Here is a 57,671-nt window from a genome sequence, read left to right as displayed (position 1 = left end):
CGGAGCAGGAAGCGGTTGTTGGCAAGATTGATTATCTGACGGCGCCGTTCCGACAGGAGCGAATATTGGATTGGGGCAACCGGCCCAACTGGTCGCCCGACGGGCGCAGGATCGTCTTTACCAAGGACGATTTGGTCGACGGCCCTGCCTATGAAGTCGACCTGAAGACGAAGAAGGTGCGCTGCCTTACCTGCAAATTCGGCAAGACGCAGTTTGTGACGCGCATATTCTATCTGCCGGACAATAGCTTTCTGATCGAAGCGGCCCCGGGAATGGCTGGTGGCAGCGGCGGTAGCGGCGATGCAGGGCGCACCGAATTGTTCTGGATGCCGAAATCGCTCGGCAAACCGGTGTCGCTGGGTACGGGAGCCATGGGCGACATTGCCATCGCACGCACGCCCAATGCAGACAAGTCGGTCAATGTTGCCTGGTCACGGCCGAGGGACAAGGGCCTGCAACTCGTCAAGGCGAAGTTGAAGAATGATGGCCGCACTGCGCAATTTTCCGACGTTGAGCTGCTATATGATTATAAGATCGGTCAGCCGGGCGAGACGAGTTTTCCCGAAGCCTATGAGTTCATCGACGGCGGTCGCGCCGTAATGTTCTGGACGATCGAGCCCAGGACCGTGGACAGTGAAATGTACAAGGTCGATGTCGCGAGCAAGGCGGTCAGCAAAGTCTACGCAACGTCAGCGCATAATGAGACGCACCTCTTCCCCGATGAGCGTTACGGCCTGGAGGAGTCCAATTATGCATCCGATCCCGATGGGCAGTATCGCGGCGTGAGCGGGCTTGGCAAAAGCGGCGTCGAAATGGTTCTGCAGATGAACGGCGTAGCCAATGCGAAGGAAGTGGCCGCCGCCAATTCGGATAAGGGCTTCGACATCTTCGTCGTCACCATGGATGGCAAGTCGCGGCGGCCGCTGACGAACATCAGCCCGTCGGGTGCGCAGGCGCATCAGTCGACCGTCTCGCCCGACGGTAGGCAGATCGCCTTTGCCATCAAGGGGTCGAAGGATGGCGCTTCGCCCTACCCCGTCGGCCTGTATGTGGGTACGTTCGGCAAATGAAGAGAGGGTGGGGCAGTCGAACTGTTCCCACCATAGGATCCATACCGGCATCCAACGGCGAAACACATCTGTTCCACTATGCGGAATAGAGGCGCGACATCGTTGTCGATTGCCGATCAAGCCCTCAAATATTTAATGGGCCGAAAGGTAGAAAGGGGAGCTGCGAAGGCTGAGGCCCCTCACTGACACGGCCCGACGACAAAATCCTTTGGTCAAAAATGGGGGTAGGGGATGCCTGGGCACAGTTCCAAAAGACTTGCGCTTTTATTGATGGCAAGCGCCGCTGCGTGCGTCAGCACTGCGGGTTGGGCGCAACCGGATATACCGTCCGACAATGAAAAGGCTCTTCCGGCGGACATCATCGTTACGGCGGGCAAGCGGGAAGAAAAGCTAAAGGATGTTCCCATGGCGGTCGATGTCGCCACCGGGGAGCAGATCGAGAAATTCAACCTGTTCGATTTCAAGGATGTGCCCGCCCTGGCGCCGGGCCTCCAGATCGCGAACACATCGGGCCGCGTCAGCATTGCGACATTGCGCGGCATTTCATTCAACCCCGACATCGGCGGTCCGGCGGCGGTAGCCGTCTATTATAATGAAGTGCCTGTCGATATTCAGACTGTGACGACGGCGATTTACGACATCGGCCAGGTAGAAGTATTGCGCGGACCACAGGGAACCTTGCGAGGCCGCACCGCTCCTGCTGGCGCGATCACACTCACGACGAGGCGGGCCGATCTCGACGCTGCCGACGGCTATCTGCAGGCCACGGTCAGTAACAAACATGCGCGCAATTTCCAAATTGCGGCCTCGACGCCGCTCATCGAAAACAAATTGGCCCTTCGCATCGCCGCCCTGGTCGATCGCAATCGCGTCAACCACGTCTATAATATCAACCGCGATGAATGGTCGAACCAGGAAACCGAGAGCGTCCGCGCCACTCTTTCTTTCGCGCCGACTGAGCGGCTGCGCGGCAACATCATGTATCAGTATCTGGAAAGCGATCTGGTGCAGAACCGCGCGGTTATGGGCACGGGTAATCGCCCCAGCCTGTTCTCGCCATTTGTGACTGGCCCGGCGATCAGCGCATCGGATCGCCTAGCCGTTCATGAAGGGCAGTCCTTTTACACAAATCGCACTCACCTGGTCACTGCCGACGCGTCCTTCGACCTGGGTAGTCTTTTGATTTCGGTGCTAGGCGGTTATCAATATAGCAACCTCAATTCCCGTACAGATCAAGATGTTGGCAATGCGGTGCAGGGATATGACCAAGTCTTGACCGTTCCTAATCCCACTCATGTCTATACAGCGGAAGCGCGCGTCGCATCCGCATTTGAAGGGATGTTCAACTATACGCTTGGCGTCTTCTACAACAAGACTACCTCGCATAGCCTTTCATCGATCCGCGTAGACAGCTTCTTCGCCAATCGTGTTCCGAACACGCCGTTCCCGGCCAGCATGTTCTCGCTGCCTTTGCTGGCTGTCGTGGATATCGACAATAACACGACCGACCTCGCCTTCTTCGGTCAGACGCGGTTGCAATTGACCGACAAGCTGAGGGTCGAACTGGGCGCGCGCTACACCCGGGTGTCCGCAACGGCGCAAAGCTTTCTGGAGGTGACGACGACAGGTGGCGTGGGAATACCCGTACCGGCGGGGGTGATTGTGCCTCGCGCGGCGACCGTCGATCCCGATTTCGTAACCCAAATCAATCATCCGCTGACCGGGACAGCCAGCATCAGCTATGACTGGACGCCAGATGTAACGACCTACGTCACTTATGGCCGTTCCTATCGGCGTGGATCGGCCCAACTTGGTGTGAACTCGCCATTGTCGTCCGATCTTCTGGTGCTGGACCCGGAGCGTTCCGATGCGGTCGAGGCCGGTTTGAAGGCGCAACTGTTTAATCGGCGCGTGTCGCTCAACCTGGCCGCCTTCTATCAGAAGTTCGACGGCTTCGTCGGCCTTGTGACCGCTCCGACATCTTCGGCGAGAAACGGTGTCATCGACGGGTCGGCCAATTCGATCAGCTTCAACGGCGATGCCATATCCAAGGGGGTCGAGATGCAATTCGACGCACGCCCCGTCGACGATTGGGACATTTCCATAAACGCGTCCTATGCCAATTCCCATTATGATAACGCGCTCGTTCCGTGCCGTGACTCCAATGGCGACGGCATCCCGGATACAGCAGGGCAGCCCGCAGTGCCGATCGGACAACAAGTGGCGTTCTGCCAGACGAGCGATCGCTTGGCGAATATTCCGCGTTTTGCACTAAGCGCGAACAGCGAACTCCGCTTCTCGGTCGGCAGTTTGCAGCCATTTTTCCGCGGATTGGTGAATTACCGGCCCGGTTTCTATTCGGAGACGGCTGACTATCGGTACAAGGCGTTCACGAATGTTAATCTGTTCGCTGGTATTCGCTCGCATGACGCTGGGTGGGAACTTACGGCTTTTGTGAAGAACCTGTTCAACACGACGCAGATAACCAGTGCGTCCCGCGCTGAACTGCAAGTCGCAACGCGGTTCCTGGTCCCCGGTCCGGCAGGCAATCCTGCGCCTTTCCGTTCGGGATATACCGCCGTGTCGGTCAATGCGCCGCGCGAGTTCGGCCTGACCGCAAACTACCGTTTCTAAGGGGGAGTGGCGTCTGGAGTAATCCGGGCGCCACTGAACTGAAATCGGCCACATCAGAATTTGAGCCAAGGAAAGGCCTCCTTCCCTCATCGAGGGAAGGAGGCCTTTCCTTGGCTGTAGCGGGTGATCAAGCGCGCATCAGCGATCCGCCGTTCACGTCGACGATTGAGCCATTGATCCAGCGGCCATCAGCGGAGAGCAGCAGCGCGACGACGGCGGCATGATCTTCGGATTCGCCCAGCCGGGTGTGGGGCGTGCGCGACATGAAATATTGCGCCCATTTTTCGGCTTCGGGGCCATTAGCTTCCATCTGCGCCTTCATCTCGCCAGTCACGGTGAAGCCGGGGGCGAGGACGTTGGCGGTCAGCCCTTCCTTGCCCCAGCGCGATGAGACGTGACGCATCAGGGCGTTCACGCCCGCCTTCGACATTGCGTAGGAGGGACGGGTGGGTTCCGCGCCATGGGCGGAGCCGGAGCTGGTATAGACGATCGCCGACTCCTTGTTCTTCAGCAGATGCGGCACCACGGCGCGCGTGCACAGCAGGTGGCCGCGCAGGTTAACGGCGATGGTGCGGTCGAACACGGCAAGGTCGAGCGCCAGGGCGTCAGAGTCCTCCATGATCACGCGCAGGTCCGCTGCGTTGATATGCGCGCCATCAAGGCCGCCCAAGCGCTCCACCGCAGTCTTGACCGCTTCGTTCACCGACTGTTCGTCAGAAATATCGACATGGACGGCAAAGGCGCCATTGCCTGCCGCCTGCGCCGCTGCCTCCGCTCCGGCTAGGTTGATGTCGGCCGCACAGACTCGCGCGCCTTCTGCGGTCAGCCGCTTGACGGTTGCGGCGCCGATGCCTGTTGCGCTACCGAATATGATGATGCGGCGATCCTTGAGTCTGCTGTTCATCTGATTTCTCCCAAAATAGGTTGCTGCACTATTTCTATCCCTCGCGATGAGGACTGTTTTTCCAATCTGCCGTTCCGTTTTCGCTACGCGCCGTGGCGAGTTGCCCGTAAATCAGGCCCTGCCGAACTGCGCGATCAGCAGACATGACCCGCCCGCGATCAGCAGGAAGATCGCCAGCGCGACCCGGTTCGACGCGAACCGCAAAACCAGCTGTTCGCCAGTCCATCGCCGCGATCCGCTGATCATCGGGCCGATAAGGTTATCGCGGCGATGGATCAGGTAAAAGAGGATCGCCACGACATGCAGCGCCGTCAGCGCCAGGATGATGTTAAAGACGAACGCGTGCCATTCCGCCGCGACCCGTCCGGTGTCAAAATCGACCAGATAGGCGAAGGGGCCGGATTCCATGCCGTCGATATCGACCGAGAAGAAGCCGAGGCCGACTTGCGTCGCCAGCAGCGCAATCATCGCCAAAACGCTCCAGCCGCCAACCGGATTATGGCCGGGCGCCGGAGCCGCCCCCCGCTTGAACATATGACCGCGCACGTAGCGGAACAGCTTTCCGGGCCCACCCACGAAATGGGAAAAGAGAGCGGTGCTGCTGCCCGCAACGCCCCAGATGAGGCGGAAGAGCAGCAGCGTCAAGATGCTGTATCCTGCGAGCCGATGCAATCGAGCATCCGTTCTTCCGCCGTCCACCAGGCGAGCCCCAGCAGGGGCACCAATGTCCAGTGGAACAGACGGGTTGGCAGGTCCCAGATGCGCAGGCGCGCAGGCGCGCTGCTCATGTCCGCCTCCGCCATCAAAGCTCCGCGCGGAAACGGTCGTGGCAACTCTTGCAGGTGCCGCCCAGCGTGTTTCGTGCTGCGCTGAGGCCGGCAACGTTGCCGCTCGCGGCGGCAGCGTCCAGCGCGCGCGCGGCGGTGATCATGTCGCCCTGAAGCTTCACGAAGGCGGCGTTATCCTTCCAGATTTCGGGCTTGGCGCGGGTCTTGAGACCGGCCTCCGGGCCGCTGCCCTTCGGGAAATATTTGGGCAGCAGTGCGGCGCGTGCGGCGATGTCACGCGCCAGCGGCTTGACGCTGTTCATGTCGGGCGCGCCCGACTTCAGCTCGTCATTGATGCTTTTGAACGCTCCGCCGATCTCCTTGTAGCTCGCCTGGCGGGCCTTGATCGCGTTGGTGACTGCAGGCGCCGCAGCATAGGCCGCATAGCTGGCCAACATGCCCAGCACCACGAATGCTGTCGAATAGGGGAGCTTCATCTTCACTTCGTCCTCTCTGAAAACATCCTGTCGGTCAGCCAGCGCTTCGTCCGGTCGGTAGGCATCGGAGGGCTTGGGCACCATCCGTGACTTTTCATGGTCAAATGACGCCTGTCGAGATCATGGACCACCCGGTTTGGGATCAGTGAACACGGGTTTTTGGAGCAATCCGTCGATTTTGGACGAACAGTATGATCTTCCGCGTCGATCGGAAGCCTGTTTCAGGGAGCAAGCGTTCTGGACCGTTCCAGTGGACGGAATAGAATGGCGGGCATTTGCAGCCGCACACGAGACCGATTAGAACAGGCAGATGTAACTGGGGAGAATGTGTGGGCGTGGATATCAGGACCGGAAGTCGCGGCGTCCACGCGGAATTGCTGAGCGAAATGTTGGAGGTCGCGTTATCCGCGGTGTCGGCGGACCGTTGCCTGCCCGCCTATCTCCCCCCTTATCCCAAAGGCCGCAGGCTTGTCGTTGCCGTGGGCAAGGCTGGGGCAGCCATGGCCAGAGTCGCGCTGAGGGACGCCCCGCCGCAGACGCGTGCGATCATACTGGTTCCCTATGGGCACGGCTGCGCGCTGGCCGATCTACCCTCGAGCGCTATGCTGCTGGAAGGGGGCCACCCACTGCCGGATCAGCATGGGCTGGAAGCTGCCAAGATGATCCGCGAGGCGGTGTCCGAACTGACGGAGGAAGACCAACTGCTCGCGCTGGTATCGGGGGGGGGCTCAGCGCTCCTCGCTCTGCCAGCGGAAGGTCTCTCCCTTGAAGACAAACGCCAACTGACGGAGGAGCTACTGCTGTGCGGCGCGACGATTTCCCAGATCAATTGTGTCCGCACGCATCTGTCGCAGGTCAAGGGGGGGCGCCTCGCGGTGCTGGCGCATCCTGCCGAAGTGGTGACGCTCGCCTTTTCCGATGTGTCAGGTGATGACCCGGCGCTGATCGCTTCCGGACCGACCGTCGCGGACCGAACGACGTTACAGGACGCACGGCGGGTGCTTGAACGTTTCGCAATTCCGGTGCCCGATCATGTGCGGCGCATTCTTGAGGATGAGCGGCACGCAACGCCGCGGCCAGATGCCGCAGCGATGACGCGGGCTGAGGCGCATATCGTCGCGCGCAACCACATGGCCTTGCAGGCCGCGGGCGAGATCGCGGCATCGCAAGGATTTATGCCGGTTTATCTTGGGGACGATCTGGAAGGGGATTCGACAGAACTGGGCATCGTGCACGCCGCCCTCGCGCTGCATCATCGGCGCAAAGGTGGCAAATGGGCGTTGCTGTCCGGTGGAGAAACGACGGTGCTGGTGCGCAACAAGGTGGGGAAGGGCGGGCGCAATAGCGAATATGCGCTCAGCCTCGGCCTTTCACTAGACGGTGCCGCGGGGATTTCGGCGATTGCCTGCGATACAGACGGTATTGACGGCGTAGGAGGGCATGCCGGGGCGATCATCGATGGATCGACGCTGCGGCGGGCGAAGGCAGAGGGGATTTCCCCCGCTGGGATGCTGCGGCGGAACGACAGCTACGGCTTTTTCGAAGCGCTGGGCGATCTTGTCTTTACGGGGCCGACGCGGACGACCGTGAATGACTTCCGGGTGATCCTGATCGACGACGCAGCCTGAGCGTGGGTCGCTCTCGCCGAAAGATGTGACAGCCACTTGAAATGCTCGCGCAAGGAAAATGTCCACATCGTGAGACAGGATAGTGCGCCGCTTGCGACGGGAGTCGGCCGCCATCATAGACCGACCACTTTTGGGAGAGTTGCATGGATCGCCGGGATTTCAATCTTTCGCGCCGTGACATGATGGCTGCCTTAGGCCACAGTGCGATAATTTCCGCGACATCGGCTGTCCTGGGTTCCGCAAACGCCGCGACATCAGCCATGACGAAGGACTGGTGGAAAAGCGAATATCGCATCCTGCAGACAAACCTGCGCGAGATAGATGCACAGCAGGATCCGGCCGTGATCGCCCGCGCAGCCCGCGATTTCGGCGCCACTGCAATCGTTTCGAATATTGGCGGGATCGTCGCCTTCTATCCCTCCGCCCTGCCGCTTCAATATGCGAACCCCTATCTGAAGGGCGATTTCGTGGGGCGGATGGTCGATGCGGCACACGCCAACGGCCTCGCCTATATCGGCCGGTTCGATCTGTCCAAGACAACCAAGTCCGTCTTCGATGCTCATCCCGACTGGTTCATGCGCAACCGGGACGGGTCCGTGCGCGAATATGAAGGTACCTATCAGGTCTGCCCAAATGGCGGATGGGCGCAGGATTATGCCCTGCGCATCCTGGAGGAAGGCATAGGGCGGTATGACATAGACGGCCTGTTCTTCAACATGGTGGGATATACGCGGACCGACTATGCGAATGTCGATCATGGCATTTGCGTCTGTGACAATTGCAGGAAGAAGTTCCGCGCCATGTATGGGCTGGACCTGCCGAAAACCGACGGCGCGGATGATCCCAACTGGCTGCCCTATATCGCTTTTCAAGGCCGGACGCTGGCGGAACTGGCCCAACGGACGACTATGCTGGTGCGCTCGGTCAGGCCCGATGTGCCGCTCATGGATTTCTTCGTAGGCCAGGTGGCGCGCGGAGAGGTACAGCGGCGGGTGGATCGTCCAGCGCCCGAATGGCCCTATGCGATGGGGGAACAGGTACGCTGGGCCACAGGCGTCAATCCCAAGCGCCCCTTTTCGGCTGCTTCGGCCGCCCATATCGACTATCCGTGGCGACAAGCGACCGAGAGTGCGGACAATCAACTGCTCCGTTTTGCGCAGGCGCTGGGAGCGGGCGGCAAGCTCGACCTGTATCTGATGGGCACCCTGGCGGATCAAGACGATCAAAGCTGGCTGCAGCCTGTGTCCCAACTCTTCAAATGGCATGCAGCCAACGAACGTCATTATGCGGGCCTGACACCCGTCGGACGCGTCGGGCTCTTCTCCCCCGCCTCGGGCTTCACCGGCGGCGAGCGTGGATTTTCACCCGGCCTGCGGGGTGCCTATCAAGCGTTGATCGATCTTCGTCAGCCCTTTCTCAGCCTCAATGCAGGACGTCTGGTGAAGGAGGGGAGGGCGCTGACCGACAATTTCGACGTCGTTCTGGTGTCCGACGGCCAACGGCTTTCGGACGAGGAAGCGGCGGCGCTCGACAATTTTGTCGCGGCGGGCGGCTTGTTGATTACGACAGGCAAGACGGGTGCGCTCGATGCGAAAGGTCAGCCGCGCGCGCGGCAGATATTGGCGAGCAGCCCGGTGGAGATGTTCACCGGGGAGTCCGACGCCCATGGCTGGTCGTTGAAGGATGATGGCTCTCAACTGGATTTCGGCGGCGCGCGCATTCCCGTTGACGGCCGCTACTTCCATAGTCGTCAGCGCCAGGGAGCGACGACGCTGGTCCCCTTCGCGCCCGATCAGCGCTTCGGTCCGCCGGAATTCAGTTATGCAAAACCGGACGCCATGGCGCGTCCTGACCCCGGCGTTGTCGCCATCCAGTTTGGCAAGGGTACGGCGGTCCACATCCCCTGGATGCCCGAAACGCTCTACTATCGGGACGGTCTGCAGGCGCACCGAGGCTTGTTCGGCGCGATCATCGACCGCTTCGCGCCGCCACCGTCAATCCGCCTGGAAGGCGAAGGCCCTGTCGAACTGACCGTTCAGCGGCAGGATGGCACGGGTGCCCTGATGGTCCACCTTATCAACTATGCGGGGCAACGGAACACCGCTTACACCACGCCGCCGGCTCTTCACGGACTGCGGCTGGGGGTGCGCGGTTCGTTCAGCTCTGCGGGATCAGCGCTACGCACGGACCGCACGATCCGAGGCGCGAGAAAATCGGGCGATGATTATCAGTGGTTCGACCTACCACCCGTCGCAGCTTTCGAAGTGCTGCGGCTGCTGCCGCGTTAGCTTTGGCGGGTCGCGCTCACGCCGGAGGGCGCCAAATAGTAATCACTGGTGAAATGATGAAACTGGTTGTACGCGAAGGGGTCATGACAATCGAATGCACCGCAGCAGAAATACAGGAATTTTCCGGTTACCGCAGGGTGCTCGCGCACCTGCGCGATCTGCTGATCAATGGTAGGGTTCAGACCGGTGACCGCTTGCCGGGTGAACGCGAACTCGCCTTGCAATTGGGGGTCAGCCGACCCGCTGTGCGTGAAGCGGTGCGGGCGATGGAAATGATCGGCGTCATTGAAACGCGCCACGGTCGTGCAAGCACGGTACGCATTCCCGACGCCACAGTTCTGGGAGAATTTTTCTCGCTGGCCCTCGCCCAGCAACCGGCGATCATCGAAGACATCGTCGAAGTTCGGATCGCCTTGGAACGGCAAGCTGCGCGGCTGGCTTGCGAGCGTGCGGCCGAGGAGGATCTTCAGCGTCTGGCCTTGGCCCTTGAGGAAATTTTGGCCACCATCGACGACGCGCAGTCAGGGGGCGATGCGGACTTCCGTTTCCACGCGGAACTCGTCGCAGCAGCGCACTCGCCCGCCCTTTCCACCGTTTATGGGACGATTACCCATTTGCTGGAACGATCCCATTTCGAACGGAGGCAGCGGATCGTGGAGACCTCGAAGGCTCGCGATTTCCTGATCGACCACCATCGGAAAATATTCGACGCGGTAGTGTCCGGCGACGCCCGCCTGGTTGATGACCTGATGCTCAGCCATTTTGCAATCGGCGCAGCCTTGCACAAGCAGGGGGCGACCAGCTTGTCCTAAGGCTGTTTCGCAAAGCGAGGCAAAAAACAGCAAACACACGCCATCACGTCGTGGTAAGACCAGATGAATAATGGGGCTGCATGCTCTGCTGCTTACAGGTGAGAGGAGGGGGATGGTGCATGAACCTACGCCAAAGGGCTATCGAGGGATGAGGTTCTACGGCTCATCTACTAGCGCGGAGCAGCTAGCATGATCGACCGCCGCGCTGTTTTGGCTGCAAGCCTGGTCACCGCCTTTGCTAGCCGGACCCCCGAAGCCTTTGCATCTGCGGTTTCGCCCGATGATGCGACGATCAAACTGCATGGGCGTAGGCTTGAAATCGTCGATCTGACACATCGGCTGACCCGCGCTTTCGCCTTCACACCTGGACGCCTGTCGATGGAAGCGGTGGAAGGGTCCGGCACCGGGGCTGGCATGCGGCTTAACCGACTTTCGATCGTTGAGCACACCGGAACCCATCTCGATGCGCCCCGCCATTTCTCTCCCGGGGGCCGCAGCGTTGGCGACTTGTCAATCGCCGATCTGGTCGTGCCTCTTGTCGTGATCGACATCAGGGCAAAGCGCCAGTTGGACCGCGATGCGCAAGTGGGACCAGAAGACCTGGCCGCTTGGGAAACGAAGCATGGCAGCTTGCCGGCCGGTTGCTGTGTCGCGATGCTCTCAGCCTGGGATCCACTGGCGGAAGTGGCCCGCTATGGCAGCTTATCACCGGAGGAGCGGCGCAAGAGCCCCGGTTTCAGCCGGGCCGCAGCCGATCTTCTGCTAAAGCGGGATGTACGGGGCATCGCGGTCGATACGCTCTCCCTGGATGCCGGGCGCGATATGCCTGCTTATCCGGTGCATCGAAGCTGGCTGCGGAGCGGCCGCTGGGGCTTAGAAGCCGTCGCCAATCTCGATCGGGCGCCAGCCTCCGGCGCCATAATGTTCGTGGGCGCACCTCCCATTGCAGAGGCCACCGGTATTCCCATTCGGGCCATCGCGCTCTTCTGACATTTGACGCGGAAGCAGGAAATGACGGAACCATCCTTTTCATCGGATCGCGGAAAAGGGCTGGCGGCGAAGCAGCCCCCGGGAGTGCGCCGTCCGAATGAAAATCTGCTCGCCACCGGCCACCGCTTTGTCGCGCGGTTGCTCCGCCTAATTGAGAGCAGGGGCGGCGATGCGCAGTCTGTATTGGCTACTCGGAACATCGACCAGCCCCTGGCCGAATTTCTGGGTCCTGGATTGCTCGCCGTCGAGAAACAGAAGTTGCGGGCGATCGCCTCCCACGCGAGCGTCGTCGCTGCCGACATGCAATCGCGCAAGGCGGGCCGCGCGCTTTTTCGCGCGGGCGACTGGCGGTTGCTCTTCTATTGCCTCACCGGTAGCAAATCCCTGCGCGAAGCGATCCAGCGGATGGAGGAGCTGCTGGTGGCGATCGACGGTCGCATGGGGTTCGCTTCGCTCAACTGCTCCGGTTCCTGGGCACGGCTGACGCTCCGCGGCGCTCGCAGCGGAGACGAGGAACTGGACTTCATCGTCTCGCTTCATGGCGAGCTCATGTTCCACTCAATCTTCAGCTGGCTTATCGGCGTCCCGCTGGGTGGCATCGCAGCGCTGGATTACCCAGATTCCGCAGCATGTTATCTGGACGATGACAGCTGGCCCTTCGAACTCCGTCTTGGGACGCCGCGATCCGAATTGATCTTTGCCGAACGCATGCTCGACCTTCCTGTCCTAAGGACGATGGATGATTGCGAGGCGGCGCCGACGCTCAATTTTCTGTTCGGCCTGCGTGACGGAAATGATCCGGAGGAAATCGCACGGCGATCACGGCAGCTCATGGCGCTGGCCCTGCGGGAAGAGGCGCGCATGCTGTCGCTCGATGAATTGGCGAATGAGCTGGTGCTGGGTCGCATGACATTGCGCAGGCGGCTGAGCGCGGCAGGCACGACCTTTCACAAGTTGCGCGATGAAGTCCGGCGCGGCATCGCCATCGATCTTGTCGTCAACTCCGATCTGCCGATCGAGGAAATCGCCGAACGCCTGGATTTTTGCGATTCCGATTCCCTGCGATCGGCATTTCACGCCTGGACTGGCATGGCTCCGACCCATTATCGGCGGAGCATGAAACCGGCGGCCCACCCCAGTTGAAGGCGATGGCGGTCAGGGCATGCGAAGCTCGACAAGTTCCACGATCACCCCGTCCGGATCGCGCACGACGCTGTTCAGGACCGGCCCCTTGGCGTCCACAGCCGGCTGGCTAACCAGCTGATATCCGGCGGACTTGACCTTCGCCGCGATGGCCCGGGTGTCGGCGACCCGCAGCCCGATCTTCGCGCCGGATGATTTATTCTGATCCGCCTTGGGACGATCATAGTGGATGAGGATCAACAACGTTTCGTTCGATTGCGGATTGCCCGAGAAGTTGTAAGCGATCTTCTGGAACGGGTCAGTCGGCTTGCTGATCGTCAGGATCGGCTTCATACCCAGCGTATCGGCATAGAAGCTTTTGGCCCGGGCCATGTCCGCCACCTCAAGCGAAACAAACCCCATTGCTGGGGTAGATTGCGGATCGGCCTGTGCCGGTGCGGCGGCCATGGCCAGCGGCAGCATCAGCAACGGTGCGATGAAAAGTTTCTTCATACCATGATCTCCGAAATGGACCGATTTGTGCGCATCGACCCCGTGCCCCATCCGTCGAGCGGGACGCCCATCAGTTGCTGCATTGTCAGCCCCACGCGGGAGATCGCGTCGCCCTGGCTGGCGACATGGATTCCGCTCTTGACCTTGCCGCCTGCCCGTCCGGCCAGCATCACCGGTATGCCGTTGACGTCATGGTTCTTGGCATAGCTGACTTCGGAATGGGCCATGACCAGCATGTTGTCGAGCAGGGTGCCATCGCCTTCCTTCACCGCCGCCATCGACGCCACGAAGTCCGCCCAACCCTGCATGCTCTGTGTAGAAAAGGCATCCACCGTCGGCTGATAGCCTTTGGTCTTGTCCACAAGTTCTTCATGCGTGGCTTGATGATAGGCCGTGGTCGAACCCGCTTTGCGCAAGTCCGCTGTCGCGGTGGAAAAGACCATGTTGAAAACCTTGGTCTGATTGCAGGCGAGGGCCATTGCGAGCAGATCCGCCATCAGCTTATGCGACTTCTGACGCTCGATCACGTCAGTGCTGGGGGCCATTTCAGCGGGCCTTTGCGGAACGACGCATGCTTCGGCCTTTGGCGGCTTTTCCAATTGCAGGGCGAGCTTAGTCTCGACCTCGCGGATGGCAGTGAAATAGCTGTCCACCCTCGCTTTATCTTCCGCACCGAGTTTGCCCATCATCCGGCGGCGCTCGTCAGTCACAGCGGACAGCACGCTCCGCCGCGCCATGATGCGCGGATCGGGCTTGAACTCGGCTGCGTTGGGATCGTGGAAGTCCGCCCCGAATACGCGCTGATACAGTTCCATCGGCGACGCGACGCTGGCGTTCATCTCCGTGCCGCTGCGGTAGGAGAAGCTCGTCCGTGCATTTCCATCGGCGCTCAGGTCCAGGCTGCGGAAAAAGGAACCCGATCCGATAGTATCCGCGATCGTGGTATCCAGCGTGGGCGCGACGATCTGCTGCCAGGAATCCACCGGCGTTCCGGTGCGCAGGCCGATATTGCCGGAAATATGCGGCTGGTTGCTCTTCCCATCCAGCGAGACGCTGAAGCCCGACAGGATCGTCACCTTGTCCTGCACAGGCGCGACCGGCGCCAGTTCGGGCGGCAGGTCATAGCCCGCCCCCTGCTTTTTCGGGTTCCAGCGGTCGGGGATCATGCCACAACCCCAGAACCAAGTACCGAAACGCACCGGCAATCGACCCCCGCCATATTCAGCGGCGAAGGCGGTGCCGTTATCATCGAGGAAATAGTCCAGGAACGGTAGGCCCACGCCCACCGCGGCCCCGGCAAAGGCCCCGCGCAGCAAGAATCCGCGCCTGTTCATGTTGGTCATGATGACTTCCTAGCTGAATGCCGCGCCGCCGTGGTGCGAGTTGGCACGCGCGATGTGGCCGCGAAGAAATGGGGATCCGTGGCAATTTGCCGGAACAGCGCCCGGATGCGAAAACCGCTCTGCGCGAAACCATTGTGAAGCGCGGCGGTCACCGGTTCCTCGCTCGCCAGCGCCTCTCGACCCACGGCATAGCGCCACGCCGACTGAGCGAGACACTGCGTCACTTGCGGGCTGTCATGCAGCGCTTTGCCGAGGCCCGCAGCATCTGGGAAACTCACATTGCCGAGCGATCCCGATGTATCGATCGCCATGCCATTTTCGCTCGCCCGGAACTGGCCCGCGCCATCGAAACTATCGAGGGTAAGACCCATTGGGTCGGTCAGTTTGTGGCAGCTGGCACATTCTTCATCGTCGAGATGCGCTTTTAGCCGCTCCCGCGTGGTGCGCAGGCTCGGATTGGACGTATCTTGCACGATGGTGAAGTTGACGTTCGCGGGGGGCGTTGGAATATGCTCGCACATCAGCACTTCCCGCAACGCCTTCCCGCGCAGCGTCGGCGACGATCGTCCTTCGTGCGAATGAAGGGCCAGGAAACTTATCTGCGTCAGCAAGCCCACGCGCGGATCACTGTCCGGCAGGGTGATCATCGACCAGTCGCGCGGTGCGTAGGGCATGCGGTAAAGCGGACTGAGTTGGCGATTCATCGCCACCCGCCTGGTCGTGAACAGGTCACGATAATCTCCGTTTTCCCGCGCCAGCAGCGTGACGATCGTGCGCAATGTCTGCTCTCGCGCCGCAGGACCGGCGGAAGACCGGAAAGCGGGATAGATGAGCGAGTCCTTCGACAAGGACATCATGCCTTCCAGCTGCAGAAAGTCGTCGAAGAAGGCCGTGACGCCGGTCTCGAACCGGGGTGAGGCCATCAGGCGGCCGACCTGCTGGGCAAGCCCCGCCTGCGTCATCAGCGAACCATCCCTGGCGGTGTTGAGCAATTCCTCGTCAGGGGTGCTGTTCCAGAGGAAATAGCTGAGCTTGCTCGCCCGCGACCAGGCATCGAGGGTCTGGGCCGAACGGTGCGCCGGGTCAGCCACCACCCTGTCCATCTGGAACAGGAATGGCAGATCCGACAACATGGTCGTCAGCATGACGGCCACGCCTGCATGGAAGTCATTGAGCGTGCGCGCCGAGGCTAATGTCTGCGAAACGGCCAGTCGGCTTTCGGTAGGGCTCAAAGGCCGCCGGTAAAGCCGCAAACCCACCCTGTCGAAGAAGCTCTCCGCGCAGGCAGCTCCGTTGGGATCGGTAGGACCAGGCTGACATGTGATCAGCCGGTCCCGATGCGATTTGTCCACCACCTGCTCGGCGATGCCGCGCGCAATCTGTTCATATTGTTCGGCACCGGACGGCGTCAGCGAAACCGCGCTTGTTCCGGCGGCCAGCAGGCCGCCCACCCGCAAATCAGGCTCGAACCGGCCGCTGATCTTGATGTCCGGTCCGAAAATGTCGGCGATCGTCGCGCGATACTGGGCTTCGGTCAGGCGGCGCAGCTTCGGTACGCCCGCCTCCGGCTGATCCGCCCGCCCCGCGGTGCCGGCAAGCAGGATAGCGCCTACCGCGCACAATGCCGTCACCGCCGAACCGATGCGAATGGCCTTGGAAGTCTTATCGTTCATTGCTGCGACCCTTGGGCCACCTTTTGAGCCGGTTTGATGAGAAAGGCGGGAATGCCACGGAACCGCAGAGCGGAAGAAATCGCCGTGTTGCGCCCGCTCTTGGGATCGGGAAAGGCGTCAGCGTGACTGCGGACGGATTTGATGAGGGCGGGACAGGACATGCGGGTCAGATTGGCGCCGACCTGCGTCGATTGATGATATCCTTCCTCGATACTGGCGAGCGTGTGGTAACCGTAGATCCCGCCTTCGATGCTTTCCCCCGGCTTGATCGTCGCGCGGATCTGTGCCTGCCGCACCTCGCGATAACTGTCGACGATCTGTTCACGCAGGCGCACCCGCAGGTCGAACGGTTCGGTGCTCAGCTCGCCGTTGCGGATGCGCCCCTTTACCTGGGTCTGAAAGCGCGGGTCGGGATCGACATCCAGGCTTGCCCAGCCCAGTCCCTTGCCCGAACCCGAGACTTCCAGCGGACTGGCGCTCGCATAGACATGGACGGTCACGTCGTCGTCGTTCAATGGATCGTCAACGTCGGTGATCTCGACCAGCGTGGGCGAGCCGATCGACGTGATCACTTCATCCGCCACCTTGGGCGTACCATAGTCCCGTGTGGCGAAGTTGCATCCGGTCGCGCGGATCAGTTCGTTGTCGACGCCCTGTTCCCCATTGGGGCCCCGAAAGTCATTCTTACCGTTACGACCGTCCAGGTCGATCCCATAGGCGACCTTTCCCAGATAAGGTTCATTGCCTTTGGCCAGGAACGGAAAATCCTCGGGATTGGTGCAACTATCATAGGCTAGCCGCGTACCGAGGAACGACAATACGCCCTTGCCCTTGGGGATATGATATTTCTGCCGGAGCGCCTCTTGTTCCGTCTCCGGAACCGCCGCCATGCTCCCATTTGCTCCCGACGCGTGACCGGTGGGCACCATCTTGAAACCGAGTTTGTCGCTCATCAGCCTGTGAAGGGCCTGAACCTTTTCGGGAGCTTCATATTTCGTCCGCTCGGCAGGCGGCAGGCTTTGCAGGAATATGTCGCTGGAACTGAGCGACAAGGCACGACATGCCTTGTCGTCCTCATAAGACGGCACGTAGATGTTGGTCAGTGCGAAGGATAAAGGCGCCGGCGCTGCGGGCAATGGACTTGCCGTCAGGCAGCCACCTATCGCAAGCACTGAAATAAACGCGATCCGCCTGATTGTATAAGGGCGTCTTCCGCCTTGGCGCCATGTGGCGTTCATCACCCTCTCCTGCCGCAGTGCTTATCGCCCGCGTGCTCCCAAATTACCGTCTTCTTTATCGCTTGATTTTTGACCAGGTCGCCACCCGAAAGCTGTTCATCGACCCGGCAAATCTGTTCGCTTTTTCGATGGTGGATGGCTGTCCCCAAAGACCCGAACGGCTCACGCGACGTGCAACCGACGTCCGGACAGCCGGTCTGAACAAATCTCAGAAATATTGGGCGGCGATCTCGCTGCTCATCTGCTGGGCGGCCATTACCAACGTCGGTCCCAACTCATACAGCCTTGTCCGCGCCAACTGCGATGACCGATCGGACACAGACAACGCGCCCTTGGGCAAGCCATCACGATCATGCACCATCGCCGCGACACAGCGCAGCCCGGCGTCATATTCCTCATCATCCATGGCATAGCCACGGTCGCGGATAGTCGCCAGTTCCTTGCGGAGACGGTCGGCATCTACAATGCTGCGGGATGTGCGTCCCTTGAGGGGGGCCTGAGCGACATAGTCGTCGAACTCCTGGCGCGTCCAATGCGCCATCAGCACCTTCCCCGATGCGGTCGTGTGCAGAGGGAGCACTGCACCAGGGCGCGCAGCGGTCGGACGGAAGCCATTTTGCGCGACCTGCCCGACATAGCAAATGCCCCGCCCTTCCGGCACGGCGATATTCACGCAATGGTTTACTTCGGCCATAAGCGAACGCATGATTGACCGGCCGAGTTTTCCAAGATCCCGCGTCTGCGCGAAAACGGCTCCGACGGTAAACGCCTGTACCCCGATCGACCAACGATTGGTCGCTCTATCGAACGTGACGTAACGCAGCGCTTCCATCGTTGTCAGCAGGCGATGTGCTGTTGATCGCGGGAGACTGACCGTACGCGCCAAGTCGCTCAGGGTCATGCTGTCACTTTTGGCCAGTTCATCCATCAAGCCGAATGCGCGAACCAGGGACTGCACCCGACCTAAGGCGCCCTCATCCAACTCTTCGCGGATATTGCTCACATTTGCATCCTCGCCTGCATGGGCCATCAGCATGACAAATGCTCCAGCCCTGAAACTGGTATGACCTGTTTGCCGGCAAATGTCGATAAGGAATTGGCGCAGCTCCCCTGGCCGTTGAGTGACGCACATCTGCGGGCGTTTACCGGCCAGCAGATTTGACGCTCGGTCTAACCGCTGACCTTGTGATTGGCGGCCAGTTCCAGCGCCTCGACCAAAGCTGAATGGTCCTTGTCACCACCGCCGTTCGCGACGCAGCTGCTCATCAACTGCTGTGCAGAAGCCGTGCCGGGTAGGGAGAGGCTTAGCGTGCGAGCGCCCGACAGAGCCAGGTTGAGGTCTTTCTGATGCAGACTGAGGCGGAAGCCGGGCGCAAAGCTGCGGTCGATCATCCGCTGGCCATGCACCTCCAGCACACGGGACGCGGCGAAACCGCCCATCAGTGCCTCGCGCACACGGGCGGGATCGGCGCCGGCGCGCGATGCGAATAGCAACGCTTCTGCCACCGCTTCGATATTCAGCGCGACAATGATCTGGTTCGCGACCTTCGTGATCTGCCCCGCGCCCACATTGCCGACCAGCGTGATATTCTTGCCCATGGCTTCGAGCAGCGGTTTCACCTTCTCGAACGTCTCGGCCTTCGCGCCGCACATGATGGTCAGGCTTGCGTTGCGCGCGCCCACCTCGCCGCCCGATACCGGGGCATCGATGTAGGCGCCGCCCAGATCTTCGATCCGCTTCGCGAAATCACGAGTTGCGATCGGGTCGATCGAACTCATGTCCATGACGATCGTGCCCGGCCTCAATCCGGTCGTGACACCATCGGGACCGAACAGCACATGATCGACATCGGGCGTGTCCGGCAGCATCAGGATGACGCATTCCACCTCGGCCGCGACCGCTGCGGGATCGCTGCAGGTGACGACACCTGCTTTTTGCAGTTCCTCGGCAAGAGGCGTGCGATTGATGCAGCTGTAAAGGCCGTGCCCCGCCGCCAGCAGATGGCCCGCCATAGGCCGTCCCATGATGCCTAGTCCGATGAATCCGATCTTCATGTCGATTATCCTGTTTGATTCAGAAATGGTTCGGCCCAGCCCAGGCCAGCGGCTGTATCCCCGGCCGGGCGATACTCGCACCCGATCCAACCGGAATAGCCTAGGGCGTCGATATGGGGCAGCAGCCAGGCATAATTGATCTCGCCCGTCCCCGGTTCGGCGCGTCCGGGATTGTCGGCGAGCTGGATGTGGCCAATTTCCGGCAACAAACGCTCGATGTTGCGGGCAAGATCGCCCTCCATGACCTGCATATGGTAGATGTCATATTGCAGCTTCGTGTTCGGCCGCCCCACCTCGCTCAGGACGGAGAGAGCCGCCTCGCTGGTCGAATAAAAATAGCCGGGAATGTCCACGCGAGTGTTGATCGGCTCGATCAGCAAATCGATGCCATGAGGTGCAAACAGGTCTGCGGCAAAGGCGACATTATCGACCAGCGTTCTCCGGTTTCGCGGGTCGGCGGGCGCTTTCCCGGCCATGAGATGCAATCTGCGGCACCCGAGACGGCGCGCATAATCCAGCGCCCAAGCCGCCCCGCGCCGACATTCATCGATCTGGTCGGGTAGCGCCCCGATTCCGCGCTGGCCGCGTTCCCAATCACCTGCGGGAAGATTGAAAAGGACGATCTCCAAACCGTTCCGAGCGGCTCGCGCGGCGATCTCATCGGCGGAAAACTCATAAGGGAACATGAACTCGACGCCACGAAAACCCGCATCTGCCGCCGCGTTGATCCGATCGAGAAAAGCTAGGTGCGTGAACATCAAGGACAGGTTGGCCGCAAGCTTAACCACGAAAATTCACTCCTATTCCAGACCTCGGACGCCGCCCGGGCAAGTCACCTAAAATGCAATGCCAAGAACAAGGTCCATCACATTGGTCCCCGTGGGACCCGTGCGCAGCAGATCCTGTGTCATGTTGAACAGCGTGTAGCTGTCGTTTCGCGCGAGCATTTTGAGCGGCTTGAGGCCAAGAGCTTGCGCCCGCGCGACCAGAGAGCCATCGGCAAAGGCTCCAGCGGCATCGGTGGGTCCGTCAGTTCCATCAGTGCCAGCGGCGAGCAGTGCGACCCGTTCGACCGCCTCCAGCTCCAATGCGGCGACCAGAGCGAATTCCTGATTGCGTCCGCCTTTTCCGTCGCCCGTCACGTGCAAGGTCGTCTCGCCCGCCGATATAAACAGTGCAGGGCGTTGCGCGGCAGGACAACTACGCAAAACTTCAGCCATCGACCGGGCCTGCACATGCGTGTTGCCGGTCATGTTTGGATTCACGACATGGAAGCCGAGCCCTGCATCCCGAGCGCCATGTCGCACTGCGTCGAGTGCGCTGCCGCTGTCTCCCAGAAGCACGACGTCGGCCCTGCTGACCTCACGATGCGGAAGAGGGGCTGGCGGCGTGGCGAGCAGGGCGCGCACGGCTGAAGGGATATGATCGAGCAAACCGTAATGTGCGATGATCTCCAGCGGGTCGTCACCGCCGGGTGATGAGCGGATGGTCGGCCCGGACCCTATCGAACCATGGTCCCCGCTCGGCACGTCCGATAAGAGCAACGTAAGGCAGGCGGCAGGCGCGATATAGTCGAGCAATTGCCCACCTTTTACCCGGGATAGTTGTTTGCGCACGCAATTGATTTCTTCAATCGAGGCGCCGGACCGAAGCAGGAGTTCGGTGGTCGAAGACTTTTCCGATAATGTGATGCCTGCCGCGGGCGCGACAAGCAGGGCGGACGCGCCCCCCGAGAGGAGAACGATAACGCTGTCATTCCGGGTCAGGCCATTCACCGTCCTCAGCAATTCCTCCGTGGCCGCGACACCCGCCTCGTCCGGCAGGGGGTGCCCGGCCTCGAGTTGCCGGATGCGGTACAAGGGCGCGCGATGATCGCGCTTCACGATGATGCAACCATCATCTATCCTGTCGCCGAATAGCGTTTCAATGCCCTGCGCCATCGCCGCGGCCGCTTTGCCCGCGCCAATCACGATCAGACGCCCCCGGGGATCCATGGGCCAATCGATCGCCTGCCTGTCTTTCTTAATGAACCACCCGGTTTTAGTGGGAGGGCCCAGGCTTTCGACCAGATGATCGCCTCGCACCGCGTCCAGCGCTGTGCCAAACAGCAACTTCAGAAGGCTTCGTGCTTCCTGCACCGTATCGATCGTCACTGGCATCAGGGTACAAGCAAGGTGAAAGGATAAACATAGGCCTGCAACATCACGAATAGACCTATCAGCGATCCCAGAGCCAGACTGTGCACAAAGACATGGCGCAGGATGCGTCCTTCCTGCCCGAACCATTGAGTAGCGGTCGAAGCGACGACGATGCTCTGCGCATCGATCATCTTGCCCATGACGCCGCCTGCACTGTTCGCGCCCGCCATCAGCACCGGCGACAGGTTCAGCTGCTCCGCCGTCACCTTCTGGAGACCGCCGAACAGGACATTCGACGCCGTGTCCGACCCGGTCACCGCAACCCCCACCCAACCCAGCATCGTACCGAAGAAGGGGTAAAGCGTCCCGGTTGCCGCGAATGCGAGGCCCATCGAGGCATCGATACCGCCGAAACGCGTCAGATAGCCAAGGGCCAGCATCGCTGCGATCGTCAACAGGGACGGCAGGACCATTATCCAAGTGCGAGCATAGATAGTCCCCAATCGGCGCGGCGAAATGCGCAGCAACGCTGCGCTCAGCAGCGCCGCCACCAAAATGGCCGTTCCGGTGGCGGAAAGCATGTTCAGATTATAGACGGCTTTTTCGAACTCAGGATGCGTGACGACCGGAGGTAACCGCTGGATGACGCCGTCCAACCCGGCAAAAGACAGATGGAGCGCGAAGATGTCGTCGAGCGAGCCTTTCACGAATGGCAGACCCCATATGAAAACGCAGGCGGTCAGGATTATCCAGGGCATCCATGCCCGCTTGACGGCCGCAGCCTCATAGCTTGCCGATGGCGCACTCACGCTGTCGGTCGTAGCGGCTGCATCACGCTCATCACCAGGCGCCAGCGGTGCTTCGTTCACTGCCATGATTCGCGCGGGTTGCCATATCCTGAGGAAGAGGATGAGCGCGACGATGGAGGCAAGCGCAGCGCCGATCGAAGTCAGCCAAGGCCCATGCAGATTTGATATCGCGAGTTGCACTGCGGCGAAGCTGGTCCCTGCCACCAGCAAGGCAGGCATCACCTCCATCGTCCGGCGCCATCCGCAATAAGCGACGAGCAGCCAGATCGGCACGATAAGGGCGAAAGGCGTCATCTGTCGCCCTACCATGGCGGACAGTTCCAGAAGCGGAAGACCCGTCACCCCGGACAGAGTGACGAGCGGCGTGCCGAGCGCCCCGAACGCCACAGGAGCAGTATTGGCAATCAGCGACAAGCCGGATGCCTGCAGCCGGGTAAACCCCAACCCGATGAGCATGGCGCCCGTCACCGCCACCGGCGTTCCAAAACCAGCCGCACCTTCGAAAAAGGCGCCAAAGCAAAAGGCGATCAGCAGCAGTTGCAGGCGGCTGTCGGGCGTAATCGTGGTGATGGCTGTGCGCAGCACATGGAACTGCCCGGTCGCTTCGGTCAATTGATACAGGAAGATGATGTTGAGCACGATCCAGCCGATCGGCAACAACCCATAAGCCGCGCCAAAGCCGGCGGCGCGCAGGGCAAGCCCCGCAGGCATGCCGAATACCAAAATCGCCACCAGCAATCCAGCGGCCAGGCCCATCAGCGCGGCCACATGCGCACGGACATGAAACAGGCCGATCGCCCCAAGAAGGACGATGACAGGCACCGCTGCAACCAGCGCCGACAGCCAGCCACTGCCCAGCGGATCATAATTTTGCGACCAGATCATCCCGAAACCTTTTGCGCTATCCTATGCCGGTCCTGGGGCCGCAAACGGGACGGAGCCGGTAAACCGCTCCGCCCCGCCGCCCCCTTTGGACCAATTCAGAACCCTGGCGCCAAATCCATCAGCACGATGCCTTGCCCCACACCCGCGTCGATGACGTCGGCGGAACCTACCTGCGCTGCGATCATGCGGCCATTGGGTCGAACCACCGGGTTACCGTATTTCCAGCCGCCATATTGGACGATGTCGGTCATGCGCGTGTAGCGGGGCTTGCTGGGATCGAGATCGAGAACGCACAGGTCCATACCCTTTGCGCGATCTTGGGCACATTCGACCAGCGCACGGCGCCCGTCCGGGAAAATCCCCTCAACCTCGCCATAAAGGGTGGTGGGTGTCGGATAACGGGTGATCTTCTTCGTTTCGAAATCAACGGAAATCACCTGCGTCTCAACGCCTGTAGGTCCCTTGCCATATCCATAACAGGGCATCAGCAGCCCCTTGTCGCCCGGAAGGAAATCCTGGGCTTCCACAAAACAATCCGTGGTCGTGACGATTTCCCGCTTGTCTTCCATCTTTGCTGCGCCATCTCGCACCGCGATGCGGCCGGTATAGACCGTTGTCGCGGCGGGCTTTCCCGCCGCCGCAGGACGCATCTCGCTCCAGGCAATCATGTTGCTGCGCGGGCTGGTCGCAATCCCTTCAAATATGGTGACACCCAATGGCACGGGCGCGCGGGTCGCCGATGGGTCCATCCAGAACAGTTCGATCCGGCTGAAACGGGTTTCCTCGCGCGTCTTGCCCAAAATGCGGGGCCCCAGCAGCGCGAAGCTGCCGTCCGCGATATAATGGACCCGCAGAAAACCCTCGCTTGGCGCGTGGCCGGTCAGATTGCGGATCTGACCGGTCGCCATGTCATATTCGAAGGCGTCGCCATAGGACTTGCCGATAAAGGCTAGCTTGTCTCCCTTTGGCGAGAAAACCGGACGCTCGCCGAAAGCCGAGATCAGGCGCTGTCCAGGCGGCATGTCCAGGATCGGATTGCCGGGCTTGTTGCCGAGTGGAAGGGTCACCGGAACCGGATCGCCGCGCGTGAATGTTTGCGCCGACAGCGCCGACGACAGCAGCATCGGCGCGGCCATCGCTGCCAGAAACTGGCTTACCTTCATAGTCATTCTCCCTATTTCAATCCCGCTCCAGCGTGGGATTGATCGCCAGTCAAGCAATGGCGGCGCCCATCCCACCATGCGGCAAGCCATTTCCCGCATGGTGGGATGGCTGATTGTGGCGACGCCGTCTTGGACTAGAGGGAGAGGGCAATGACGGATATCGACAGGGAGAGATCATGCCGGACATCATGCCAGTCAGCCGACGCACCGCGCTGGCACTGAGCGGCGGAGCGCTTCTCTCCCGCCTCGACCCCGCCATGGCCGCACGCGCAAGCCGCGATGTCGCGCCGGACTGGGCGACAGAACCGATGCGCTGGTTCCAGCTCGCCTTCACAGAGGATGACGTCGGCCATTTCGATCCCAAATTCTGGACCGATTATTTCCGGGACATCCATGCCGACGGGGTATGTCTGAGCGCTGGTGGCGGGATCGCTTTCTATCCGACGGCGATCGCCTATCACGGCATGGCTCCAGGGGTGGACAGGGGGCAGGACCCGTTCGGCGACATGGTCTTCGCCTGCAAGAAGATGGGCCTGCGCGTGCTTGCCCGCATCGATCCCCACGCGATGAATGCAGCGGCTGCCGCCGCGCATCCCGAATGGGCACTCACTGGTCCAGATGGCAAGAGCAAGCGCCACGGCAGCGCGCCCGATCTGACGCTGACCTGCGCTTACGGCCCCTATAATTTCGAACTGATGCCCAAGGTGATTGAAGAGATTGCCCGGCGCTATCCCATTGACGGCGTTTTCGGCAATCGCTGGAACGGAAGCGGTACCTGCTATTGTGAAAGCTGCCGGACGCAATACCGGGCCGCGTCGGGGCTGGACATACCGCTTGATCCGGATCCATCGACACCCGCGGGGCGCCGCTATGCCGCCTGGGTGGAGACCCGCCTTTTCGCGCTGATCGACCGTTGGAACGCTGCAGCGCGCAAGCATCGCCCTTCGGCCAGCTTCATTCCCGGCAGCGACCGGCGCGGCCTGGTCGAACTGAATGGCCCCGGTCTGTCGCAACGGCTTCCCATCGCCTTTTGTGACCGCCAGGCCCGATCGGTCGAAAACTCACCATGGGCACCAGGACCTGAAGCATGGGGTGCCGGCCGATATACGCGCGAACTGCGCGCGTTCATGCAGGACAAGCCTGTCGGCCATATCATTTCCGTCGGCGTGGAGGAATCCTATCGCTGGAAGGATTCGGTGCAGGCTGCGCCTGAAATCCGTATCTGGGCAGCCGGCGCGATTGCGCAAGGAGCGCGTCCCTGGATCACTAAATTCAACGGCAAGCCGCTGGACAAGCGCTGGATGGACGTGGCTCGCGATCTCTATCAATGGCATCACGCCAATGACCGCTATCTGCGCAATACGCATAATCTCGCGCGAGTCGGGCTGGTGCTATCGACCCGCACGCCACCTTTCCTTGGCGGATGGAAGCAACGGCACGATTTGGATGGGCATTTGCGCGGCTTCTATCAGGCGCTGCTGGAGTCCCGCATTCCTTTCGACATGATCGACGACGGCTTCCTCGACGAGGCAAGCCTCTCCCGCTTCAGAACGCTGATCCTCGCCAATGCTGCCGTGCTCTCCGATACCCAGTGCCAGCAAGTCCGCGCCTTCGTCGCCCGCGGCGGTTGCGTGATCGCAACGCATCAGACCTCGCTGTTCGACGGCGATGGACAGCGCCGTCCAGACTTTGCACTGGCCGACCTGTTCGGTTGCTCCATCACAGGTGAGGAGGAGGGACCGCTCCGCAATGCCTATCTGACAATCCACCACGCGCACCCTGCGATGGCGAAGTTGCCAGAGATCAGCCGGACGATCGGCCCAATCCGGCGGCAACCGGTCAAGGCGCGCAATGCGTCGGAGGTGGCGCTGACGCTGGTGCCATCCTACCCTGACCTGCCGATGGAGCGGGTCTATACTGACCGCACGGAAAGCAACATCCCCATGGCGATCTGTCGCCAAGCCGGTAAGGGCCGCGTTGTCTATCTGCCAATGGATATTGATCGCACATTCGCCGAACTGTCGCATGGTGATCATCTGACCCTGCTGCAATCAATGGTGGACTGGGCGCACGACGAGCAGCAGCCGCTACAGATTGACGGGCCGGGGTTGGTGGACATCGCATACTGGCGTCAAAAAAACTCTGTCACCGCGCACCTGGTTAGCCTCAACAATCCCATGACGATGCGGGGCAGCTATCGTGCGGCGATCCCGACAGGCCCTTATCGAGTCGCCCTTCAGCTTCCGGCTGGCACGCGGCCCTTGCAGGTGCGCAGGCTATCTAGTGGCGACCATGTTCCAATTCAGGTCGATGGCGAGCGCGTCATCGTCGATGTGCCGCTCATTGATTACCATGAGGTGATCGCCGTCGATCTTGGATGACAAATCGGGGCGATTCGGCGTTGCGCGCAGGAACCGGGCATGATGTTGGATCGTCTCCAACCCGCGAGCCTGCGCCGCGTCCCTTGTCTGGAGAAGGATCCCATACTTTCAGGCAGTCCTGCGAGTTTTGCTAGAGCAGAATCCGATCAATCGGGCTCATCGGCAGCCTCGACCTCGTCCGTCACAAGCCTTCGGCTTCGAAGGCAGGCGAGATGGGCAAGGCTTTCGCCCGTGGCAAGACCAAGAACGCTTCGATCGGTCTGGCCTTTGAACAAGACTGGAAAAACGTCGATCGCCCGTTCCGGCGTTTCAACGAGCGTGAGTGTGCGAGGCCGACTTCATGGCCTTCGATCAAGGCACCGATGCGGGCATGCAGACCATGAAACGGTTTACCATGGGCTGGAAGAACGAGCACATTGTCCGATACTTTTTGGCGGATCGCCTCAAGGGTCTCCAGCCAGTCAGTGAGCGGATCTGCCGCGGGCTCTAGAGGCTGTACCGAAACATTCGATGAGATTTCAGGCGGTACCTGATTTCCAGAAATCAGCAACTTCATCTCGGGACAATGGAGCAGAGCATGCTCGGGCGAATGACCTTTGCCGATCATTCGCGGCCTGATCACCTATCGTCCGTGCGTCTATTCCGGAAGGCAGCAGTTCCGCTATCCGCATCCAATCACCCATTCACGCCTCCCGATCTTGAGCCGTTGGCCATCCTCCATCGCACGGAAACTGATAAAGCATCTTGCCAGCCGTTCAGACCAATAATGCAACGTTCCTGTTTACTTATAGTTGCGTCCTGTTGTAAGACGCGCGGATAGCGGCCCTCAGTTGCAAAGCGGGGGATCGGCGAAACATTCGGACGGAGGATTTCTTGGCTGATCGGCTCGCCGTTACGCGGCGTATGTTCATCGTTTCAACCGCTCTGGCGATGCCTGTGGTCGCAATGGCTGAAGGTGCGGGCAAAGCGCTATATCGCAATCCCAAGGCGCGGATCGAAGATCGCGTCCGCGATCTGCTAAGCCGGATGACCCTGGAGGAAAAGGCCGCGCAGATGCGGTCGATCGCCTACACGAAATCCCGGTTCCTCGAGGGCGATAATTTCTCGCCCGAGAAGGCAAAGCAGGTCTTCGTCAACGGCATCGGGCAGATCGGCAATCCGAGCGATACCAATGGTACGGCGCGTGTTGCCAAGGACGCCTATCGCGCCGTTGGGGAAACGATCGACCTGGTGAACGCGATCCAGCGGCACCTGGTTGATAATACCCGCCTCGGCATCCCCGCATTGTTCCATGAGGAAACAGCCCATGGCCTCAAGGCGCGGGACGCGACCATTTTCCCGATCCCGCTCGGGCTTGGTAGCACCTGGGACCCCAAGCTGGTCCAGCAGGCTTACGAACTGGCAGGGCGTGAAGCCCGCATGCGTGGCGCTACCGTCGCGCTCAGTCCGGTCCTGGACCTCGCCCGTGATCCCCGCTTCGGGCGGGTCGAGGAGTTTTTCAGTGAAGACCCTTATTTGGTCAGCCAGATGGGCATTGCGTCTGTCCGCGGTCAGCAAGGACAGCGGCCGTTGGCGGCGGACAAGGTCTTCGTGACGCTTAAGCACTTCATTCACGGCGCGCCAGAGAGCGGGCTCAACATCGGCCCGGCTGACATGAGCGAGCGGACGCTGCGCGAGAATTTCCTCGTGCCCTTCGCGCAGGTGATCAAGAAGGCCGATCCTGCTGTTATCATGCCGTCCTACAATGAGCTCGAGGGCGTTCCTTCCCACGCTAATTATCAACTGCTTCAACGTACCGGGCGGGAGCGGCTTGGCTTTCGCGGCGCGTATTTCAGTGATTATGGCGGTGTCACCAATTTGGTCACGCATCATCAAATGGCGGCGAATGACGATGATGCCGCTGTGCTGGCAATCCATGCAGGCGTCGACGCAGAAATGCCGGAGGGTCAGGCCTATGCCCGATTGCCCGAGCTGGTGCGCGCTGGCCGCATTCCCGAAGCAAGTATCGACGCCGCGGTGTCCCGCATATTGGCCCTCAAGTTCGAGGCCGGCCTGTTCGAGAATCCCTATCTGAACAAATCTCGCGCCCTGCGTCAGGTCAATGCCCCCGCTAGTAAGGCGCTTGCGCGCAAGGTTGCGCAAAAGTCGCTCGTGCTGCTCAAAAATGACGGTTTGCTGCCGATTGATCCGGCTAAGCCGCGAAAAATTGCGGTTGTTGGGCCTAATGCGGTTGAACCTTTGTTTGGGGGCTATTCCTCCGTCAACGCGCAGGCCGTCGGGATATTGGCGGGCGTGAAAGCAGCTGCCGGGCAGGCGATCTCCATCGAGTATGCCGAAGGTGTCCAGATCGTCAAACCGGACCCCACCGGTCAGCACCTGCCGGCCCGCGCGGCGCGCTACGCCGATGCGGCGGAAAATGCGGTGCGCATAGCCCAGGCTGTGGAGGTCGCGAAACGGTCGGACGTCATCCTATTGGTCGTTGGCGACGTGCCGGAAATCACCCGCGAGGCAATTCACGCAGGCGCTCCGGGCGATCGCAACAGTCTCAATCTGTTTGGCGATCAGGATGCGTTGGTGGATGCGATGATTGCGACGGGCAAGCCGATTGTCGCCTTGCTGATCAACGGACGTCCGCTCGCCGTTAATCGCCTTGCGGACAAGGCCAACGCTCTGGTGGAGGGCTGGTATCTCGGCCAGGAGGGCGGAAACGCCTTTGCCGACATCCTTTTCGGCAAAGTCAATCCGGGGGGCAAATTGCCGATCACTTTTCCCCGTTCGGTTGGCGACCTGCCAATATTCTACAACAAGCATTCTTCGGCAAGGATCGGCCAGCGATATGTAGAGGCGAAGCCAACACCGCTTTTTCCCTTCGGCTATGGCCTGAGTTACACGACGTTCGAAATGTCCGCGCCACGCCTTGGCAAGTCCACCATCGCGGTAGGCGAGACGGTGATTGTGGAAGTCGACGTCACCAACACTGGGCAAAGGACTGGCGACGAAGTGGTCCAGCTTTATGTTCGCGACGATGTGAGTTCTGTGCCGCGCCCCGTGCTGGAGTTGCGCGGCTTCGAGCGTGTGACCTTGAAGCCGGGGGAAAAGCGCACCGTGCAGTTCAGCCTTGATCCCGACAGCCTGGCGTTCTGGAACATCGACATGAACTATGTGGTGGAGCCGGGAACCTTCACGATCCATGCCGGGCCGAACTCGGTCGATCTGAAGTCGGTAAAGCTTACGGTCGCCTAACAATCATATGGTAAGGGCGGCCTATGCATGCGACCGTCCAAAGGAGTACAGATCATGTGGGATCGCCGCGAAATCATCGGTGCCGGAGCAGCAGCCTTGGCTGCTTCCGCTCTTGCGAAGCCTGCCTTTGGCCAGACCGCCACTGAACATGTGGAGATTGACCTGCGCCGCGAGACGGGCGCACTGGACCACATCTGGTCGCGTTGCGCCGGGTCGGATCGGGCGTCCGCCACGATGCGCGAGAGCTGGCGGCATGATCTAGAGCGGTTCCGTGCCGAGACGGGGCTGGAACGCGTGCGGTTCCACGGCATTTTCAACGATGATCTTGGCGTTTGGCCCGGTGGCATGAACGGCAAGGACCCAAACTTCCAGAATGTCGATGATGTGTATGACGGCGTGCTGGCGAGAGGGGTGCAACCCTTTGTCGAACTGAGCTTCATGCCCAAGAAGCTGGCCAGCGGGAACACAAAGCTCAACTTCACCTATAACGCTAATATTACTCCGCCTGCCTCGCCGGAGGCCTGGGGTGATTTTATCGGCGTTTTCGTCCGTCACCTCGTCGACCGCTATGGTCTTGGTGCCGTACGCCAATGGTATTTCGAGGTCTGGAATGAGCCGAACCTGACCTGGTTCTTCAGTGGAACCCAGGCCGACTATTTTGCAATGTACAAGGCTGCGGCGCGCGCAATTAAAGCGGTGGATCCAAAGCTGCGCGTTGGAGGCCCTTCCACCGCCGCAGCGCAATGGATGCCGGAGTTCCTGGGCTTTTGCGCTCAGGAAAATTTGCCCGTCGACTTCGTATCGACGCATATCTATGCCGGTGACGACCAGAAGGAGCTGTTCGGTCAGGCGAATTTATATCCCCACAAGGATGTGATCCCCGCAGCCATGGCCAAGGTACGGAGCCAGATCGACGCGACGCGGTATAAGGGCGCCGAGCTGTGGCTATCGGAATGGTCGTCCGACAGCCCCGCAATGATCGCCCATGTCATCAACAATTGCCTGCCCTACTGCCATGCCATGTCGCAATGGTGCATCAGCAATGTGTTTGAGGAGATCAACTTCCCGAATTTCATCCTCAAGGAAGGCGATGGGGGCTGGGGCATGATTGCCCAGCGCGGCATCCCGCGCCCGTCGTTCAACACCTATAAGTTGCTGCACCGGCTCGGGCCGCGCCGGCTGGCAGCCACCGGCCCAGCTCTTGCCAGCAAGACCAGGACCGGCGCAGCCGCACTAATATGGAACCTGGCCGAAGTGAAGCAGCCTTCGGGGATACCAGGCATGAGCAAGGAGCGGATCGTTACGGGAGAACGCAAAAAGATCGAGGTCAAACTGACAGGCGCTGCTCCAGGAAAGAGCGTGCGCGTTAGCTATGTCGATCAGGAACGGGGCTCGCCCCTCCCCAAATGGCGGGAATTAGGTTCGCCGCAATATCCCAATAAGGATCAGATTGAGCAGATCCGCCGCGCTGCCGAACTCGCGCCACCGGAAACGCGCCGGTTAAATGATCAGCGTGTCTTGACGCTGGACCTGCCGCCAGAAGGCGTCGCACTTGTTGAAATATCCGAATGACCGGCGCCGGAATTGGCGTGTTCGGGCGGCTTGCAGCTCAGACGATATATCCATAAGTGAGACATGCCTAACGAAGACGGGACATGTGGGTGAAGGAAGCCAAGAAGCGCGGTTCGCGGGTTGACGCAAAACCTGAACCTAAAGCGACGCGGGTTCGGCGCATGGGCCGGCCACCGAGCAAAAGGGCGGGCGAGATAGAGGAAGCCATTCTATCGGCCGCGAAGGAACTGTTCCTGTCGCTCGGTTATGAAGCGACTTCGATGGAAGCGGTGGCGCAGGCGGCTGGTGTCTCCAAACGAACCCTCTATATCCGTCACTCGACCAAAGAAGCGCTGATAAAGTCAGTCGTGGAAGATCGCGTCCGCAACTGGTCCAATGAAGCAAGTGCCCGAAACAGTGACGTGCCGGAGAAATTTCCGGACAGCCTGAAGCGTCACGCGCAGACCTTTGTCCACATGCTCGCTAACCCTGAAGTTCGGCAGTTCGACCGGTTAATCATGACGACTGCGCAGCGCTTCCCTGAAATCGCTGAAACTTTTTACAACGTAGGCTACAATTACGAGCTCGGTTTCCTCACCAACGAAATCATCAGAGGAACTCAGGACGATGCGGTGCCTCCTAAGGAGCCCAGACGCGTGGCGCTGCAGTTGTTGAGCATGATCCAGGGTTGGCGCAGGACCGAGGAAACGGTGCGCACGATCAGCCCTGAGGAGGCGGCGGAATTTGCGTCCCAGGCGGTAGATGTGCTGTTGCGCGGCAGAGACAGTTGGTAGAGGCGCAGGCGCGCCTGACGCGGCTGGCCGGAGCATATGATAGCCGGCCAGCCGCCTGAAGCTTACTTGGCCTTCAGTTTGGCGAGGTCCGCGTCAACCTCGGCAAGCACCTTGTCGGTGATCTGATCGGGCGAATATTGCTGAATGTCCTTCAGTGTCATCGAACGAGCCATATCGACCTGATCGTTGGTGGTCATGCCGGGAACGTGCTTTTCCAGAACGGCTTTTGCTGCCGGATCGTCAAGCAGGGCGCCGATTTCCGTCGTCGAGCTCGAATAGGTCGCCTGAGCAAAAGCGGGCAGGGGCGCCATCGCGAAAACCGCCGCTGCCAGGATCAATTTCTTCATCTTCTTCTCTCCATCAATGAGTGGCAAACTCTCTAGCAGGATCTCGTATAAATGCAACGAGGCTGTTTACTTCTCTCGTCATAAGGGGCTATACCTTGCCAGCTGCTGAACAACGTTGACCAAGGGTGAGGTGATGAAGGCAATCGCGAAGAGGAAGGTGCTCCGCGTCCTGGCTGTGCTCGCGGCGGCCCTGATCCTCACTCTGGTCGGCCTTTCCATAATGTTCATGATGGCTGTGGGACCTGGTAATTTCGGCCGGTTGGTGCTGGGCATCGGCAGCAGCTATGATGAGACGCCGCCTCCCATACCTGCTCGGCTGCATGGCCCTGCCATTCTCATCTTTTCCAAGACGAATGGATTTCGCGACGACGCGCAGATCGTTGCGGCCAACCGCGCGTTGGAGCAAATCGCGCGTCAGCACGGCTGGGACAGCTACACGACCGAGAATGCCGCCATTTTCAACCCGGCCCAGCTTGGCCGCTTTAAAGCCGTAATATGGAATAGCGTGAGCGGCGATGTGCTGACCGAGGAACAGCGTGACGCGTTCCGCAAGTGGCTGGAAAAGGGTGGTGGCTTTGTCGGGCTGCACGGAGCGGGCGGCGATCCGCAATATGCCTGGCGATGGTATGTGGATGACCTGATCGGAACCCAGTTCATAGGCCATATCATGGATCCGCAATTCCAGATGGCGACGCTCAACGTCGAGGATCGGGACCACCCCGCGACCCGTCATATGGGCCGGACATGGCGCCGCTCCGACGAATGGTATTCCTTCGCGACGAACCCCCGCGACAAGGGCTACCACATTCTTGTGACGATCGATGAGGGGACTTACCGCCCCGAGGAAAAGCTGCTGCCTTTCACAAAGCCTAAGAACATCCGCATGGGCCCCGATCATCCAATGGTTTGGACACATTGCGTGAAGGATGGGCGTGCATTTTATTCCGCGCTGGGGCACGCAGCCTCCACTTACCAGGAGCCGCAGCACCGTGAAATGATTGCCGGGGCGATCAGCTGGGCAGCCGGGCTGCAAGGGCCCCGTTGCGCAAGCGGCAAGGAATTTACCTCATAACCAGCGGTTTACAGACCGCGTGTCTTTTTACTGGAGTTGCCCAAGAATGTTGCGCGAAACCAATTTCAGTCGCAGGTCTGTCCTGATCAGCTCCGCCTGCCTGTTCGCATGGCAGGCCTCGGGCATTCCGGCGGCGATGGCCGCTGTTCGCCGTCCGCTCTCCAGCCGGGTCAAGTCGTTGATCGCGCAGATGACGATCGAAGAAAAGGCGGGGCAGCTCACGCTCATGCCGACACCTTGGACGTCGGCCGCAGCGGCCAAGATCAATCCGGAGGCGGCCTTGCGCAACGTCGAGAATTTGACGGGCGACGCGCAGGCCGGGCGGCTGGGCGGCGTGTTCAACGGTTTCGGAGTGGAAGCGCATCGCAAGCTTCAGACGGCAGCGATGAAGGGGCGGCTTGGAATTCCCATGATCTTCGCGGGCGATGTGATCCACGGGTACCGCACGGTTTTTCCGGTGCCCCTTGGCGAAGCGGCAAGCTTCGACCCGGACCTTGCCGAGCGCACCGCCCGTGCGGCGGCAGTGGAAATGGCGGCGACCGGTATCGATTGGGTCTTCGCGCCGATGGTGGACATAGGGCGCGACGCACGCTGGGGCCGGACGGTCGAAGGCGCGGGCGAGGATGTGCTGCTGTCACGCGACATGGCTCGCGCGCGGACCCGGGGTTTTCAGGGCCGGTCTCTTGCCGATGACGCTTCGGTCGCCGCCTGCATGAAGCATTTTGTGGCTTATGGCGCGGCGGAAAGCGGGGTGGACTATAACACGGCGGACATTTCGGAACGCACGCTACGCGAAGTCTATCTGCCGCCGTTCCAGGCTGCCGTGGATGCAGGTTGCGCCACCGTCATGGCCGCGTTCGAGGATATTGCGGGTCGTCCAATCCATGGCGGCCGTGAGTTCCTGACCGACATATTGCGCGGTGAGATGGGCTTCGACGGACTGGTCGTCGGCGACTATAATGGCGATGTGGAAATCGCAGCGCGCGGCCTTGCGGCCGACGCGCGCGACGCGGCACGGATCGCCATCATGGCAGGGCTCGACATGAGCATGGCGAGTGGCATCTACCGCGATCATCTGCCTTCGCTGGTACAGGCGGGGGAAGTACCGATGGAGCGCGTGGACGAGGCGGTCGGCCGCGTCCTCGCGCTCAAGGAAAGCCTTGGTCTGTTCGAAGATCCTTTCCGCCGCATGGACCTCAAGCGCCAGCAGACGCGCATGCGCACGAAGCCGGCGCTCTCGCTCGCACGTGAGGCGGCTCAGCGCTCGATCGTCATGCTCAAGAATGACGGCGACCTGTTGCCTTTGCCGCGCAAGGGCAAGCGCATCGCGATCATCGGTCCCTTCGCTGAAGGACCCAGCAATCTCCACGGTCCTTGGACACTCTTCGCCGACAACAAGGAAGCGGTTGATCTGGCCAGCGGCGCGCGGTCTGCGGTCAGCGACCCTTCGCTCGTTACCGTGGTGAAGGGTAGCGAGATTACGGCGCCGATTGACGGCGGGATCGATGCAGCCGTGGCGGCCGCCCGCGCGGCGGATATCATTATCCTTGCGGTGGGCGAGCGCGAGGCGATGTCGGGCGAGGGCGCCTCGCGTGATCTGATCGTGGTCCCCTCCCCACAACAGGCGCTGGCCGAGGCAGTGGCCGCGACGGGTAAGCCAATGGTCGTCGCCCTGCGCAACGGCCGCGCACTCGCGCTGGAAGGCGCGATCCTTAATGCCCCGGCAATACTGGTCACCTGGTTCCTGGGTTCGGAAATGGGCAATGCCGTCGCCGATATCCTATTCGGAGTTACAGGCCCATCGGGGCGCCTCCCCGTCAGCTTTCCCATTTCAGCCGGACAGGTGCCTTATTATTATGCGCATCGCCGGCCGGGTCGACCCACCAACGCACGATATATTACATCCAAATATGAGGCGCGGTTTCCATTCGGTCATGGGATGACCTATGGGAAAATCGGTTATGCCGATCTGGTCCTGTCGTCCAAGCAGATCCCGAAAGATGGCCGCTTACGCGTGAGCGTCACGGTCAAGAACGACGGCAAATATGCTGCCAAGGAATTGGTCCAGCTATATGTCCAGGACGTGGTGGCAAGCGTCACCCAGCCGATCCGGGAGTTGAAGGCCTATCAGCATGTCGATCTGGCACCAGGGCGCTCGCAGCAGGTCACATTTGACCTCGCGATTACTGATCTTGCCTTCCTTGGTGTTGATCTGAAGCCCGTCATCGAAGGGGGCAAGTTCAAGCTGTGGATCGCGCCTTCCGCCGAAGATGCCGGTCTCGCCGGAGAGTTCGAGGTTTCCTGATCCTGCTCTAAATCAGGTCATTACATTGCAGGCCGTAAAGGGGCAAAATGATGTTGCGCGTCATCACAATGGCCGTCTTGGCCGTCTGCCTGTCCACTGCGGGCAGTGCCCAAGAGGCGACACAGGCTACAGCGGAGGCGCTGAAGGTAACGCCGGATCACGCAACGGGCGTGTATGCTGTGCGAGAGCCTGTTGGGTGGACGTTCGCCGCGTCCGGTAGCGCGGCGCGCCGTTACACCTATGCGGTGCGTGAAAACAACAAGCGCGAGCTGCTCAGTGGTGAGTTGGATCTTTCGTCGGGCGAGGGGAGGATCACAACAGAATTGAACCATCCCGGCATGCTGCTCGTGCGCCTCACCCCAACACTGCCGACCCCCCTTTTGAGCACGGCTGTGCGCAATAAACTGACCATTGGAGCGGCCGTTGCGCCCGAGCGGATACGTCCCGGTGAAGCTGAACCGGAAGACTTTGATGCATTTTGGTCGCGCAAATTAAAGGCGCAGGCCGCAGTGCCCCTGAACGCTACTGAGACACCAGTGGAGGCGACCACAGCCGGGATCGAGATGTCCAGCGTCACATTCGATGCCCTGGGGTCCAAGGCACACGGCTATCTCGCCAAACCGAGCGGACCGGGGAAGTATCCTGCCCTCATCATATTCCAATATGCCGGCGTCTATAAGCTGCCGAAAAGCGAATCCGCCAAGCGAGCCAAGGAGGGTTGGCTGGTGCTGAACATCCAGGCGCATGACATGGCGCCCGATGAAGCGACGGCTCCTTCCGACTATTTTCTTAGGGGCAATCGTAGCCGGGAAACATCCTACTTCCTCGGCATGTATCTGCGCGCGAGCAGGGCGGTGGATTATCTCCGCTCCCGCCCGGAATGGGATGGCCGTACAATCGTGGTGACGGGGGCTAGCCAAGGGGGGCAACAGAGCTTCGCCGCAGCTGGCTTGAACCCTGGCAAGATCACCGCGGTGGTGGTGATCGTTCCCGCGGGAGCGGACATAACCGGCGATCGCTATGGTCGTCGCCAGGGTTATCCGAGTTGGACAAGCACCGACCCCGCCGTGGTGCAAACCGGCCGATATTTCGACATCATCAACTTCGCGCCACGCATCAGGGCTCCCACGGTCGCGGCGGTGGGGCTAGCCGATATCGTCGCGCCCCCAGCTGGAATTGTTACCGCTGTCAATCGCATAAAGGCGCCAAAGGAGGCCGTGCTGATGGTCGAAGCCGATCACACGCTCAATCACATCAACGGAAACAGACGCGTCGATGAGGCTCTAGCAGAACTTCGTCGGATGGGCCGTCTGACCATTAAGAAGTCTTGGGGCGGAACGGCAAAAGTAAAGGTTGATGCAACGCCTCATCGCTAGGTGTTCTAGTCTATTCTGCTTCCAAGATCAGCGAGCGGCGGCAGTCGACAAGCTATGACTGTGGGTGCCCCGGGCCGCTGAGCCGGCCTCGGCAATAGGACGCGTCTGCCTACATGCAGGGGATCGGCATGCCCCGCGCTCCTTCACGCTTCAACTTTTGCCATCTCAAGAGAAGCACAGGCAAGTTGCGGCGTCACTTGACCAGGCGGATTCGATATCTGCTGCGAACAAAGGACTCCTGGTCCTTGCGCGGGCCTCGCGACAAACGGCAGTGATGCCAGATGAAAATGGCCCGTAAGCGAGATGCCTGACAAGTGAGCGGCCAAGCGGACGCACCCGAACAATGAAACGAGGCTGTTTACTTTGTCGAGAATATAGGTATAGCGGTCGGCAGTTGACAGGAGATCATGTGCACCACTCTATTTCCTTTCCGGCGCTCCTGCTCTCGTGCGCTGTTCTGGCAGGGCACGCCCTGGCGGGTGAGTTACCACGCCTTCGCACGGAAGATGGGCGGCATGCATTCCTGGTGGACGGCAAGCCCTATCTGATGCTGGGCGCACAGGTGCATAATTCGAGCAATTACCCCTCAGCACTTCCTGAGGTGTGGCCGGTGATGAAGGCGTTGAACGCCAACACGATCGAAGTGCCTGTCGCGTGGGAGCAGTTTGAGCCTATAGAGGGCAGATTCGACTATAGCTGGGTGGACACGCTGCTGGCCCAGGCGCGCAAAAATGACATGCGTGTCGTGCTGCTTTGGTTTGGGAGCTGGAAGAACGGCGAGTCAACCTACACGCCGGAATGGGTGAAGGCCGATACGAAGCGCTTCCCCCGTCTGCATAAGAGGGACGGCCGCCCCACAAACACGCTTTCCCCACTGGGCGAAGCGACGCTCGCTGCCGATCGGAAGGCTTTTGTGGCCCTGATGCGGCATTTGCGCGAAGCCGATCGCCAGCACACGGTCATCATGGTCCAGGTTGAAAATGAGATCGGGAGCCATGGCGTTGCTCGGGACTATTCTCCTGCAGCCGAGCAGCTATTTGCCCAGTCAGTGCCCGAAGACATCCGCCGCGCGTCGGGAAAGCAGGCCGGGACGTGGGCGGAGGCGTTCGGTAAGGAAGCAGACCAGGCATTTGCCGCGTGGACCTATGCGCGGTTCGTGCAAGAAGTGGCTGCCGCCGGCAAGGCAGAGAAGAACTTGCCCCTCTATACTAACGCTGCGGTCTTCGATGCGACGGGCACGGCCATGGCCTCTTCGGTCGCGAGCGGTGGTCCCAATTGGAACGTGCTGCCAATCTGGAAGACTGCCGCGCCTGCGCTCGACCTCATTGGTCCTGACCTCTACCTGCCGCTCGAAAAAACCTATCTGGGCCTGCTCGATCGCTACGCCCGGTCGGACAATGCGCTGTTTGTCCCCGAGACGAGCAACGCGGTCTGGGCTGCTCGTTTCTTTTGGGCGGCGCTGGGGCGGGGGGCTATCGGCTGGGCGCCTTTTGGCATGGATGGCACCAACTACTCCAACTACCCGCTCGGTACGAGAAAGTTGGACGCCGCCGCAATCGAGGCATTTGCCGCCCCTTACCGCCTATTCCGGCCGATCGCGGGCGACTGGGCCGCGATCGCCAGCAAGCATCCGACCTGGGGCACCGCCAAAAACAGCGCGGGAGAAGACTCAACGTCCATGGGCAGCTGGAAGATCTCCGTCGCCTATGGCCGCAACAGCTTCGACATCCCCTGGCCCAACCAGGAGTCGCCGCCATGGGCGAAGGAGCCCGTTGGGGGTGGTGTTGTTGCCCAACTGGGACCTAATGAATTCCTGGTCGCCGGACAGTATAGCCGCTTCAAATTCACGCCCATCGATCCGGCCGCGAACGGACAGATCATGAGCGCGGAAGAGGGGACGTTCATCAATGGCCGTTGGCAAGCCAGCCGTCGCTGGAATGGTGATCAAATCTCCTATGGCTTCAACTTCAACGAGCAGCCTGCGCTGCTTCGGGTGAAGCTCTCGACCTACTGAATGGGTCCTTGTCACAGGTCCTGGACCCGCCTTGGCGGTGCACAAAGTAGCGCCAAAATGCAGCCCGCTTTCTAACAACAAGAAAATAGATTTCCAAATTCGAGGGGGCCAGCGCAACATGGCAAATAGAGTCTGCAAAATGATTCCGGGTCGCGATGCCACCGCCAGGCCGAATATGGTCCGGTTTGCCTGCCTGATTGTCGCTGGCGCGATATTCTCATCCACCCATCCGTTGCAAGCAGCTGGTGCTGATCGATTTGCGACCTATGCGAACCCGGTCGATCTACCCTATCGCTATCAGGTGCTTCGCCGTTTCGCCCGCTTCAGCCGCGACCGAAAGAGGCGTTCCGGGAAGCGGCAGATCCCACCATTGTCTTGTTCAAGGGCCGCTACTGGCTCTTTGCTTCGCACTCGAGCGGCTACTGGCACTCGACGGACCTTTTGCGATGGGAGTTTGTCCAGCCCACCGGATATCCGGCTGACAAATTCGGCCATTGACGGCAAGCTGTATCTCGCCACCAGCGAGGACACCCGGCACATTTGGGTGACGGAGGATCCGATGAGCGGGAACTGGCGTGTGGCCGCCTACAGGTCACCTATGTCGATCAGGAGCGCGGCTCCCCTTATCCTGCATGGCGGGCCATGGGGTCTCCGCAATATCCCACACGAGAGCAAATGGACATCATCCGCAAATCTGCAGAGTTGGCTGCGCCTGAACTGCGAACGCTCAATGGTCGTGGCGAAATCACCCTGGATCTACCTGCAGAGGGCGTAGCGCTGATCGAGGCTGTGTGATCCTGGGAGGGATAATCATTCGGCTACATCAGTGATCGCGCCGAATGAGGGCGGCCGCGGATGTCTGCTGTACGTGATAGAGTTTTGCACCTGAAGTGTCCCGAGCACATCGTTGAGAAAGAGATCAGATCATGTTCGCCAAGAGGAAAACGGCAAAGCTTCTGGCAGCCACCGCAATGGCTTTGTCCGTTCTGAACGTGCAGGCTTGGGCGCAGTCCTTGTCGGAGGCGTTCAAGTCGCCATCGATGGAGGCTAAGCCCCGCCTGCGTTGGTGGTGGCCGGGGGACGCTGTCACTGATGGGGAATTGCGACGCGAGGTCCAACTGATGGCACAAATGGGCTTCGGCGGCGCCGAGGTGCAATCTTTTTCACCGAATTTCGTGACGTTGACGCCGGAGGAGCGGGCGGTGGTCAACGACTATGCCGAACCCAGCTTCTTCGCGCACCTGCGCGCGGCGGCGGATGCCGCGAAGAGCGCCGGTCTCAGTCTCGACTATACCTTGGGGTCTGCCTGGCCGTCCGGCGGCGGCGAAGCAATTCCGCCGGAAAAGGCGTTCACGGAATTGGCCATGGCGCGTACCGCGGTGAAGGGCGGCACGTCCGGCCCGATCAAGGTCGAACTGCCCAAGCGGACCAAGAGGCTGGGCGCCCTCAACTTTTTCGATCCGCGTACAAAAGATCCCAAATATGCGGATTGGGGTAAGCGGTTGGATGCCCGCGCCCGTACCGTCGCGGTGGTTGCGATGAAGGGCAGCGCGCCTGACCTGAAGAAGCGCAGCGGCATGAACGGGATGACCATTTCTCCCTGGAGTGATGTGCTGACCTCCGGCACGCTCGATCCAGCCAGCCGCATTGTCCTGACCGACAAGCTGCGGGAGGACGGCACGCTCGATTGGACGCCGCCGGCTGGTGAGTGGCAGGTCTTCGTATTTCGGCAATTTGCTTCCGATGTCGGTGTGCTGGGAGCGGCCGGACGGGGACCGCAACTGATCCTGGATCACACGGATCCTTCAGCATTTGCAGCACATGCTGCGCGCGCCGGCGATCCGCTGGGCAAGAACCCGCCGGGCGTCCGCTCGACCTTCGTCGATTCCCTTGAGCTGATGCAGGATATTCAGTGGGGGCCAAAACTGCTCGAGGAATTCAGGAAGCGGCGCGGATATGATCTGACGCCTTATCTTCCCTTTGTGCTCCAGCCGGGATGGATGCAGGCATGGGACGAACATTATTCGTCGCCCTATTTCGAAGCCGCGAACAGCGACCTGGCAGAGCGTGTCAGGGCGGATTATCGCCGTACCGTGTCTGACATGATGATTGAGGGCTTCATTGAACCCTTCGTCGCGTGGAACCATGCCCATGGCCTGAAGGCCAAGTTCCAGGCGCATGGCGGCGCATTCGATACCATTCGCGGCTATGGGCTTGCCGACATACCGGAAACCGAGGATCTTGTTCACAGCGGTGATCCGCTATTCATGCGCCTCGCCCGTTCTGCCGCCAATCTCTATGGACACCACATCATCTCGGCCGAAAGCCTCGTATGGCCCGACCGGGCCTATAACGTCACGCCGGCCGATATGCGGCGGCGCATCGACCTCATCATGGCCGGCGGGGTCAACAGCATGATCCTGCACGGAATGAACTACCGTTTCCACGCCGAGGATTGGCCGGGCTGGCACGCCTTCCAGCCGAGCCCCTTCTCTCTGGGCTTTAGCGGACCCATCAATGAGACGAACCCCGTCTGGCGAGCCATGAAGCCGCTTGCCGCCTATATGGGCCGGTTGCAGGCCGTCATGCAGGCGGGAAAGTCTGTCGTTCCCGTCGCCTGGTTCTATGGCCGCTACGGCTACTATATCGGTATCGAGGATAGGGGCGCGGGCAAGCAGGCCGGCGAGAAGGCGTTCCTTGCCGCCGGATATGATTTCGACCGGATCAATCCTGACTCCATAGCGCAGGCGAGGGTCGAGGGCCGCCGTCTTATCTCAAAGGGCGGGCACGAATATGGCGTGCTCGTGCTGCCGCCGATCGAGGGCATCCGGGCCGACACGATGGAAGCGATAGCAGGCTTTGCCAAGGCGGGCCTGCCCGTCTTCTTCACCGATCACGCACCCCGCCGCGATGAAGGACTGGCCGACGCGAAGGCGCGCGACGCCCGCGTGAAGAAAGCTGTGGCTGCTGCGATGAAGGCGGGCGCCAAGATCGTGCCTGCAGTGGAGCTGCCAGAGGCGATCCGCGCAGCAGGCGTCGCAGGCAATCTGCGTTTCGAGGGCGATGCTTCTGATATTGTTTTCGTTCAGCGCATTGTGGATGGGCAGCCGGTCACCTTCATTCACAATCGGGCTGATGCCGCGCGGAGTCTGACGGTGTCCCTACCGGGTGTGGGCGGCGTCACGCGCTGGAACGCAATGGACGGTAGCGTAAATCCTGTCACCGCCAGTGCTGCGGCGGACATGACCCAGGTGCCTCTGTCGCTTTCCGCTGGCGAGAGCGTGCTTCTCGTTCTTGATCCCAGAACCCGTCCGCAGTCCGTCGCGGCCTCGGAGGTAGTGGGATCGGCAGCCTTGCCCGCCGAAGGCTGGGCACTGTCGGTGTCCGGTCATGTGGCCCGCAAGCCCTATGCTCATGATTTCGGCAAGGTCGCGCTGCAGGACTGGAGCAAGGTGTCGGAGCTGGCGGGCTTCTCCGGGGAAGCCATCTACAGTCGTTCGATCAGCGTCGATTCATCGTGGCTCAAGCCAGGTACGCGCGTCAGTCTCGATCTGGGCCAGGTGTATGACATGGCGACAGTGACGATCAACGGCCGCACTTTACCTCCGGTCATCGCGGCGCCGTTCCGCATCGATGTCACGGATGCGCTGCGACCAGGTCCGAACATGCTTAAGGTATCTGTGGAGAATGTGCCGCAGAACGGCATGATCGATCCGGGCAATCCCGCGCTCAAAAAGTTGAAACCGGTCGCGGCGGGATGGGCTGCCGCAGGGCGGCTGGAGGCGAGCCGGTGATCACAGGCGCGAGCGGGGTCCCCCGCTCGCAAGCTCCTATTGGCGCCGGCTGCCGCTCCGCATCACCAGAGATCGCGGTCGAGGAGCATGAGATCGACCACCTTCCTCCGATACGCTTCGGCGGTCAGAATATGTTCAGCCACGGCTTCCGGTTGCGAAGTGCCGTCCCGTTGCGCGGCGGCTCGGATGTCTTGCGCCAGCAGCCGAAGCGCATTCAAATAACCGAGTTCATGCATCAGTGGTGCAAGGTCGGGAAATCGACGGCGGTTCAGAAGGATCAGCGCATGAAGGCCGCCGAACAGCGGATCGACGAGCAGCGAAGCCATGTCCGCCACGCGCAGGCACAGAACCTCGCCTATGTCTTTGACGTCGCCCGTCGACTGAACGGAACAGGTCGGATTTCGTCGGAAACGGCTGTAAAGCGTTGTACGGGCGAGGCCGGTTTCTGAGGCGATCTTCTCCATCGATACGCCGTCGTAAGCCATCGGTCAGAAACATGCATCTCGCCGTCGCAAGGATCGCCTGCTCGATCAGGGCCATCTCTGTCGAACTAGGACGTCCCCTATTTAGAGTCAGTTTTGCAGGGCTGGTGCTTCGGCATGCCATCATCACCTTGTGATGCGGGATGGTCGAGATGGCAACGCCGTTGCCGGTGCGAAACCAGTGTTACTTCAGTCTGGCCAAAGCGGTGTGGATAGCCGATGCCTGAGCGGACGGGACTGGCCACACCTGCGCGAAAAATGGATTTGACGCTGCCACTCTAGGATGGCTTTCGAGGTCGGTCTGACAGGCGGGACACCAATGCCCACCCGCCAGATAAAGATTGGGCGACATCGAGAATGGATGGCCCAGACTGCATTCCCAATCCACGGGCGTGAACGGCTCCTCAAGAGCGTTTGCATCGGCTGGCCGGAACGCGATCGGGATTTGCTCCAATATTTAGGTCGAGCGGTCTATCGGTTGCAGATTGTATCTTCTCCGGAAGGCGGGCTGGGCGTTCCCTCGCCCGGCCCGACTGAGCACCGCTTTCGGCACATAGATCAAGCTTGCGCGTAATGCTCCCACTGCGTTTACCTGATCGCTGAACCGTGTACGGTCGAATCACTTCGATCACTGTCGCCATTAAATGTGCCCGCGGATTGAGAGCTTCTCGCTCCGTCGGTGCTACGCCCTGGGCCGAGCCGCACGGCGGCCCTGAGGCCCCTTTTTGCAGGGCACCGGACTCTATCTCCGCTCCGCTCCAACCAAGCCCTCTACGGGATCCTGGCTGCTGGTGTCGTGACGATCCCTCCCGCGAGGTTGGTGATAGGTCTGCTCCCTCCCGCTGACGTCATTGTCTGGTGCGCAACCTGCGCATTTCAGGCTCCGCCTATGGAATCGCGCTACGCGCGATGTGGTTCGTGGAGCCGGCGGACAAGCTATCACCCCCTTCGCCGCCCTCGCAGGTTCTGCGCGTTGCAGAACCGGTTTCGGCCACAACGAGTTGCGTCGGCGCCAAGCTCCGCCAGGCGAAAAGGGGCCGGCAGCGTTTGTCCGTTTCAGCGGCGGAGCCGGCCCCTTTTCACCAGGCTACGCTAAGCCCCTCCCGTGCCTGTTGTAGCCAAGAGCCCGGTCCTGCGCCTTCAGACCTGCGAGGGCGGCTCCGGGTGCGATGACTTGTAAGCCGGCCCACGCTCCCTCTCCTTCGATAAGGAACCGGCCGCGGGCGGCCGGTGCGTCATTTTGGCCGCTACGCGGCGGTCTTTGTGCGCGGGCTCACCAGGTGCGATGGGAAATCTGTCAAGAAATCAATGAGATGGAAGAAATTCAGGGAAGGGGCTAAGTTAAAAATGCGGACAGGGAAGAAAACCTAAGCCGCATTTTAGATGAAAGGATGAAATCATGAAGATCGGAAACTTCAAGTTTGATGAACGCATCAACGATATTGTCGGCAAGATCGCCACGCGGGAACTGCATTTCCCTTATCTCATCATGCGCAAGGTAACGGATCGACAGAGTGACGCCACTCCGCTCTATGAGGTCTTCGAGACGAACCGCGCAGGCGATGAAATCCAGATCGGCGCGGTCTGGGAACGCAAGATGAACCGCAGCGGCGATACGTTTCTCTCCGGGATGATCGATGATCCGAGCTTCCCCGAGCCGCTGTCGATCGCCCTTTTCGGCGATGAGCGCAATGGCTTCGATGTCCAGTGGCGGCGCGGCCGCGACCGGGACGCGCAAAGCGGCGGCCTTGGCGGACGGTCTGGCAGCGGCCAGCGCCAAGAAGCAGGCGCTGGCGGTCTTGGCAGACGGCAGGGTGGCGGCTTTGCGGACGGCAGCACCGCAGGGGCAGGCGGCGAATATACCGGCGGCCGGCGCAGTGACCTTGATGATGAGGTGCCGTTCTAAGGCGCTTTGCAAAACGGGCCGGGACGCGCCGCCACGCTCTCCCGGCCCTGAACGGTCATCCTCTCAGGAAGGAGCAACCTCATGAGCAAGCCAACCGCCTCCCGGAGCGTTAGCAGCTTTGGCGACCTGCCGGAATTTTATGCCGAACTCATCGCCACGCCTGATTTTCAGGCGTCCTTTGGCGATCCGATCCCGCTCACCATCATGGAACGCGGCGCGGAACCCGCCGAACTCGAGATGCCCGAACCCATCGCGGCGCAGGCCGAATGCGGCGGCATCATCGCATCGATTTTCGAACTCTTCACCGACACTCGCCTTGAAGCGCTGGCACCGGAAGTCGCATGGGGCATCGTGAATTCGCTGCACTTTGTGGCCGGAAAACTGGAGCGGCGCGAGGACCAGCTTGCCGACAACATCCGCGATATGGCGAGGCGGCTAGAGCCAGGGGAAGTCTTCATGAAGGAGCTAGAGGACACGCAGCTTGAATGCCAGTCTATAGCGGAACAGCGCGCCGCCATCGAGGCAATGCGAGACTATGCCGCCGCGATGTTCCGCACCTGCTCCGGCCGCCCATGGTCCCCGGCGCGCGGGTCCCGGGCCTCCCATGTCACGACCGCAAGCCAGATTTCTGCGCTCGACTTCCTGCGCGTCAGAGCGGAAAAGCGGCGCGAGCGCTATGAACCGCAAGGCCCGATCGTAGTCGTGTCGGGCCCGCAGAACTGGCATGACGGGCGCATCATATGGAACCGCCTCGACCAGATTAGGACGCGCATCCCCCGCATGGTGCTTGTCACGACCGGGCAGCGCTTGGGAGTGGATGCCGCCGCCTCCGCATGGGCTGCGCAAAGGGGCGTGCCATGCGTGACCTTCGGCATCTATGGGCGCGGAAAAGACGCAGGCTTCAAACGAAATCGCGACATTGCCGCGCTCATGCCGGTTGAGGCGATCCTGTGCGAAGGGTCAGGCATTCAGGCGAGTCTCTATGAATTGTTCAACCCGCAGAGGGGGCATCGCGTGCCGACACATGTCTTTTTGAAGAGCGAACAGGCACCGGACATTCCCTTCAAACGCAGGCGGCGCGTGATACCCGCCTAGACCCGACGACAGAAGAGAGAGGGACCGGCCCACCAATGCGCGCCGGTCCCTTTCTGGTGCCTGCGGCACAGTCCCATATTGCTATAGCTGTACGACAAACAGCGCCTCCCCTTCTCCATTCGCTCCACCGCCTTGCGGCAGTTTGCGTCGCGCCTCGGCAGGCTTCTTTAGCGGCGTCTGTTCAGGAGGCGCGCTGGCCCGTGAAAATGTCTTGAGCGCTGCTATCGCAGCGCCGCCGACCCGGATAGCGTGGCTAAGCACGTCCCGAAATTCACGCTCGCTCAACCTTTCGACGGCAAGTTCCGTCGCGACTTTTCCATAATGCGCACGTAAAGCCCGCCGCACCGATTCCGCCTCTTGGGCGAGGCTTTGCTGGTCTGCCTCTATCTTCGCGAGCCGCTCGCGATCTGTCATCTTGGGCATGTATCGACTCCTCATTGCAAGGGGTCTGCCCGCCACCCCTGATTATTCCCCAGGGAGCAGACGCCTGCAACGCTGTTAACCGATCGGCCGCGCTAACGCGCGGCGTCTACCCCGTTTTCAAGAGGCCGCCTCCGCCATTTGATGACGGGCGCAGCGACCGAGCGCTGCGAAGGGCGGACGCTCGGCCCCCGGGCCGGTGAAATGCACCCTACGCACGGATGCTGCGACAAAGTCCTGTTTAAGTTCAATGCTTTATGGTCGAATACGGGTATTCGCCCGACCCCAGGTTTTGTCACCCATGTCGGACAGCCTGCCCACGGTTGCCATGTGAATCCTAGAAATCCGCCATTTTCAGCTGTATGACATGTCATCCAGTCGATCGAATTGCACCCAACTGAAAACAAAGGTATAAAGGCAGCGCTTCCCGACATCCGCAGGGCTCCAGCTAATGGAGCTTACCTGTGGTTAGACTTAGTTTACGTATCGAAGAGGGGCTCCATGAGCGCCTCTTCCGGCGCGCTGCTGCCGCCGACCTCAGCCTGTCGGAGTTTGTCCGGCTGGTACTGGCCCAGGCTGCCGAACCCAATCGCGGCTATATCTTCTCGTCCAAGGATGAGATCCTCGCCACCAGCATTCAGATCCTTTCCATCCTCGTAGTCGCGGTGGGGCGGCGCTCTCCGGAAGCCGTCGAACAGGGTATGGCCGAGGCCCGCGTTCTCCTTGCTGAGAGGGGCTTGCTTGATCCGGAACTGGAATCAGATCCGGGTGCGCGGGAGGTGCGGCGATGAGCATCTTTCGCAACGATACGCTGGGCTCTTGGACTCGCGGCGGCCAGGCCATCGTCCACAATGTTCGAATGACCACCCAGGTCTTTTTCCAGACCATGTCCGCCTGTCTTGTGCTCTGGGTTATGGGTATCATCTGGTATTGTTTCGAGACCCTGACCGCCTACCAGCGTTATGTGCTGGTTCAACTGGCGCTCGCCGAATTCCGGAAGGATGCGACGCGGGGCGCCGCCGACCTGGTCCAGTTTCAGACACCTGGTGGTTACAAATATTGGACGACGGCCGAGGCTCTGCTGAATTCCGGCGTGGCGAGAAAGACGCTAGAGGCGGGCGAAGCCGCGCTCATCACGGGCTCCCTGATCGGCGGGATCGGCGCCGCCATCGCGCTCGGCTCGGCCTGGTATTATTTCACGCGGACCGGGCGGGGTCTGGGGTCGAACCAGTTCCTGCGGGGCACCCGGTTCGGCACCGTCAGATCGATCCGGCGGCTCCTGCGCCGGTACCGTAAGGGGAGTTTCACCATCGCCGGCGTGACAATGCCGCATGCATTCGAGCCGGAGCATATCGTCCTTTGCGGCGCGCCTGGGACCGGTAAGACTAACATCATCACGACGATGCTGGAGGGCATCAGGAAAAACGGAAAGCGCGCCATCGTCTATGATACCGCCGGCTCCTTTGTGGAGAAATTCTATCGGCCAGGGAAGGACATCCTCCTCAATCCCTTAGATCAGCGAACCGACCATTGGTCGCCCTGGGTCGATGTTCCTCGGGAATATCATTACGACCAGATCGCTCAGTCCACGATCCCCGACAAGGCGGGCGATCCCTTCTGGGCGAAGGCCGCACGCGGTACGCTGGTCGGCGTTCTGCGCAAGCTCGCCAGGCAGCAACATACGCTGGTCTCCATCCTGCTCGATCGCCTTCTTCGCTCGGGGCTAAAGGACCTCGTCGCCTTCGCCGAGGGGACCGAGGCCGCTGCCTTCATCAGCATGGAAGGGGACCGGACCTCCGCCGGCATCCAAGCGGAACTTGCTTCGGTAATGCGCAGCTTTGCCTATCTAGACGACACCACCAACGGCTTTTCGATTCGTCGTTGGGTAGAGAATGAGACGGATGATAGCTGGCTGTTCATCACGGTGAAGGCGGATCAGCTACCTTCCCTGAGGCCGCTCATAACTGTCTGGATCGACATCGCCATCGGGGCGATCATGAGCATGAAGCCCGACAGCGAGCGGCGGCTCTATTGCATCATCGATGAGCTACCGTCGCTCCAGCGGCTTCCTTCGCTCAGCGACTTCCTCGCCCGCGCGCGCAAATATGGGGGCTGCGGCATATTGGGCTTTCAATCCTATCCCCAGCTTGAGGCCACCTACGGTATCCAGGATGCCGCCGCGATCACCGGCTACTGCTCAACTTGGATAGCACTGCGCGCCAACGACACCCCGACGGCGAAGCATGTCTCCGAAAATCTTGGGCAGGTGGAGCAGATCGAGGCGAATGAAGGCATGTCCTACGGCGTCAATGACATGCGCGACGGGGTGAACCTCTCGCGGATGCAGGTGACCCGCCCGTTGGTCATGCACACAGAGGTGACGAACCTCCCCAACTTGTCTGGCTTTCTCCGCTTCGGTCGCGACCTTCCCGTCATCCGATTCGCCGATCGGTTCAATCCGATCGCGAATGTCGCACCCGCATTCGTCGAGCGCACCAAACCTCCCATTCGGCTCCCGCTGGCCGATGAGATCATTCAGGCCGCTCGCGCCGCAGCGCAAGAACAGGCTGCGCAAAGCGATGAACCAGGGAGCCGCAGCCGGACGAAAGCTGCCCGCAAAAGCGGATCGGCGCCGCCGCCACCGAACTCTCCTCATTCCGAGATGTCTAAGCCTGAGCTGCCCATCGGGCAAATGCCTGAGGCATCACCCCCGGACCGCAAGCCAGAGACAGCAACTTCACCGAGTCCATCCATGCTCGGGGCTCGGGCTGGCGCGCGAACAGTTCCGCTGTTGAGTCACGGCCGGGTCAACGAAACCCCGGGCGAGGCTGATCCGGCGTGATCCATCCCCGCCGCCTGTCCGGCTTGGCCGGCAACATCGCCCGCTATTACACGGTTGGCGACTATTATACGAAGGGCTCCGACGAACCAAGCGAGTGGGCGGGGAAGATCGCAGCGGAGCTTGGTCTTGAGGGGCCCGTCGACCCGACCATGTTCAAGGAGCTCCTGGCGGGCAGGGTAGCCGGACGGCAACTTGGCCGCGGGCGCGCCGATGGTACCATCCAGCATCACCCTGGATGGGACTTTGCGGTCAACGCCCCGAAGTCCGTCTCGATCATGGCATTGGTGGCGCAGGATCAGCGCGTGCTCGAAGCGCACGAGCAGGCAGTCGGCGAGGCAATCTCTTGGCTGGAGGAGCATGCCGCCTATCGTTTTCGGCGGCAGGGCGAGATCGTCTATGAGACGACCGGCCGGATCATTGCAGCGCGCTTCACCGAGCATGCCAGTCGGGAACTCGATCCCCACCTCCATACCCATGTCGTCTTGATGAACATCACCGGTCGTGAGGACGGCGCGCCTCTGACCAGCATGGAAAGTCGGGCGATGTTCGCCGAGCAGATGGTCGCCGGGCAGATCTATCGCAATGGGCTTGCCCAGAGGCTTCATGCCCATGGCTTCGAAGTCGAAACTGATCCGCACCGGGGACTGTTCGAAATCAGAGGCGTACCTAAGAGCCTGATCGCGGAGTGGTCCAAGCGAGCCGAGCAGATCGACGCCCACGCGAAGGACCATGGCCGCATGGGACAGGCAGCTCGCGTCGCATCCTTCTATCAGACGCGCAAGGCCAAACAGAAAACGACCATAGAAGGGCTTCGCGAGCGTTGGAACAAGGAGGCGGGACCTCTCCTCGAAATGCTCCATAAAGTTAAGGATGCCGCCGATCGAGATGGGGTGATCGACCATGAGGGTAGTCGAGCCATCGCGGGGCGCGCCACTCTGTTCGGTATCCGAAATATGGAAACACGCGAGGCGGTGAATAGTCAAGGGCAGTTGATCCGCACCGGTCTCGCAGTACATGTCGGAGAAGTGAGCCTCCGTGATGTCCTCCCATTTGTGAGGGAACATGAAGAGCGGGAAAAGCTCCTGGCTACGCGGACCCAGACCGGAGATGCTGTCCTGACGCGCGGCCGCACAAGCCGCGCGACCGCCCGGCTTGAGATTGCCTTGTCGAAGCACCTGGCCCTGGCGTTGGATGATACTCGGCCGCTCGCCTCCACTGACCGGCTGCTCTCGGTTCTGGAGGCAGAGGAGCTTTCCTCTCAGCAGGAGCGCGCGCTCGCCAAGCTCGCCACATCTCGCGACCGCTTCATCGGAATCCATGGGGTGGCGGGTTCCGGTAAGTCGACCCTGGTTAGGGCGTTGGTCGCAGCGGTGGATGCGGATGTCCGGGTGCAGGCCCTCGCGCCGACCTCATCCGCTGCAGCAGAACTGGGGAAGAAAGCGAAAATTCCCTCCCAGACGGTCATGAATTTGATCGTCTCGGGCGGACGCCAATTAGACGCTCACGATCTTCTGGTGGTCGATGAAGCCGGGCAGCTCAGCAACCGCCAGGCACTGAGGCTCCTAGAACTCAGTCGGGATACAGGCGCTCGGATTCTCTTTCTCGGCGACAACAAGCAGACCGGAGCGATTGAGCAAGGGAAGGCATTCTGGCTGCTTCAGGAGCTTGGATTGCCCAAGGCAGAGCTCCCTGAGTCGCTGCGTCAGCAGAACAATGAAAGGATGATGAAGGCGGTAAAGGAGGCGCGCCTTGGAGAATATGCGCGGGCGATCGGCTTTTTGGACTGCGTCGTGAGCGGGGACAAAGCGAGCAAGCTTGCAAAAAATCTTGTCGATCGATGGATGCAATTGACCCCAGAAATGCGCGCTTCGACGAACATCCTCGTGCTCGACAATGCCACTCGGATCACCGTCAACGCGAATGTCCGGCGCGGGCTTCAGAAGGAAGGTGTCATCGGTCGCGAGGAAGTGCCGTTGAAAATTCTGGCGCCAGCGGGCCTTTCGAGTGAGGAGCGTAGAATGGCCCGCCTTTATTCCAAGGGTCAGGTTGTAATGTTCAACCGCGATGTCAATAAGCTTGGAATAGTCCGGCAGGCGGAATATGCAGTCGTCGGCTTCAGGAAAGAAGAGAGCGGGCGCGAAGTAGTCGGGCTGGAGGATCAGCAGGGCCGAATCATCCTTTGGGACCCCCGCCGAACGCGCGCCACCATGGTAAGCGTCTTCAACGTACAGGACCGCGGCCTTGCGGCGGCGGATCGAATCCAATGGCGTCTGGCGACGAAGGAGCTGGGACTTAAAAATGCCGAGCGGGGGACGGTCGAGCGATTGGAGAACGAGCGGGCCACGATCCGATGGGATCGCGGCGAACAACAGGAGATCGACCTCTCGAAACACAAGACATGGGATCACGGCTATGCCGAGACGGTCTACTCCTCGCAGTCAAAAACCTACCCGCGGGTCTTTGTTCTCGCTCCCGTCGACTCTCCCCTGGTGACGGGACAAAATTTCTACACCGCGATCACTCGTGCCGAATCTGGCGTGACGCTTTGGACCGAGAACCGGGCGGACCTCGTGGAGAAATTGAAGCGTAATTCCGGCCAGAAAACGTCATCCCTAGAAGGGCTGGACCTGATCAAGCCAAGCGGGACGGAAGCGCGCCTCGAAAGGGAAGCTGCCCGCATCCAGAAGGAACGCGACCTCTTTGACGTGCAGCGGCGTGGATTGGCTCTCCGGCGCTCCGAAAGCAGAGGCCGTGATCGAGGGAGCGACCGCAAGGGGCTGGCCGGCGCGGGGCTTCGCGCGACCGAAACTCTCACTGCACTTATCGAGCGCGTGCTTCGGAACCAGTCGCAGCCAGAAATCTCCCAGCCCAAAGAGCCGGACCGGACGACCGAGGTGCGCCTGGAGCGAGGGCGGGATCGATGATCGGGCGGTGTCGTGTAACGCTCTTGGCCGGCGGCTTCGCTTCGATGCTGAGCGTTCAGGGAACGGCAGTTTATGGTGTGGCGAGGAACGGTGACATGCTGAGGGCGGAGACGGCGATCGATCAATGCATCCGTCGGGCAGATTCTGGACGACCATGGCTCACCCAAACCCTGCGGGCCTTGAGGAGGCAGGAGGGGGGATGGATTGGTGCGGAGGTAAGGAACAGGGATGGCTCCGTCGACTTAGGACCGATGCAGGTCAACAGCTGGTGGGTGCCTCGCATCGCCCGGCTGACGAAGCGCAGTGAGGCCCAGGTTAGGTCCTGGCTCCGGGATGATGCCTGCTTCAATGTGGACGCCGCGAGATGGATATTCCTCTCGGCACTTCACGATGAGAGGGATTTCTGGCGGGCCGTAGGCATCTATCATAGCCCCACAGGTTGGCGGCAGATGCAATATGCAAAAGGGATTGCGTTGATCATGGCGAACGACCGCTGGGCGCCTCTTGGGCCACGAGCGCGAGCGAACTGACGAACTGCGGCACGCAGCTAATTTTGCGGTCGGAAGCATTTGCAGCCAGCTGCCGTTGCGTCCCCTAGTGCCGTCAGCCGTTGAATGAGTTCCCCCACCATGTCGGTCTTGCTCGATGTGGTGCGCAAGAATCGCCAAAAGGTTCTTGACCCGGTGGCTGATTTCACCAGCGAGAAGTTCATGCCCTTCCTCAGCCGGTGTGTGGCCGGTCACATCAAGGAAGATGCCAAACCTGGTCGGGCCGACGATGCCCACGTCTTCGCCTTGACCCATAGCGGTGATCCAGCGAATCTCCTCCCGCACCATGATCCGGAAATCGGCTTTAAAGGGGCCTGTGACTGCGTGCGTCGCCGAAAGGCTGCCCTGATACGTTCTCGATCAACGGGATGGATGTGCTCCGAAAGCTCTTCGATGGTGACCATAGCGCGCTAGGGAAGGCCCAATAGCACAAAGCCCCGTTCGTCCATCCTGAAGCTGTTGCCATCGACATTCCACGCCCACAACGCGACGCCGGCGGCGGAACGCGAGCTTCAAATGGTTAGCCTGTCATACAGGCGGCTGCGGCGTGGGTGCGCTGGGGATGTCGTTCCTGATGTGGTTGCATCTTGATGATATTCGAGAGCCAGAAAATGCCAGCCCCGGATAACGCTCAATAATCCACTGCTACGAATCAGTGACAGGCTCTCCGCACGTGCAGAGATGGCCGGACCTCTTAGACCGCGGCTTCAAATGCTCGGCTCTTCAGAGCGGTCCGTTCAGATCATCCTCTGCGGCGGAAATTTTAAAAGCGGCACAACCCTGACTTAAGTTGTCGAAACTTATCTGCGCTTCCGTCGCCCTGCGGACGTTCTTGCTGTTCACGTTAGGAGATCAGCATGGCATCAACATCCTTCCCCATTCGCCCTTCGAGTATTAACGGCCTTCTCCTTGGACTGGGGCTATCCATGGCCGCTTGCAGCCCAGCCTCGAAACAGGACAGCGGTCGCGTTCCGGGCGGCACTAATCAGCAAGAAGCAATCAACGCGGCCGGAGATACCGGCGCTTCGAACACGATGCCGGGGATTGGTGCGCCGGGGACCGGTGGAAAGGGAACGCAGCCATGACAACGCGCACTTTAGCACAAGGTGAAGTTATCCTCTTCGCAGTGTCGGCAGCGGCGCTGCTCGCCGCTTGCAGCCAGACTAGCGGTGTCTCGGGCCAGGATGAGTTGGCAAATGGCAGCGCCACCGTGGCCAAGCATTATGAAGGGCCTAAACCTGAAGGCGTGTCCAGTACACATGACGCCGTCACCACCACCTTCTACATCCCGCAGTCCGCGATTGGCGACATGTATGAAATGGAAGCGAGCGGAATTGCGCTCGCTCGCGCAAAGTCTCCGGAGGTCAAAGCTTTTGCCCGCATGATGATCGAAGACCATAAGATAAGCAGCGCAGCCCTTCGGAAGTTCGTTGCGGACAATCCCGTGAACATCGCGATTCCCAAGAATATGGATGCGCGACGAAACGCTATGCTCTCCAGTCTGCAGTCGGCCAGCGACGACGCATTCGATGCTGAATATGTCAGCCAGCAGGCTGCGGCGCATCAGGAGGCACTGAACCTTCATGGCAGCTACAGCAAGAACGGCGATTATCCAGCTCTTAAGATACTGGCGCAATCCACCGTGCAACTTGTTGCACACCATAAGAAGGTCGTGGATGCCCTAGACAATAGATTTGGCCCGCCGACCTGAGCGCTCGAAGCTTGGTAGCACGAGAAATATCACCGCCTGCTAGGTCGGTCCTTGGGTTTGTCCTTGTTCCCGGTTCGACCGTTTTGCCATCACATCCTTCGCTCTCACAACCTCGTGAAGCTTATCTCCTCAGCAAGCTGATCTATGCTGCCGCCAGAGGGCAGCAATCTGCAACGCGGGAACGGCAGATATGCGATAGGCTGCTTTGCGGATCGCGAGCGACCATGGAAGCGGCGCAGTCCTGCTAGCGTTCCTTCCTCGGCGTCGAACTGGACGGTGAGCACTTCCGCACGGCGAGCAATAGGATGGGGCGTCTGTGCGGACTAAAAAACGCGGATTGCCCCGCAGGGACCCGCCCAATTCCGAACCTTGGGAAAATACCGATCGCCAGATATAGAGTTACGGGATGACGACCGGCATTGCGTTCAAACCCTTTCCGCGCTTCGCCAATTTGCGATCGAAGGTGAGAAAATCCACACAATGGCCCGATCGCGCCAGATGAAGGGCATCGGCGAAATCCATGCCGCCTTCCATCCACTCTAGCGCCAATGTCAGTTGGGCCGGTTCTTCCACGGACATGCCCGGCAAGCCGGCCAGTCCGCGTAACGCGCCGGCAATCTGGGCGGGCTCGAAATCATATCCCGCGCGCAATACCCACTCGGCCTCGAGCAGCACGGTCACACCGAGGAAAATCTCCTTACCTTCAATGGCGCGCCGGGCGGCTTGCGCCTGATCCGCATGGTCAGCGGTCAGCAGCCGCACGACGATATTGGTATCAATCCCGCGCACGTCGCTTCGCTTCCCTGGCGATGACTGCGTTCATGGCATCGATGGACAAAGCAGGCTTGGTCGACCGCAGCGATCCGAAAACGGCATCGATATCGGTTGGTGCAAAGATCGGCATAGCTTTCAGGAGGACGCCTTCCGGCCTCTCCTCGACAATCAGCTTCGTACCTGCAGGCCAATGCCGTTGCTCACGGATTGCCTTGGGCAGGATCACCTGTCCCTTGGTTGACACCGTGGTCGTAATCCGTTCCGGCACGCCCATGGCGCCCTCCAAAGTAAGATGAAGGTAAGATAGGGTGGAATGTGCATCAGTGCAAGCGTCCCGGAATTTCAATCTTCGAGTACCAAGCCGATTTCGGTTAAGGGGGCGAGCATTTCGCACTGGCCCACCACCGTTGGGCGAGTTCCACTGCCGCGATGTGCGTGCGCGTAATCCCGAAACCCGTCATTCCTACTTCATACGTACCGGGAAGTTGTGGCTCCGACGACAGCGGCTGGGTTGAGCGGCAGGACGGCCTGAAACATGCGTTCGGCCTCGGCGAGGCGCAACTCGGGCTGACCGTCAGCGCCCTTCTGCCGGGCTGTGCGTTCGGCGCCTTCCTGGCCGGCCGCTTTGCCGACATCTGGGGCCGTCGCAAGGTCATGATTGTGGCCGCCCCGTTCTTCATCATAAGCGCGCTGGCTTCGGGTGCGTCGCCGAGCGCCCTCATCCGTGCCACGGCCCGCTTCTTCGCCGGGGTCGCGGTTGGGGCGGCGAGCGTACTCTCTCCCGCCTATATCAGCGAAGTGACGCCCGCTCATGTGCGGGGCCGCCTTTCCAGCGCCCAGCAAGTGATGGTCATCACAGGGCTCTCGGGCGCCTTCTTCGCCAACTATTTTCTGGCCGAGGCGGCGGGCTCGTCACTCGGCCACCTTTGGGGCGGGCAGCCTGCGTGGCGATGGATGTTCTGGGTGCAGGCCCTGCCCGCCCTGCTTTTCTTCGTCAGCCTGTTTGGCATCCCCGAAAGCCCCCGCTTCCTGGTCGCCAAGGGGCATATGGACGAGGCGCGTGTCGTTCTTGCCGGGCTTTTCGGATCAGCGTCCGCCACTGCCAAGTTGGCAGACATAGAGGCTTCGCTTAGTCAAAGGCCACAAGCCCAGCCTCGCCGAAATTCGCAAGCCCGGCGGAGGATGGCGGCCGATCATCTGGATCGGCGTCGGTCTCGCCTTATTCCAGCAGCTCGTCGGCATCAACGTCGTCTTCTACTATGGGGCGGTGCTCTGGCAGGCGGCCGGTTTCAATGAAGCAGATGCCTTGAGGATCGACATCGTATCGGGCGCGATATCCATCGTTGCCTGCATCGTTTCGATCCTGCTCATTGACCGGATCGGCGGTCGACCGCTGCTGCTCATAGGATCGGCGGGCATGGCAGCGACGCTGGCCACGCTCGCCTGGTGCTTCGTGCAAGCACATAGTGTCGACGGTGCGATCGCCTTGCCGGAGGGCGTCGGCACAACGGCGCTTCTCGCCGCCAACATCTACGTCGTGTTCTTCAATCTCAGCTGGGGGCC

The 57,671-nt window shown here is 60.7% G+C and carries 44 protein-coding genes and 2 pseudogenes (2 of these 46 cut by a window edge); 26 read left to right on the top strand and 20 right to left on the bottom strand.

The genetic code is table 11. From position 1 onward, the window contains the following. Together EP837_RS13660 and EP837_RS13655 are read left to right on the top strand one after the other, a co-directional pair. A protein-coding gene (locus tag EP837_RS13660) for a PD40 domain-containing protein (RefSeq protein WP_066529679.1) crosses the window boundary here: on the top strand, nt 1-1,070 show its 3' portion. 109 nt of this gene lie to the left of the window's left edge; the window shows 1,070 of its 1,179 coding nt (coding positions 110-1,179); its start codon lies beyond the left edge, outside the window; its stop codon occupies nt 1,068-1,070. A 270-nt stretch (nt 1,071-1,340) separates the two neighbouring features. Beyond that, nucleotides 1,341-3,704, top strand: coding sequence for a TonB-dependent receptor (locus tag EP837_RS13655; protein WP_066529677.1), 2,364 nt, complete (start codon nt 1,341-1,343; stop codon nt 3,702-3,704). Between the two features lie 127 nt (nt 3,705-3,831). On the opposite strand, the gene EP837_RS13650 is transcribed toward EP837_RS13655, so the two are convergent. From EP837_RS13650 to EP837_RS13640, 4 genes are all read right to left on the bottom strand, one after another. Further along, nucleotides 3,832-4,608, bottom strand: coding sequence for an SDR family NAD(P)-dependent oxidoreductase (locus EP837_RS13650; protein WP_066529675.1), 777 nt, complete (start codon nt 4,606-4,608; stop codon nt 3,832-3,834). A 111-nt stretch (nt 4,609-4,719) separates the two neighbouring features. Further along, a complete protein-coding gene (locus EP837_RS13645) occupies nt 4,720-5,253 on the bottom strand; it encodes a cytochrome b/b6 domain-containing protein (RefSeq protein ID WP_237234892.1) in 534 nt (177 codons plus the stop codon). After that, nucleotides 5,250-5,396 carry a hypothetical protein gene (locus EP837_RS21590; protein WP_225870646.1) on the bottom strand — a complete coding sequence of 49 codons (147 nt, stop codon included), beginning with the start codon at nt 5,394-5,396 and terminating at the stop codon, nt 5,250-5,252. The genes EP837_RS13645 and EP837_RS21590 overlap by 4 nt, the downstream gene beginning before the upstream one ends. Before the next feature lie 14 nt (nt 5,397-5,410). Next, a complete protein-coding gene (locus EP837_RS13640; protein ID WP_082919693.1) occupies nt 5,411-5,956 on the bottom strand; it encodes a c-type cytochrome in 546 nt (181 codons plus the stop codon). 251 nt (nt 5,957-6,207) lie between these two features. On the opposite strand from EP837_RS13640, the gene EP837_RS13635 reads away from it, so the two are divergent. The 5 genes from EP837_RS13635 (at nt 6,208) to EP837_RS13615 (ending at nt 12,733) form a co-directional block, all read left to right on the top strand. Then, nucleotides 6,208-7,500, top strand: a complete 1,293-nt coding sequence (locus tag EP837_RS13635) for a glycerate kinase type-2 family protein (protein ID WP_197486388.1) — start codon at nt 6,208-6,210, stop codon at nt 7,498-7,500. 143 nt (nt 7,501-7,643) lie between these two features. Further along, entirely contained in the window at nt 7,644-9,788 is a 2,145-nt protein-coding gene (locus tag EP837_RS13630) for an alpha-amylase family protein (protein ID WP_066529674.1), read from the top strand. A gap of 56 nt (nt 9,789-9,844) precedes the next feature. Next, nucleotides 9,845-10,600, top strand: coding sequence for a FadR/GntR family transcriptional regulator (locus EP837_RS13625; RefSeq protein ID WP_197486387.1), 756 nt, complete (start codon nt 9,845-9,847; stop codon nt 10,598-10,600). Between the two features lie 189 nt (nt 10,601-10,789). After that, nucleotides 10,790-11,590, top strand: a complete 801-nt coding sequence (locus EP837_RS13620) for a cyclase family protein (protein ID WP_066529672.1) — start codon at nt 10,790-10,792, stop codon at nt 11,588-11,590. 21 nt (nt 11,591-11,611) lie between these two features. Beyond that, on the top strand, nt 11,612-12,733 hold the full coding sequence (locus EP837_RS13615) for a helix-turn-helix domain-containing protein (RefSeq protein WP_066529669.1): 1,122 nt from the start codon (nt 11,612-11,614) through the stop codon (nt 12,731-12,733). A gap of 12 nt (nt 12,734-12,745) precedes the next feature. Here the strand turns inward: EP837_RS13615 and EP837_RS13610 are convergent, their stop codons facing one another. The 10 genes from EP837_RS13610 to EP837_RS13565 form a co-directional block, all read right to left on the bottom strand. After that, complete coding sequence (locus EP837_RS13610) at nt 12,746-13,225, bottom strand: VOC family protein (protein WP_066529667.1); 480 nt, start codon at nt 13,223-13,225, stop codon at nt 12,746-12,748. Beyond that, entirely contained in the window at nt 13,222-14,568 is a 1,347-nt protein-coding gene (locus EP837_RS13605) for a DUF1552 domain-containing protein (protein WP_066529665.1), read from the bottom strand. Before EP837_RS13605 ends, EP837_RS13610 begins: the two co-directional genes overlap by 4 nt. After that, nucleotides 14,565-16,241 (bottom strand): DUF1592 domain-containing protein, encoded by a 1,677-nt coding sequence (locus tag EP837_RS13600; protein ID WP_066529656.1) that lies wholly within the window; start codon nt 16,239-16,241, stop codon nt 14,565-14,567. Before EP837_RS13600 ends, EP837_RS13605 begins: the two co-directional genes overlap by 4 nt. After that, nucleotides 16,238-17,377 (bottom strand): hypothetical protein, encoded by a 1,140-nt coding sequence (locus EP837_RS13595; RefSeq protein WP_066529651.1) that lies wholly within the window; start codon nt 17,375-17,377, stop codon nt 16,238-16,240. The genes EP837_RS13600 and EP837_RS13595 overlap by 4 nt, the downstream gene beginning before the upstream one ends. Before the next feature lie 310 nt (nt 17,378-17,687). Then, complete coding sequence (locus EP837_RS13590; protein WP_197486386.1) at nt 17,688-18,515, bottom strand: IclR family transcriptional regulator; 828 nt, start codon at nt 18,513-18,515, stop codon at nt 17,688-17,690. A gap of 134 nt (nt 18,516-18,649) precedes the next feature. Further along, entirely contained in the window at nt 18,650-19,534 is an 885-nt protein-coding gene (locus EP837_RS13585) for a 2-hydroxy-3-oxopropionate reductase (RefSeq protein ID WP_066529648.1), read from the bottom strand. Nucleotides 19,535-19,539: 5 nt separating this feature from the next. Beyond that, nucleotides 19,540-20,322, bottom strand: a complete 783-nt coding sequence (gene otnI, locus EP837_RS13580) for a 2-oxo-tetronate isomerase (protein ID WP_066529647.1) — start codon at nt 20,320-20,322, stop codon at nt 19,540-19,542. A 48-nt stretch (nt 20,323-20,370) separates the two neighbouring features. After that, nucleotides 20,371-21,693 carry a glycerate kinase type-2 family protein gene (locus EP837_RS13575; RefSeq protein WP_082919690.1) on the bottom strand — a complete coding sequence of 441 codons (1,323 nt, stop codon included), beginning with the start codon at nt 21,691-21,693 and terminating at the stop codon, nt 20,371-20,373. Then, nucleotides 21,693-23,366: an L-lactate permease gene (locus tag EP837_RS13570; RefSeq protein ID WP_066529645.1), complete on the bottom strand. Its 1,674-nt coding sequence runs from the start codon at nt 23,364-23,366 to the stop codon at nt 21,693-21,695. Before EP837_RS13570 ends, EP837_RS13575 begins: the two co-directional genes overlap by 1 nt. Nucleotides 23,367-23,461: 95 nt before the next feature. After that, on the bottom strand, nt 23,462-24,529 hold the full coding sequence (locus tag EP837_RS13565) for a hypothetical protein (protein ID WP_066529643.1): 1,068 nt from the start codon (nt 24,527-24,529) through the stop codon (nt 23,462-23,464). A 176-nt stretch (nt 24,530-24,705) separates the two neighbouring features. Here EP837_RS13565 and EP837_RS13560 point away from each other — a divergent pair, with 176 nt between their 5' ends. Further along, nucleotides 24,706-26,910 carry an alpha-amylase family protein gene (locus tag EP837_RS13560; protein WP_082919689.1) on the top strand — a complete coding sequence of 735 codons (2,205 nt, stop codon included), beginning with the start codon at nt 24,706-24,708 and terminating at the stop codon, nt 26,908-26,910. Between the two features lie 146 nt (nt 26,911-27,056). On the opposite strand, the gene EP837_RS21955 is transcribed toward EP837_RS13560, so the two are convergent. Further along, nucleotides 27,057-27,185, bottom strand: coding sequence for a hypothetical protein (locus EP837_RS21955; protein ID WP_335676207.1), 129 nt, complete (start codon nt 27,183-27,185; stop codon nt 27,057-27,059). A 598-nt stretch (nt 27,186-27,783) separates the two neighbouring features. On the opposite strand from EP837_RS21955, the gene EP837_RS13550 reads away from it, so the two are divergent. The 3 genes from EP837_RS13550 (at nt 27,784) to EP837_RS13540 (ending at nt 32,498) form a co-directional block, all read left to right on the top strand. Then, nucleotides 27,784-30,153, top strand: coding sequence for a glycoside hydrolase family 3 N-terminal domain-containing protein (locus EP837_RS13550; RefSeq protein ID WP_225870645.1), 2,370 nt, complete (start codon nt 27,784-27,786; stop codon nt 30,151-30,153). Nucleotides 30,154-30,207: 54 nt separating this feature from the next. Next, nucleotides 30,208-31,725 carry a GH39 family glycosyl hydrolase gene (locus EP837_RS13545; protein ID WP_066529636.1) on the top strand — a complete coding sequence of 506 codons (1,518 nt, stop codon included), beginning with the start codon at nt 30,208-30,210 and terminating at the stop codon, nt 31,723-31,725. Nucleotides 31,726-31,808: 83 nt separating this feature from the next. Next, complete coding sequence (locus EP837_RS13540) at nt 31,809-32,498, top strand: TetR/AcrR family transcriptional regulator (RefSeq protein ID WP_066529634.1); 690 nt, start codon at nt 31,809-31,811, stop codon at nt 32,496-32,498. Between the two features lie 62 nt (nt 32,499-32,560). Here the strand turns inward: EP837_RS13540 and EP837_RS13535 are convergent, their stop codons facing one another. Next, on the bottom strand, nt 32,561-32,845 hold the full coding sequence (locus EP837_RS13535; protein WP_066529632.1) for a hypothetical protein: 285 nt from the start codon (nt 32,843-32,845) through the stop codon (nt 32,561-32,563). 133 nt (nt 32,846-32,978) lie between these two features. Between EP837_RS13535 and EP837_RS13530 the strand changes: the two genes are divergently transcribed. From EP837_RS13530 to EP837_RS13510, 6 genes are all read left to right on the top strand, one after another. After that, nucleotides 32,979-33,917 carry a ThuA domain-containing protein gene (locus tag EP837_RS13530; protein WP_066531553.1) on the top strand — a complete coding sequence of 313 codons (939 nt, stop codon included), beginning with the start codon at nt 32,979-32,981 and terminating at the stop codon, nt 33,915-33,917. A 46-nt stretch (nt 33,918-33,963) separates the two neighbouring features. Then, entirely contained in the window at nt 33,964-36,222 is a 2,259-nt protein-coding gene (locus EP837_RS13525; RefSeq protein WP_066529628.1) for a glycoside hydrolase family 3 N-terminal domain-containing protein, read from the top strand. A gap of 77 nt (nt 36,223-36,299) precedes the next feature. Next, the gene (locus EP837_RS13520; protein ID WP_197486385.1) at nt 36,300-37,598 is read left to right on the top strand and encodes an acetylxylan esterase; all 1,299 of its coding nucleotides are present in this window, start codon (nt 36,300-36,302) and stop codon (nt 37,596-37,598) included. Nucleotides 37,599-38,007: 409 nt separating this feature from the next. Then, nucleotides 38,008-39,612 carry a DUF5597 domain-containing protein gene (locus EP837_RS13515; protein WP_225870644.1) on the top strand — a complete coding sequence of 535 codons (1,605 nt, stop codon included), beginning with the start codon at nt 38,008-38,010 and terminating at the stop codon, nt 39,610-39,612. A gap of 540 nt (nt 39,613-40,152) precedes the next feature. After that, nucleotides 40,153-40,407: a GH39 family glycosyl hydrolase gene (locus EP837_RS21030; protein ID WP_156518587.1), complete on the top strand. Its 255-nt coding sequence runs from the start codon at nt 40,153-40,155 to the stop codon at nt 40,405-40,407. Between the two features lie 131 nt (nt 40,408-40,538). Further along, nucleotides 40,539-43,406, top strand: a complete 2,868-nt coding sequence (locus EP837_RS13510) for a glycosyl hydrolase (RefSeq protein WP_066529624.1) — start codon at nt 40,539-40,541, stop codon at nt 43,404-43,406. 62 nt (nt 43,407-43,468) lie between these two features. Here the strand turns inward: EP837_RS13510 and EP837_RS13505 are convergent, their stop codons facing one another. Beyond that, entirely contained in the window at nt 43,469-43,891 is a 423-nt protein-coding gene (locus EP837_RS13505) for a TetR family transcriptional regulator (RefSeq protein WP_066529623.1), read from the bottom strand. Nucleotides 43,892-45,287: 1,396 nt separating this feature from the next. On the opposite strand from EP837_RS13505, the gene EP837_RS13500 reads away from it, so the two are divergent. Beyond that, nucleotides 45,288-45,794: a DUF736 domain-containing protein gene (locus EP837_RS13500; protein ID WP_066529619.1), complete on the top strand. Its 507-nt coding sequence runs from the start codon at nt 45,288-45,290 to the stop codon at nt 45,792-45,794. An 81-nt stretch (nt 45,795-45,875) separates the two neighbouring features. Beyond that, a complete protein-coding gene (locus EP837_RS13495) occupies nt 45,876-46,889 on the top strand; it encodes a DUF2493 domain-containing protein (RefSeq protein ID WP_066529615.1) in 1,014 nt (337 codons plus the stop codon). A gap of 81 nt (nt 46,890-46,970) precedes the next feature. On the opposite strand, the gene EP837_RS21585 is transcribed toward EP837_RS13495, so the two are convergent. Then, nucleotides 46,971-47,312: a hypothetical protein gene (locus tag EP837_RS21585; RefSeq protein WP_066529611.1), complete on the bottom strand. Its 342-nt coding sequence runs from the start codon at nt 47,310-47,312 to the stop codon at nt 46,971-46,973. A gap of 461 nt (nt 47,313-47,773) precedes the next feature. Between EP837_RS21585 and EP837_RS13485 the strand changes: the two genes are divergently transcribed. The 6 genes and pseudogenes from EP837_RS13485 to EP837_RS13460 all read left to right on the top strand — a co-directional run bounded on the left by EP837_RS13485 (nt 47,774) and on the right by EP837_RS13460 (nt 55,334). Next, nucleotides 47,774-48,100, top strand: coding sequence for a CopG family transcriptional regulator (locus tag EP837_RS13485; protein ID WP_066529607.1), 327 nt, complete (start codon nt 47,774-47,776; stop codon nt 48,098-48,100). After that, a complete protein-coding gene (locus EP837_RS13480) occupies nt 48,097-50,151 on the top strand; it encodes a type IV secretion system DNA-binding domain-containing protein (RefSeq protein WP_066529604.1) in 2,055 nt (684 codons plus the stop codon). The genes EP837_RS13485 and EP837_RS13480 overlap by 4 nt, the downstream gene beginning before the upstream one ends. Further along, nucleotides 50,148-50,927, top strand: a pseudogene (gene mobF / locus EP837_RS22050) (MobF family relaxase); the annotation flags it as partial. The gene EP837_RS13480 and the pseudogene mobF, both read left to right, overlap by 4 nt. Before the next feature lie 387 nt (nt 50,928-51,314). Next, nucleotides 51,315-53,075 carry an ATP-dependent DNA helicase gene (locus EP837_RS22045; RefSeq protein ID WP_443019155.1) on the top strand — a complete coding sequence of 587 codons (1,761 nt, stop codon included), beginning with the start codon at nt 51,315-51,317 and terminating at the stop codon, nt 53,073-53,075. A 629-nt stretch (nt 53,076-53,704) separates the two neighbouring features. Further along, nucleotides 53,705-54,037 carry a hypothetical protein gene (locus EP837_RS13465; RefSeq protein WP_066529596.1) on the top strand — a complete coding sequence of 111 codons (333 nt, stop codon included), beginning with the start codon at nt 53,705-53,707 and terminating at the stop codon, nt 54,035-54,037. 667 nt (nt 54,038-54,704) lie between these two features. After that, a complete protein-coding gene (locus EP837_RS13460; protein WP_066529595.1) occupies nt 54,705-55,334 on the top strand; it encodes a DUF4142 domain-containing protein in 630 nt (209 codons plus the stop codon). 399 nt (nt 55,335-55,733) lie between these two features. On the opposite strand, the gene EP837_RS13455 is transcribed toward EP837_RS13460, so the two are convergent. Together EP837_RS13455 and EP837_RS13450 are read right to left on the bottom strand one after the other, a co-directional pair. After that, a complete protein-coding gene (locus EP837_RS13455; RefSeq protein WP_066529593.1) occupies nt 55,734-56,123 on the bottom strand; it encodes a type II toxin-antitoxin system VapC family toxin in 390 nt (129 codons plus the stop codon). Next, entirely contained in the window at nt 56,110-56,382 is a 273-nt protein-coding gene (locus EP837_RS13450; RefSeq protein WP_066529590.1) for an AbrB/MazE/SpoVT family DNA-binding domain-containing protein, read from the bottom strand. The genes EP837_RS13455 and EP837_RS13450 overlap by 14 nt, the downstream gene beginning before the upstream one ends. Nucleotides 56,383-56,537: 155 nt before the next feature. On the opposite strand from EP837_RS13450, the pseudogene EP837_RS22040 reads away from it, so the two are divergent. Beyond that, nucleotides 56,538-57,671 (top strand): annotated as a pseudogene (locus EP837_RS22040) (sugar porter family MFS transporter); it runs 245 nt beyond the window's last position.

Origin of the sequence: Sphingobium sp. EP60837 (genome assembly GCF_001658005.1) — a bacterium.
GTDB lineage: Bacteria > Pseudomonadota > Alphaproteobacteria > Sphingomonadales > Sphingomonadaceae > Sphingobium > Sphingobium tyrosinilyticum.
The sequence above is the reverse complement of the archived record's forward strand: the minus strand, read 5'-3'. Positions and strand labels throughout refer to the sequence as shown.

Bases quoted from the DNA above. Each gene is read 5' to 3' on its own strand.
- EP837_RS13655 (WP_066529677.1), top strand. From the start codon at position 1,341: ATGGCAAGCGCCGCTGCGTGCGTCAGCACTGCGGGTTGGGCGCAACCG.
- EP837_RS13650 (WP_066529675.1), bottom strand. From the start codon at position 4,608: ATGAACAGCAGACTCAAGGATCGCCGCATCATCATATTCGGTAGCGCA.
- EP837_RS21590 (WP_225870646.1), bottom strand. From the start codon at position 5,396: ATGAGCAGCGCGCCTGCGCGCCTGCGCATCTGGGACCTGCCAACCCGT.
- EP837_RS13640 (WP_082919693.1), bottom strand. From the start codon at position 5,956: ATGGTGCCCAAGCCCTCCGATGCCTACCGACCGGACGAAGCGCTGGCT.
- EP837_RS13630 (WP_066529674.1), top strand. From the start codon at position 7,644: ATGGATCGCCGGGATTTCAATCTTTCGCGCCGTGACATGATGGCTGCC.
- EP837_RS13625 (WP_197486387.1), top strand. From the start codon at position 9,845: ATGAAACTGGTTGTACGCGAAGGGGTCATGACAATCGAATGCACCGCA.
- EP837_RS13620 (WP_066529672.1), top strand. From the start codon at position 10,790: ATGATCGACCGCCGCGCTGTTTTGGCTGCAAGCCTGGTCACCGCCTTT.
- EP837_RS13615 (WP_066529669.1), top strand. From the start codon at position 11,612: ATGACGGAACCATCCTTTTCATCGGATCGCGGAAAAGGGCTGGCGGCG.
- EP837_RS13610 (WP_066529667.1), bottom strand. From the start codon at position 13,225: ATGAAGAAACTTTTCATCGCACCGTTGCTGATGCTGCCGCTGGCCATG.
- EP837_RS13605 (WP_066529665.1), bottom strand. From the start codon at position 14,568: ATGACCAACATGAACAGGCGCGGATTCTTGCTGCGCGGGGCCTTTGCC.
- EP837_RS13600 (WP_066529656.1), bottom strand. From the start codon at position 16,241: ATGAACGATAAGACTTCCAAGGCCATTCGCATCGGTTCGGCGGTGACG.
- EP837_RS13590 (WP_197486386.1), bottom strand. From the start codon at position 18,515: ATGCTGATGGCCCATGCAGGCGAGGATGCAAATGTGAGCAATATCCGC.
- EP837_RS13585 (WP_066529648.1), bottom strand. From the start codon at position 19,534: ATGAAGATCGGATTCATCGGACTAGGCATCATGGGACGGCCTATGGCG.
- EP837_RS13575 (WP_082919690.1), bottom strand. From the start codon at position 21,693: ATGCCAGTGACGATCGATACGGTGCAGGAAGCACGAAGCCTTCTGAAG.
- EP837_RS13570 (WP_066529645.1), bottom strand. From the start codon at position 23,366: ATGATCTGGTCGCAAAATTATGATCCGCTGGGCAGTGGCTGGCTGTCG.
- EP837_RS13565 (WP_066529643.1), bottom strand. From the start codon at position 24,529: ATGAAGGTAAGCCAGTTTCTGGCAGCGATGGCCGCGCCGATGCTGCTG.
- EP837_RS13560 (WP_082919689.1), top strand. From the start codon at position 24,706: ATGCCGGACATCATGCCAGTCAGCCGACGCACCGCGCTGGCACTGAGC.
- EP837_RS13545 (WP_066529636.1), top strand. From the start codon at position 30,208: ATGTGGGATCGCCGCGAAATCATCGGTGCCGGAGCAGCAGCCTTGGCT.
- EP837_RS13540 (WP_066529634.1), top strand. From the start codon at position 31,809: ATGTGGGTGAAGGAAGCCAAGAAGCGCGGTTCGCGGGTTGACGCAAAA.
- EP837_RS13535 (WP_066529632.1), bottom strand. From the start codon at position 32,845: ATGAAGAAATTGATCCTGGCAGCGGCGGTTTTCGCGATGGCGCCCCTG.
- EP837_RS13530 (WP_066531553.1), top strand. From the start codon at position 32,979: ATGAAGGCAATCGCGAAGAGGAAGGTGCTCCGCGTCCTGGCTGTGCTC.
- EP837_RS13525 (WP_066529628.1), top strand. From the start codon at position 33,964: ATGTTGCGCGAAACCAATTTCAGTCGCAGGTCTGTCCTGATCAGCTCC.
- EP837_RS13510 (WP_066529624.1), top strand. From the start codon at position 40,539: ATGTTCGCCAAGAGGAAAACGGCAAAGCTTCTGGCAGCCACCGCAATG.
- EP837_RS13505 (WP_066529623.1), bottom strand. From the start codon at position 43,891: ATGGCTTACGACGGCGTATCGATGGAGAAGATCGCCTCAGAAACCGGC.
- EP837_RS13500 (WP_066529619.1), top strand. From the start codon at position 45,288: ATGAAGATCGGAAACTTCAAGTTTGATGAACGCATCAACGATATTGTC.
- EP837_RS13495 (WP_066529615.1), top strand. From the start codon at position 45,876: ATGAGCAAGCCAACCGCCTCCCGGAGCGTTAGCAGCTTTGGCGACCTG.
- EP837_RS21585 (WP_066529611.1), bottom strand. From the start codon at position 47,312: ATGCCCAAGATGACAGATCGCGAGCGGCTCGCGAAGATAGAGGCAGAC.
- EP837_RS13480 (WP_066529604.1), top strand. From the start codon at position 48,097: ATGAGCATCTTTCGCAACGATACGCTGGGCTCTTGGACTCGCGGCGGC.
- EP837_RS13465 (WP_066529596.1), top strand. From the start codon at position 53,705: ATGTCGGTCTTGCTCGATGTGGTGCGCAAGAATCGCCAAAAGGTTCTT.
- EP837_RS13460 (WP_066529595.1), top strand. From the start codon at position 54,705: ATGACAACGCGCACTTTAGCACAAGGTGAAGTTATCCTCTTCGCAGTG.
- EP837_RS13450 (WP_066529590.1), bottom strand. From the start codon at position 56,382: ATGGGCGTGCCGGAACGGATTACGACCACGGTGTCAACCAAGGGACAG.